The 53455-nt window shown below is 42.2% G+C and carries 52 protein-coding genes and 1 pseudogene; 20 read left to right on the top strand and 33 right to left on the bottom strand.

The window, feature by feature from the left end:
- Nucleotides 1–424 precede the first annotated feature (424 nt).
- Nucleotides 425–709, top strand: a complete 285-nt coding sequence (locus tag V7L12_RS18345; RefSeq protein ID WP_335086342.1) for a hypothetical protein — start codon at nt 425–427, stop codon at nt 707–709.
- Nucleotides 709–1557 carry an alpha/beta fold hydrolase gene (locus V7L12_RS18350; protein WP_335086344.1) on the top strand — a complete coding sequence of 283 codons (849 nt, stop codon included), beginning with the start codon at nt 709–711 and terminating at the stop codon, nt 1555–1557. The genes V7L12_RS18345 and V7L12_RS18350 overlap by 1 nt, the downstream gene beginning before the upstream one ends.
- A 172-nt stretch (nt 1558–1729) precedes the next feature.
- On the opposite strand, the gene V7L12_RS18355 is transcribed toward V7L12_RS18350, so the two are convergent.
- From V7L12_RS18355 to carA, 5 genes are all read right to left on the bottom strand, one after another.
- Nucleotides 1730–2032 carry a DUF1816 domain-containing protein gene (locus tag V7L12_RS18355; RefSeq protein WP_104907785.1) on the bottom strand — a complete coding sequence of 101 codons (303 nt, stop codon included), beginning with the start codon at nt 2030–2032 and terminating at the stop codon, nt 1730–1732.
- Nucleotides 2033–2112: 80 nt separating this feature from the next.
- Nucleotides 2113–3303 (bottom strand): 23S rRNA (guanosine(2251)-2'-O)-methyltransferase RlmB, encoded by a 1191-nt coding sequence (rlmB, locus tag V7L12_RS18360; protein WP_335086347.1) that lies wholly within the window; start codon nt 3301–3303, stop codon nt 2113–2115.
- Nucleotides 3304–3394: 91 nt separating this feature from the next.
- A complete protein-coding gene (locus V7L12_RS18365) occupies nt 3395–3874 on the bottom strand; it encodes a Mini-ribonuclease 3 (protein ID WP_322714078.1) in 480 nt (159 codons plus the stop codon).
- Between the two features lie 580 nt (nt 3875–4454).
- Nucleotides 4455–4820, bottom strand: coding sequence for an STAS domain-containing protein (locus tag V7L12_RS18370; protein ID WP_084227153.1), 366 nt, complete (start codon nt 4818–4820; stop codon nt 4455–4457).
- Between the two features lie 241 nt (nt 4821–5061).
- The gene (carA, locus tag V7L12_RS18375) at nt 5062–6249 is read right to left on the bottom strand and encodes a glutamine-hydrolyzing carbamoyl-phosphate synthase small subunit (protein WP_335086419.1); all 1188 of its coding nucleotides are present in this window, start codon (nt 6247–6249) and stop codon (nt 5062–5064) included.
- Between the two features lie 293 nt (nt 6250–6542).
- Between carA and V7L12_RS18380 the strand changes: the two genes are divergently transcribed.
- Nucleotides 6543–7583 (top strand): retropepsin-like aspartic protease family protein, encoded by a 1041-nt coding sequence (locus tag V7L12_RS18380; RefSeq protein ID WP_335086349.1) that lies wholly within the window; start codon nt 6543–6545, stop codon nt 7581–7583.
- On the opposite strand, the gene trpD is transcribed toward V7L12_RS18380, so the two are convergent.
- Nucleotides 7513–8604, bottom strand: a complete 1092-nt coding sequence (gene trpD, locus V7L12_RS18385; RefSeq protein ID WP_335086351.1) for an anthranilate phosphoribosyltransferase — start codon at nt 8602–8604, stop codon at nt 7513–7515. The genes V7L12_RS18380 and trpD overlap by 71 nt on opposite strands.
- A 169-nt stretch (nt 8605–8773) precedes the next feature.
- On the opposite strand from trpD, the gene V7L12_RS18390 reads away from it, so the two are divergent.
- From V7L12_RS18390 to V7L12_RS18410, 5 genes are all read left to right on the top strand, one after another.
- Nucleotides 8774–9094: an ArsR/SmtB family transcription factor gene (locus V7L12_RS18390; protein ID WP_229492935.1), complete on the top strand. Its 321-nt coding sequence runs from the start codon at nt 8774–8776 to the stop codon at nt 9092–9094.
- Complete coding sequence (locus V7L12_RS18395) at nt 9094–9663, top strand: SRPBCC family protein (protein WP_335086353.1); 570 nt, start codon at nt 9094–9096, stop codon at nt 9661–9663. Before V7L12_RS18390 ends, V7L12_RS18395 begins: the two co-directional genes overlap by 1 nt.
- A gap of 123 nt (nt 9664–9786) precedes the next feature.
- Complete coding sequence (locus V7L12_RS18400) at nt 9787–9942, top strand: hypothetical protein (protein WP_335086355.1); 156 nt, start codon at nt 9787–9789, stop codon at nt 9940–9942.
- A 272-nt stretch (nt 9943–10214) separates the two neighbouring features.
- Nucleotides 10215–10823 (top strand): ATP-dependent Clp endopeptidase proteolytic subunit ClpP, encoded by a 609-nt coding sequence (gene clpP, locus V7L12_RS18405; protein ID WP_335086356.1) that lies wholly within the window; start codon nt 10215–10217, stop codon nt 10821–10823.
- A 48-nt stretch (nt 10824–10871) separates the two neighbouring features.
- A complete protein-coding gene (locus V7L12_RS18410) occupies nt 10872–11033 on the top strand; it encodes a hypothetical protein (RefSeq protein ID WP_335086358.1) in 162 nt (53 codons plus the stop codon).
- 39 nt (nt 11034–11072) lie between these two features.
- Here the strand turns inward: V7L12_RS18410 and V7L12_RS18415 are convergent.
- The 4 genes and pseudogenes from V7L12_RS18415 to V7L12_RS18430 all read right to left on the bottom strand — a co-directional run.
- Nucleotides 11073–11405 (bottom strand): annotated as a pseudogene (locus tag V7L12_RS18415) (ISAs1 family transposase); the annotation flags it as partial.
- Between the two features lie 367 nt (nt 11406–11772).
- Nucleotides 11773–12186 (bottom strand): chorismate mutase, encoded by a 414-nt coding sequence (gene aroH / locus V7L12_RS18420; RefSeq protein WP_334815006.1) that lies wholly within the window; start codon nt 12184–12186, stop codon nt 11773–11775.
- Nucleotides 12187–12313: 127 nt separating this feature from the next.
- Nucleotides 12314–13135 (bottom strand): signal peptide peptidase SppA, encoded by an 822-nt coding sequence (gene sppA / locus V7L12_RS18425; RefSeq protein WP_334926909.1) that lies wholly within the window; start codon nt 13133–13135, stop codon nt 12314–12316.
- A 542-nt stretch (nt 13136–13677) separates the two neighbouring features.
- Nucleotides 13678–13974, bottom strand: a complete 297-nt coding sequence (locus V7L12_RS18430) for a hypothetical protein (protein ID WP_335086360.1) — start codon at nt 13972–13974, stop codon at nt 13678–13680.
- A 519-nt stretch (nt 13975–14493) separates the two neighbouring features.
- Between V7L12_RS18430 and V7L12_RS18435 the strand changes: the two genes are divergently transcribed.
- The 4 genes from V7L12_RS18435 (at nt 14494) to plsY (ending at nt 17972) form a co-directional block, all read left to right on the top strand.
- Complete coding sequence (locus tag V7L12_RS18435) at nt 14494–15288, top strand: MlaE family lipid ABC transporter permease subunit (RefSeq protein WP_335086363.1); 795 nt, start codon at nt 14494–14496, stop codon at nt 15286–15288.
- A gap of 135 nt (nt 15289–15423) precedes the next feature.
- Nucleotides 15424–15810, top strand: a complete 387-nt coding sequence (locus tag V7L12_RS18440) for a DUF3119 family protein (protein WP_335086365.1) — start codon at nt 15424–15426, stop codon at nt 15808–15810.
- Nucleotides 15811–15946: 136 nt separating this feature from the next.
- Nucleotides 15947–17221, top strand: a complete 1275-nt coding sequence (locus V7L12_RS18445; protein ID WP_335086367.1) for a DUF3086 domain-containing protein — start codon at nt 15947–15949, stop codon at nt 17219–17221.
- Between the two features lie 70 nt (nt 17222–17291).
- Nucleotides 17292–17972 carry a glycerol-3-phosphate 1-O-acyltransferase PlsY gene (gene plsY, locus V7L12_RS18450; RefSeq protein ID WP_335086369.1) on the top strand — a complete coding sequence of 227 codons (681 nt, stop codon included), beginning with the start codon at nt 17292–17294 and terminating at the stop codon, nt 17970–17972.
- 82 nt (nt 17973–18054) lie between these two features.
- Here plsY and V7L12_RS18455 read toward each other — a convergent pair whose 3' ends face one another.
- From V7L12_RS18455 to V7L12_RS18510, 12 genes are all read right to left on the bottom strand, one after another.
- Nucleotides 18055–18312, bottom strand: a complete 258-nt coding sequence (locus V7L12_RS18455; RefSeq protein WP_335086371.1) for a hypothetical protein — start codon at nt 18310–18312, stop codon at nt 18055–18057.
- Nucleotides 18313–18395: 83 nt separating this feature from the next.
- Nucleotides 18396–18614, bottom strand: a complete 219-nt coding sequence (locus V7L12_RS18460) for a hypothetical protein (protein ID WP_334814990.1) — start codon at nt 18612–18614, stop codon at nt 18396–18398.
- Nucleotides 18615–19088: 474 nt separating this feature from the next.
- Nucleotides 19089–19661 (bottom strand): hypothetical protein, encoded by a 573-nt coding sequence (locus V7L12_RS18465; RefSeq protein ID WP_335086373.1) that lies wholly within the window; start codon nt 19659–19661, stop codon nt 19089–19091.
- 37 nt (nt 19662–19698) lie between these two features.
- Complete coding sequence (locus V7L12_RS18470; RefSeq protein ID WP_335086375.1) at nt 19699–21360, bottom strand: hypothetical protein; 1662 nt, start codon at nt 21358–21360, stop codon at nt 19699–19701.
- Nucleotides 21357–22061, bottom strand: coding sequence for a hypothetical protein (locus V7L12_RS18475; protein WP_335086377.1), 705 nt, complete (start codon nt 22059–22061; stop codon nt 21357–21359). Before V7L12_RS18475 ends, V7L12_RS18470 begins: the two co-directional genes overlap by 4 nt.
- A gap of 50 nt (nt 22062–22111) precedes the next feature.
- Nucleotides 22112–22933: a hypothetical protein gene (locus V7L12_RS18480; RefSeq protein WP_335086378.1), complete on the bottom strand. Its 822-nt coding sequence runs from the start codon at nt 22931–22933 to the stop codon at nt 22112–22114.
- A 92-nt stretch (nt 22934–23025) separates the two neighbouring features.
- Nucleotides 23026–24075 (bottom strand): hypothetical protein, encoded by a 1050-nt coding sequence (locus V7L12_RS18485; protein WP_335086380.1) that lies wholly within the window; start codon nt 24073–24075, stop codon nt 23026–23028.
- Between the two features lie 128 nt (nt 24076–24203).
- Entirely contained in the window at nt 24204–25058 is an 855-nt protein-coding gene (locus V7L12_RS18490) for a hypothetical protein (protein ID WP_335086382.1), read from the bottom strand.
- A 264-nt stretch (nt 25059–25322) separates the two neighbouring features.
- The gene (locus V7L12_RS18495; RefSeq protein WP_335086384.1) at nt 25323–28070 is read right to left on the bottom strand and encodes a hypothetical protein; all 2748 of its coding nucleotides are present in this window, start codon (nt 28068–28070) and stop codon (nt 25323–25325) included.
- On the bottom strand, nt 28024–28395 hold the full coding sequence (locus tag V7L12_RS18500) for a hypothetical protein (protein WP_292764466.1): 372 nt from the start codon (nt 28393–28395) through the stop codon (nt 28024–28026). The genes V7L12_RS18495 and V7L12_RS18500 overlap by 47 nt, the downstream gene beginning before the upstream one ends.
- Before the next feature lie 14 nt (nt 28396–28409).
- Complete coding sequence (locus V7L12_RS18505) at nt 28410–29030, bottom strand: hypothetical protein (RefSeq protein WP_335086386.1); 621 nt, start codon at nt 29028–29030, stop codon at nt 28410–28412.
- A gap of 562 nt (nt 29031–29592) precedes the next feature.
- A complete protein-coding gene (locus V7L12_RS18510) occupies nt 29593–30783 on the bottom strand; it encodes a choice-of-anchor tandem repeat GloVer-containing protein (RefSeq protein WP_335086388.1) in 1191 nt (396 codons plus the stop codon).
- Between the two features lie 1612 nt (nt 30784–32395).
- Between V7L12_RS18510 and V7L12_RS18515 the strand changes: the two genes are divergently transcribed.
- Entirely contained in the window at nt 32396–32824 is a 429-nt protein-coding gene (locus V7L12_RS18515; protein ID WP_334814969.1) for a hypothetical protein, read from the top strand.
- 203 nt (nt 32825–33027) lie between these two features.
- On the top strand, nt 33028–33261 hold the full coding sequence (locus V7L12_RS18520) for a DUF3134 domain-containing protein (protein ID WP_094350689.1): 234 nt from the start codon (nt 33028–33030) through the stop codon (nt 33259–33261).
- 335 nt (nt 33262–33596) lie between these two features.
- Here V7L12_RS18520 and mltA read toward each other — a convergent pair whose 3' ends face one another.
- Together mltA and V7L12_RS18530 are read right to left on the bottom strand one after the other, a co-directional pair.
- Complete coding sequence (gene mltA, locus V7L12_RS18525; protein ID WP_335086390.1) at nt 33597–34889, bottom strand: murein transglycosylase A; 1293 nt, start codon at nt 34887–34889, stop codon at nt 33597–33599.
- A gap of 104 nt (nt 34890–34993) precedes the next feature.
- Entirely contained in the window at nt 34994–36349 is a 1356-nt protein-coding gene (locus V7L12_RS18530; RefSeq protein ID WP_335086392.1) for a proton extrusion protein PcxA, read from the bottom strand.
- Between the two features lie 78 nt (nt 36350–36427).
- Between V7L12_RS18530 and V7L12_RS18535 the strand changes: the two genes are divergently transcribed.
- From V7L12_RS18535 to V7L12_RS18545, 3 genes are all read left to right on the top strand, one after another.
- On the top strand, nt 36428–38608 hold the full coding sequence (locus V7L12_RS18535; RefSeq protein WP_335086394.1) for a recombinase family protein: 2181 nt from the start codon (nt 36428–36430) through the stop codon (nt 38606–38608).
- Nucleotides 38609–38784: 176 nt separating this feature from the next.
- Nucleotides 38785–40167, top strand: a complete 1383-nt coding sequence (locus tag V7L12_RS18540; protein ID WP_335086396.1) for a variant leucine-rich repeat-containing protein — start codon at nt 38785–38787, stop codon at nt 40165–40167.
- A 101-nt stretch (nt 40168–40268) separates the two neighbouring features.
- Nucleotides 40269–41165: a hypothetical protein gene (locus V7L12_RS18545; protein ID WP_335086397.1), complete on the top strand. Its 897-nt coding sequence runs from the start codon at nt 40269–40271 to the stop codon at nt 41163–41165.
- 150 nt (nt 41166–41315) lie between these two features.
- Here V7L12_RS18545 and V7L12_RS18550 read toward each other — a convergent pair whose 3' ends face one another.
- The 8 genes from V7L12_RS18550 to V7L12_RS18585 all read right to left on the bottom strand — a co-directional run bounded on the left by V7L12_RS18550 (nt 41316) and on the right by V7L12_RS18585 (nt 49929).
- The gene (locus V7L12_RS18550; RefSeq protein ID WP_335086399.1) at nt 41316–41552 is read right to left on the bottom strand and encodes a hypothetical protein; all 237 of its coding nucleotides are present in this window, start codon (nt 41550–41552) and stop codon (nt 41316–41318) included.
- A gap of 412 nt (nt 41553–41964) precedes the next feature.
- Nucleotides 41965–43938 (bottom strand): hybrid sensor histidine kinase/response regulator, encoded by a 1974-nt coding sequence (locus V7L12_RS18555; RefSeq protein ID WP_335086401.1) that lies wholly within the window; start codon nt 43936–43938, stop codon nt 41965–41967.
- Between the two features lie 10 nt (nt 43939–43948).
- A complete protein-coding gene (locus V7L12_RS18560) occupies nt 43949–46111 on the bottom strand; it encodes an ATP-binding protein (RefSeq protein ID WP_335086403.1) in 2163 nt (720 codons plus the stop codon).
- A gap of 381 nt (nt 46112–46492) precedes the next feature.
- Nucleotides 46493–47506 (bottom strand): ATP-binding SpoIIE family protein phosphatase, encoded by a 1014-nt coding sequence (locus V7L12_RS18565; protein WP_335086405.1) that lies wholly within the window; start codon nt 47504–47506, stop codon nt 46493–46495.
- A 1-nt stretch (nt 47507) separates the two neighbouring features.
- Complete coding sequence (locus V7L12_RS18570; RefSeq protein WP_335086407.1) at nt 47508–47906, bottom strand: anti-sigma regulatory factor; 399 nt, start codon at nt 47904–47906, stop codon at nt 47508–47510.
- The gene (locus V7L12_RS18575; protein ID WP_335086409.1) at nt 47893–48306 is read right to left on the bottom strand and encodes an STAS domain-containing protein; all 414 of its coding nucleotides are present in this window, start codon (nt 48304–48306) and stop codon (nt 47893–47895) included. Before V7L12_RS18575 ends, V7L12_RS18570 begins: the two co-directional genes overlap by 14 nt.
- A gap of 11 nt (nt 48307–48317) precedes the next feature.
- Nucleotides 48318–49196, bottom strand: coding sequence for an STAS domain-containing protein (locus V7L12_RS18580; RefSeq protein ID WP_335086411.1), 879 nt, complete (start codon nt 49194–49196; stop codon nt 48318–48320).
- Nucleotides 49197–49491: 295 nt separating this feature from the next.
- On the bottom strand, nt 49492–49929 hold the full coding sequence (locus V7L12_RS18585; protein WP_335086413.1) for a YidH family protein: 438 nt from the start codon (nt 49927–49929) through the stop codon (nt 49492–49494).
- 166 nt (nt 49930–50095) lie between these two features.
- Here V7L12_RS18585 and msrA point away from each other — a divergent pair, with 166 nt between their 5' ends.
- Entirely contained in the window at nt 50096–50764 is a 669-nt protein-coding gene (gene msrA / locus V7L12_RS18590) for a peptide-methionine (S)-S-oxide reductase MsrA (protein WP_335086415.1), read from the top strand.
- Nucleotides 50765–50839: 75 nt separating this feature from the next.
- Here msrA and V7L12_RS18595 read toward each other — a convergent pair whose 3' ends face one another.
- Entirely contained in the window at nt 50840–52033 is a 1194-nt protein-coding gene (locus V7L12_RS18595) for a serine/threonine protein kinase (protein WP_335086417.1), read from the bottom strand.
- A gap of 217 nt (nt 52034–52250) precedes the next feature.
- On the opposite strand from V7L12_RS18595, the gene V7L12_RS18600 reads away from it, so the two are divergent.
- Both V7L12_RS18600 and V7L12_RS18605 read left to right on the top strand, forming a co-directional pair.
- A complete protein-coding gene (locus V7L12_RS18600) occupies nt 52251–52562 on the top strand; it encodes a type II toxin-antitoxin system RelE/ParE family toxin (protein ID WP_335086421.1) in 312 nt (103 codons plus the stop codon).
- The coding region (locus V7L12_RS18605) for an addiction module antidote protein (RefSeq protein WP_335086418.1) at nt 52549–53455 on the top strand (907 nt) is incomplete at its 3' end. The genes V7L12_RS18600 and V7L12_RS18605, both read left to right, overlap by 14 nt.

A 53455-nucleotide genomic window follows, 5' to 3' on the forward strand; every position in this document is an offset into this window, starting at 1 on the left:
AAGAGTTCAGCCTTTTAGTGACAGTAATCTGCTGTCGGGCTGGATTAGTTATTTCCGGGCTGGATACCGTGATTCACTAATCAACGAATCGCACCATATAAGTAAATGCGTTCCGTAGAAACGGAACGCACTTAAGACAAAATTTACAGTTGATAAAGAAATCATGAAGCGAGCGCGTTACAGGTGATGTGACTACTGGGATTGATTTTGGCTTGGTAGTTGCTGCTTATCTGTGTGGTGAGGAATAATATTATTACTATCTAGATTGCGTAGGTATAAACTCTAAATATTTGTAAATATTATAGTAGCAAATTGCCAAGTGCTAACTTCAGTGGATTATCTACAGAAGCTTCAACTCTACTGAACACTGGAATGCTTCGCCGTTAGCCGTATGACACAATTAGAAGACTAATATGGAACTACTATGACACAAAGGCTAAACCAGATTGAGGCAATCTTAGAACGGACAGCACAAAGGGCTGAAGCGAATACAGGCGCAATGTCTGATGACAACCCGCTTCTCTACGAGACGCTCTGCGAATGCGTTTACGCGCAACTACGCTCAACCGTAAATTCCTTGTTGCAGGTACGTAACTTTGAAGCGATTGTCACTGAACTCAGAGAAATCAGATCGGAAATTAGAGGCTTGAAAACTGAAAGTCAACACATTTTAGAACATTTGTTCGGTAGACAGGAGAACGGCAAGTAATGAGCGATCGCCACACCACAACTGCTGCACGTCTCAATGTTTACATCCAAGGTCAAGGATTTCCAATTTTGGGTTTACATGGTCATCCTGGTACTGGTCGTAGTCTTTCTGTCTTTACCAATCATTTATCAAAACGCTACAAAACTTTTGCCCCCGATTTACGCGGATACGGCAAAAGTCGCTACAACGGCAATTTTGATATGAATGACCATTTGACTGATTTAGAAGCGCTGCTAGACCGTTTTCAGATTGAAAAGTGCTTAGTATTGGGATGGTCACTTGGAGGCATTCTAGCAATGGAGATGGCATTACGTTTGCCAGAGCGCATTACTGGGCTGATTTTGGTGGCGACAGCCGCAAAACCCCGTGGCAGTCATCCTCCTATCACTTGGCAAGATAATTTATATACTGGCGTTGCTGCCCTATTGAACTATATAAAACCGAGTTGGCAATGGAATATTGAAACTTTTGGTAAGCGATCGCTTTTCCGCTACCTAATCCAACAACATACATCTACCAGTTACAACTACATCGCCAAGGAAGCAGTACCAGCTTATTTGCAAACCTCTCCTGCTGCTACTCGCGCTCTCTATAGTGCAATTCAATCAGGATACAATCGGCTTCTAGATTTGCAACAAATACAATGTCCTAGTTTAGTACTTGCTGGTGAACAAGACCGCCACATCACATCTGATTCCAGCTTAGAAACTGCTCGACATCTCCCAAATTCTCAGTGGCAGTGCTATCCCAACACTGCCCATCTTTTTCCGTGGGAAGTTCCCCAGCTGGTGCTGAATGATATTAACCATTGGCTCGAAGAACATCCGCACGTAATTGGTAGTCAATAGTCTAAATATTTAATATTTAAAAAAATTTTGACTATTGACAAAGAAATGGAGACGGAAGATGTGGTGACGCAATAAGTTAAAAAGACGCAATAACCCCCAATAAAAGGATTTTCTGTGTCTTTATGTCTTTACGTCTTTGCATCAGAGCATCCTTTTCATTCTCTGGCCTAACTTAAATTTGACCGCCAAAGGCAGGCTGTACTTTGCGGTCAAATCTTTCCCCCAAGTCGTCAGCAATTGTTAAAGTATTAGGTTTGCAGCGTTTGACATTCACAATAATTCCCTGCGCTCCTTCGAGTTCCAAATCTTCTATGTATCCTTTGCTTGCTAATGTTGCATCAGAAGAACTTAGAAATGGCCCGAAGTAATACGTGCAACGAGGATTCTGCGTCACAATCTCTACCCACCAAGCCAAGCCGAGGTAGTCGAATGTGTTAATTAACACTTCCTTGAGGTTATGCCAAATGGTTTTCATGGTTTTCGCCGATTTATAAACGTCTATAGGGTGTTAAACGATATGCTGCCTGATTATCTGTTACATTTCTTTATACTCTGTTACTGATATTTTTTCAAAGAGATTTTTTGTAATTTATCTAAGTGCAGCGTATTTAGCGATCGCTGGCGATAAATCTCATAAAGGGCCATACCCGCTGCTACAGAAGCATTCAGGCTGGGAGTCTTACCCTGTAAAGGAATCGATACTAAAAAATCACAGGAGCGTTGAGTTAACATACCCAGACCTTCACCTTCTGAGCCGATTACCAAAACAATTGAACCAGTGAAATTGACTGTATGCAAAGGTTCGCTGCCACTTGCAGCTGTACCGTAAATCCAAAAGCCAGCTTCTTTTAATTCTTCTAAGGAGCGGCTGAGATTGACAACTCTAGCTACAGCAAAATTTTCTAAAGCGCCTGCTGCCACTTTCATGACAGTGGAAGTGATCCCAGATGCCCTTCTTTGGGGAATCACCAATCCTTGAGCGCCTATTGCTTCAGCAGTGCGAATAATTGCTCCCAAGTTGTGGGGATCGGTAATTCCGTCAGCCACGACAATTACAGCATCGGTTACAGATTTGCACTGCTCAATTAGATCGGGCAATTCGATGTAAGCGTAGGGAGCAATTTGTGCTGCCACACCTTGGTGATTAGCGCCGTTGGTGAGATAGTCTAAACGCTTGGGTTCAACCTCATCAATAACTGTGCCATTTTCCTTTGCTTGCAAGAGGAAATGGTGAAAGCTGGGATCGTACCGCAGACGGGTGGTAATCCAGAGACGGTTGAGATTGCGCTGATTTTGCAATGCACTCAATACTGGATGACGACCGTAGATGAGATCGCTATCTTCTTCTGTCGGTTGTGTAGATACAGACGGCTGGGAGAGGTTGCTATTTCGTTGTTGTCGGGAGTTGCTATAACTGGGGTTGCTATCTATTTTCCGGGGATTGCGATTCGGATTAACAACAGAGATGGTGTTGCCATCTACTTTTTTGGGATTGTGAGTCGGATTAGCAACAGAGATGGGGTTGCTATCTACTTTTCTGGGATTGCGAGTCGGATTAGCAACAGAGATGGGGTTGCTATCTACTTTTCTAGGATTGCGAGTCGGATTAGCAACAGAGACGGGGTTGCTATCTACTTTTCTGGGATTGCGAGTCGGATTAGTAACAACACGCTTACCTTTAATTTTTACGGGTTGTCCCCGATTGGGTTCGCTAGAAGTCTTGACTTTTCTGGGTTTATTCTGCATTTGAGTTATGGATATAGCGTATGGTTGATCTTCCGATTCCCTCAATTTTTTGAACCTAATCTAGTGTTGTCGCTACTGCGAAATTGAGTTTTCACTCTTTTTCTAGATGAAGTATTTGCAACAGTTCGGTTAGACGTTGGTAATCGGTGATATATAAGTAGCCTATTAAAGTTTCTAGACTAGTTGCCTGTTGATAAATTTCGGGATTAAGTCGCTTAGGGCGTCCTGTTGCGGCGTTTCTACCCCGTCGGACAATTTCTAATTCGGTATCCCTGAGATGAGGAATCAGCGATCGCAAATGTAGCGCTTGTGTTTCTGCTCTTACCTGCTCCACTACCAGACGATGGTAAATTCCTGACCGCTGCAATGGCAGCAGATAGAACATTCTAACATACAATTCATAAATTGCATCCCCCAAATATGCTAAAGCACTAGGAGAAATTTGTTGCACTTGTGAGAGGGAAATCTGTTGGAATGGCCCTGTGGTTGCCAAGAGTGCTTCAGTCCAAGACAAACTTTGTTTGGGAGTTTCATCTTGTCCATTTAATAGCTCTTCCTCCTGTGACTTCACAAATAAATCATTCCTTGACGGGCTACATTTGGCAGGCATTCTTCGCAAAGACTGATTTTTCTGAAGTATGCCGTGATAGTATACTTAGCATAATCAATACTATCAAAATTACTTCCTAATTTCATCTTTTTGATTGAGAGTTGGCATTTTAAATCACCCTGATGTCAACATCTATAAACCAAATTTCGCCCACTTCTTGTGGTCTGCGCCTAAGATAGGGTAAAATTTTAACATCAATTTCACCCTTTTACTTGGTAGCATTCCCATGCTTACGGAGTAAACGACAACTTTTAACTATACAGCATCAAGTCAAGTCTATCTATAAACAAATCTGCTGGCTTTGTATTTCTTACAAATATCTCAGACTTGATTATTTATCCAATATTTTAGCCAACGATTACATACCCAAGAGTTGGGTGTCTATATCTTTAGTTATGTACTCAACTTTAAACATAATAGCTCAACTGGCTTGATGCCTCTCCCACAAGGAGAGAGGTTTTCTGCCAGAAGTTTTAAAAATTAAGCTATCCGATATTGAATCTGGATAGCTAAATTTAACTCTCAGGTCGAGCAATCAACACTACTTGACGTTTTCTAGAGCGTCTTCAACTGATTTTTGCAGGGAGAGAAACTTCTCTAGGCGAACAAGCTTGACCGTTTGAGTTACGCGGGCATTAGTGACAATTTGCAAAGTACCATCAGCAGTTTGAGCCTGCTTGGCTAGCTGCACCAGAGCACCCAAGCCAGAGCTATCAACAAAGTCAATTTGTGAGAGATCCAAAATAATGTGCTTAGGACCCTCGTCTATCTTGCTGCCAAGTGTCTTGCGAAATGTCGGCTCAGAAAAAGCATCTAACAAACCTGTGAGGCGGAATAGCTGACAGTTATCCCGGACTTCACGAGTGCCCCTCAGGCTAACGGTTAGATTCAGTGGCTCAGCAATAATTCCCTCCTCATGAGTTAAAGTGAACGCTCAAGTATAGATGGTTTTTGAGCAAGTTGTCTACAATCTGCTGGAATAGGGGATTGAGTACTGGGGATTGGAAAACTTTTCCTCAGTCATTAGTCCCCAATCTTCCATTTGCATTTTGCTATTTTTATTTAATCCTAGATGCGACAACTTGACTCTCGCTTTTTGCGCCAATTCCAAATTAAAAATGCATAGTTCAAAAAGAAATCTTTCATTTTTAATTTTTAATTCCCGGTTCACGTAGCGTCTCGTAGGGAAGGGGTTGACGTGCTGTTCGCATGGCTTGAACAAATTGCTCAAACAAGTAATCAGCATCGTGTGGGCCAGGACTAGCTTCTGGATGATACTGTACGGAGAACACAGGTAGAGATTTGTGCCGTACCCCGGCAATGGTGCGATCGTTTAAGTTCAGGTGGCTGATTTCTACAACTGCCGTAGGTAAAGAATCTGGATCAATAGCAAAACTATGATTTTGGCTAGTAATTTCTACCCGTTGTTGTAAACCGGCAGGCTGATTCAAACCACGATGACCAAATTTGAGTTTATAGGTTTCTGCTCCTAGTGCATGACCTAAAATCTGGTGTCCCATACAAATACCAAAGATGGGTTTTTCACTTAACAGGAGTGCTTTGGCAGTTGCAATCCCTTCAGTGACCGCAGCAGGGTCGCCAGGCCCATTAGAAAGAAACACACCATCTGGATTGTATTTGAGAATTTCCTCTGGTGGTGTATCAGCGGGTACAACAATTACCCGGCAACCATAACTTACTAAGCGACGTAAGATATTACGTTTAACGCCAAAGTCAAGGGCAACAACGGTAAAGGCTTCCTCAAGATTTTCTCCAGCCTCAGAGTTAAATTCCCAAGCTGGAATTGTGGGATCAGACCATTCATAAGCCGTTGAGGTGGTGACTTCACGAACCAGATTCAATCCTGCCATGTTAGGGGCTGCTAGTACCTGTTCTAGCAATTCCGCTTCATCAAGAATGGTTGTAGAAATACCACCGTTCATCGCTCCGAATATCCGAATTTTGCGGGTGAGGGCGCGGGTATCGATGCCGTAAATTCCTGGTATTTGGTTTTGTTTGAAGTAGTCAGGTAAAGATTGTGTTGATCGCCAGTTACTTGGACGGTGACAAATATTCCGGGCGATCGCACCCCGCACTTGGGGGCCATCTGATTCTTCATCTTCAGGATTGACGCCAGTATTCCCCAATTCAGGATAGGTAAAAATGACTATCTGACCGCGGTAACTAGGGTCAGTCAAGACTTCTTGATAGCCTGTCATGCCAGTGTTGAACACCACTTCTCCGATCGCGGTTCCCGTCGCACCAAAAGACCAACCGCGATAAGTGGTTCCATCTGCTAGGACAAGTAAAGCTGGTATTGAGTCAGTCAGGGGCATAGGTGATAGGATTGGGGATTGGGCATGGGGTTGGGGCATTGGGGAGCCAGTGCGTTGGGCGGGCAATGCCCGACTTGTTCGCGTTGCGTCTCCCCTTGGGAGAAGCAACTGGCGTCATTGGGAAAACTCTTATCGCCTATTCCCTATTCCCCATTCCTCATTGCTTAATACTGCGATTGTTAATTATCCCATGAGTTGAGCAATTGGGAGTTTTTAAGATAGTTAATTAAAATTAAAAGGGAATTAAAGCAGCGGGAGTGGATTTGACAAAGCTTGGGCAGTTAAAATTAATTATGCTTCAGTCTTTTTTATCCCGTGCAACCCTAATTTTTGTATCAAGCACTCTAGCGGTTTTGTGCGTTGCCTGTAGTGAAGACAAACTGAACACCGCTACTGGTGGCGATGAGCAACCTACGCCAATTAGGGATCTAGCACCAGTCCAGCCTAGCGTTGAACCAGTAAGACCAGCAGCTACCCCAGAAGCGCAGCCGCTAGATCCGTTTGAAAGTGAACCAAGTCTTTTTGAGATGGGCCGAGACAAAGCTGTTGGTGCTTGGAGTATTAGCCAATCAGCTCAATCTCCAGATGATTGGAAATTGGTGGCGAGTCAGTACCAGGATGCGATCGCGCTGATGCAAAGAGTACGGCGACAAAGCCCAGAATTTGCGATCGCTCAAACCAAAATCACGGAATATCGCCGCCAAGTTAAATATGCCCAACAGCAAGCTAATCCTCGCCCTGTTGCTGTTAGAGTACCTCATAAAATAGTAGTTGTTGTCCCCCAAAGAGAAACTATACCAAAGTTCACCTTACCTCCACGAGAAACAAAACCGTTATCACCAGAGCCAGGTTTGCCCTCATCAGCAGTGGTGATTCCCGATGAAGCAGTATTTACAGCCCCGATAAAAAGGCGAATTGGTGGCACGCCGATTGTGGAAGTTACCTTCAATGGTCAGCAACAATTTGAGATGATTGTGGATACGGGAGCAAGTGGTACTGTCATCACCCAAGAGATGGCTAATGCTTTGGGAATCGTCACAGTGGGAAAAGCTAAGGCAAACACTGCAAGTTCCAGAGCTGTAGAATTTCCTGTGGGCTATGTTAATTCGATGGCAGTTGGCGGGGTAATAGTGAATAAAATACCAGTAGCGATCGCAGGTGCGGAACTAGAAACTGGACTTCTAGGACATGACTTTTTTGGCAACTACGATGTCACCATTAAGCGTAATGTCATAGAATTTCGCCCGCAATTGCGATCGCAAATCAATTCCCCAGAAACTCAACTAACTGCTCCAACTTCGTCCAACCTGCCCCACTTTGTAGGATATCCTTAGCGATTTTAATACCCTCGGCGTGATCGAGGAAAGCGATCGTACCCGCTACTTGCAGTGCCAACGACGCATTCAAAGCTACTACATCTTGTTGTGCCTGAGTTCCCTTACCTTGGAGTACAGCCTTGAGAATCACCGCATTCTCTTGGACATCTCCACCCCGAAGCATACCTATGGAAGCAGGCGTTAAATCCAAATCTAGGGGATTAATGGTAGTTAACTGCACTTCTCCATCTGATAACACCGCTAAGTCAGTTTCATCTCCTAACCCAGCCTCATCAAGTTTTTCTCGCCCGTGCAGCACAATCGCCTTTTCCTTACCCAAATTCTGTAAAGCTTCAGCAACAGTTGCCAAAAGTTTGGGAGTAAATAAGCCCACCACTTGCCCAGTTGGACGCAAGGGATTTACTAAAGGCCCGAGCAAATTAAAAATTGTTCGCACTTTCAAAGTCCGCCGTAATGACGCAACCGCCTTGAGTGCTGGATGCCAACCAGGGGCAAACAAGAAGGTGATCCCGACTTCTTGTAGTGCTGCTTCTACTTTTTCACTAGAGGCACTTAAGTTTACACCCAAGGCTTCCAATACGTCTGCACTTCCTGTAAGACTTGACGCGGAACGATTGCCGTGTTTGGCGACGGGTACACCATAGGCAGCGGCAACAAATGCAACTGCTGTAGAAATATTAAAGGTTGATGACCCATCTCCACCAGTGCCACAGGTATCTATTACAGTGCTGTTAGCGATAGCGGGGCCTTGAGCCAGTGGTGAGGGCTGAGTGCTGAGTGGCGAACATTGAGATTGTAATACTTCAGCCATACCGGTCAACTCGTCAGCAGAAATGCCTCTAAAGTTCAGCGCTGTTAATATAGCCCCTGATAACTCTGGGGGAACCGCTTCACTGAGCCAACCTTGCATCAATTCAGCAGATTGAGTACGAGACAATGATTGTCCATCTATTAATTGTTGCAACAGAATATACCAGCTAACAGAGGATTCTTGAGCAGGGATTGGGGAAGTTGCCATAGCTAAGGTTTTTGTAGGTATGGGAGCCATCCTACCGAAAAATGAGAAGCAGCCAAGCTTGGGAAACTAAAATCCCAACCTTTTGCTTTTCTTAGGAGTTGACATTTAAGCAATTACTTATGTATTCTATAAATAGTTAAGCGTTTGCTTAAATATGTGGTTAATAGGAATGAGTAGACCTGCTGCCAGTGCGGATGTTTTTGTGGCGATCGCAGATCCCACACGCAGGGCGCTACTGGATCTGTTACGTAGTGGTGAGCAACCAGTCAAAGAACTAGCCCAGCCATTTGCCATGAGTTTGCCAGCGATTTCTCAGCACTTACAGATTCTTTGTGAAGCAGGCTTAGTACAAATGCGGAAAGCAGGGCGACAGCGTTTCTATCGGCTAAACCCGGAGCCATTGAAACAGATATCTGAATGGATTGCTCATTACGAGCAGTTTTGGCAAGAAAAACTCGATGCCCTTGGTAATTATTTGGAGGAAAATTGATGCTCCGATTGAATATGGAAGTGTTCTATCCCTATCCTCCCCAACGGGTTTGGCAGGTACTCACTAACCGTCAGGCATTGGCAGTATGGCTAATGGAAAACGACTTTGAGCCGCGTTTGGGACACAAATTCCGATTTGTGCATTCGACACTGCCAGGGCTGGAGGGAAACATAGACTGTGAGGTAATTGAACTCGATGAGCCAAGACGGCTTGCGTTCACTTGGCAAGACAGTATGATGTGCCAGCCTTCAGTTGTTACCTGGACAATCCAACCCGTAGTTGGGGGTACGAAACTTCTACTCGAACATAAAGGTTTGATTCAAAAAGCCATCAAGCTAAATAAACCAATGGAACTTTCTCAACCGTGGCAAGGCAAATTTATGCATGAGTCTAAGGCAGGGATGCAGACAGTAATACCAAATAATCGCAGCACCGTATTCTCATCAATACCAGTTGGTAGATATGAGGCATTAAATAGTATCGTTCTTAGTTATTTTCTCAATGGTGGATGGAACTACAGTTTGCATGAAAAACTACCGCAAATCTTACTCACAGATTGCACCAGTTAAAGCGTAAATTCACATATTGCACGCTAATAATTACATTTAAATTCAAAGCTTGGCAACATTATCATTTGTGGTTATACGAGTATTAACCAAGCCAAATTAAATTGAGCTTTTGGAAAACTAAATATGAATAAACAGACTTTTGTTGACACAGAAGCTGAAACATGGTTTGAGTTTCAGGCTGTTCCAGGTACAAAATTATTGCCATTAGCTGAACCAGTGCCAAAAGGTTCAATTCGTAGACTAAAAATGATTGCTGGCAAAGTGATTCCAGTTCATTAACATCCTTGTGATGAATATGTTTATGTCCTGAAGGGAACGATTGAAACTGCTGGACGTGAATGCAAAGCAGGAACATTTTGGTTTACACCCGCTCATACCCGGAATGGCCTTCACAAAGCAATTACGTCCGTTGAGCTTATTACAATTTGTCTTGGTGAGATAGGAATATTTGAGAAGTTATAAAAATCCTAATTTCTTTAAAAAATAGCCTAAGTATTTTATTAACAACATAGTTTTTAATGAATATTTTATCTTACTTGGAGATATCAAATATGAATTATCAAATCCAACTCAGCATCCCAATGATTATTCAACGATCAGAAAGAGGGGAACGAGCATTAGATATTTATTCACGCTTACTTGCAGAACGAATTATCTTTTTGCGAAACGAAGTTACAGATGAGACAGCTAACCTCATCGTTGCACAAATGCTATTTCTTGATGCTGAAGATCCAGAGCAAGATATCACATTGTATATTAACAGTCCTGGAGGATCGGTGACAGCAGGAATGGCTATTTACGATGCCATGAATCAAATTCGTTCAGAAGTATGTACTGTATGTATCGGTATTGCTGCTTCAATGGGATCATTCTTGCTTGCTGCTGGAACTAAAGGGAAAAGATATGCTCTACCAAATGCTCGAATTATGATTCATCAACCATTAGGAGGCGCTCAGGGAAAAGCATCTGATATTGAAATTGCAGCCAAAGAAATTTTGTATTTCCGCCAATTAATTAACAAAATACTCGCTGCCAATACTGGTAAATCACTAGAGCAGATTCAACTAGATTCTGAACGAGACTTTTTCATGAGTGCCGAAGAAGCAAAAGCTTACGGTTTAATTGACAGTATCATCTTGAAAACATCTGCATCTATTTAATCTGCAAACAACTCTAATATCGACAAACAGTAATGGATGGAAACCAAAATGAAAATACTTATCATTGGTGGTACAAATTTTATTGGCCCTCCTCTAATCCGTCAACTGATTGCAATGGGTCATGAAGTGAGCGTATTTCATCGGGGAAAAACTACAACTAACTTACCACCTGATGTGCATGAAATTTTGGGCGTAGTTTACCCAGGGTAAGCGCATCTCAAACCCTATTGACAAGCGGATTGAGAAAAATCATCTAGAAACAAAGCTGGCGGCAAGAACAGTCAGCATATAATTGTTATCCATCGCGGCTCGATTGGATTTTTGACGATTACTAGGCTTGAATGATTGTTCGAGGTTTAAAGCATTAAGGGCTATTCGTCGTAGCAATGCTAAGTTTTGTGGAGCATGACCAGTACGAACACGACAAGCATCTTCGTTGAATGTTACTTCTTTTGTCCAATGTAAACCGTTTTCAATACTCCAATGTTCTCGAATCGCTCGACCTAATTTGATAGCATCACAGTCTAAACTAGTTAAATAAAACTGAACTTCGCGGGTTGTTTTATTCCAAATATTGTTAAGGAATCGCAAGTGTTTATCGGGGAAGTTGTAGTATAAATGGGACGTTTATCCAATATCTCCACTAAGGAAGGTGTCAAGATTTTTGAAAAGTTTGGTTATGTATTAGATCGCTAAACGGGAAGCCACATAATACTTTAGTGTAAATCAAAACCAATTTTATCAATTCCCAATCATCGAGAATTAGCACCTGGGTTACTTAGAAGTTTGATTCGACAGACAGGAATTACAGTTGATGAATTTCTCGAACACAAATGAACTTAGAGAAAAGCACTGATGACATTACCTACATCGGCAATAATAAATGCTGACTGCTGAGAAAGTTCAAACCTAAGTTTCTCTACTTCTTCGGTGATACGATCTAAGTCTTTTACACTTTTGACTTAACTGCTTGCTGTGATGCTTGTAAAGTCTGAGGCAAACTCCAGTCGGGACGCAAGCTAGCAGCGTTGCGTAAATAAATATGATGAATTGAGGCGGAGGTTGGCAGATAAGCGTGAATTAAGAAGCGAATACAGCGCTGTAAGCTGCCTTCGACGTGCATTTGCTGCACATCCAACATAGCCACATTATCCCAACCAGGACGCGCTCTTGCGATCGCAGCTGGAAAAACTGCATCCAAATCGCGTGTCACTGAGAAAGTCACACTAATGATGTCCCTTAGCTGGAATTGATTCCGGTTTTCTAGTTCATCAAGTAGTTCTGTAACCACTTCTCGGATTGTCTCAACAGTATTTTCTGAAGCGGTTGTTGCTCCGCGAATAGCCCGCATTTGCCAGTCCACGCCAAATCCTCCTTAAAACACAAAAGTGAGGAGTTAGGAGTTAAGAATGAGAAGTAAAGATTTTTAATTCAGAACTCCTCACTCATAACCAAAGGCGGAGCGTCTCCGGCTCCGCTCCTAACTCATATTAGGGTCGATATAACCACAGAGGTAAACCACTAGTAGACATTTCAAATTCGAGCCAATCAATACCAGCTCCAATTCCTGATGAAAACTGACGACTCCCTGGTATAAAGCGACTCAATAAGGGTTTACGTTCTTCTAGGGTATAGCAGAGAGTTTTTTCTGGATCGAGACCAACCAGTTCTGCTGTCCAGCGACGGGCATCTTCTTCTGTGCCCAGGCGGTCTACAACACCTAAAGCTAAGGCTTGCTGTCCAGTAAAAATCCGACCATCGGCGAAACTTTTTACAGCTTCTACCGTTAAAGAACGTCCATCAGCTACCGTTTGGACAAACTGCTGATAACTTGTGTCAATCAACTCTTGCAGTATGTGTTCTTCTGGTTCGGTCAGTTGCCGATCAAAAGCCAAAATGTCTTTGTAAGGGCCAGACTTAATTACTTGGAAGGAAACACCGATTTTTTCTAGCAAGCGTTCCAAGTTATTCCCACGCAGAATCACACCAATACTACCTGTAATCGTACCTGGGTTGGCAACAATGTGTTCGGCTCCCACGCCGATGTAGACTCCTCCAGAAGCCGAAATATTGCCAAAGCTAGCGACGATTTTGATTTTCTCGCGCAAACGCTTCAGGGCACTGTAGATTTCTTGAGAATCTCCGACTGTACCGCCAGGGCTATCGATACGTAGCAATAATGCCGGAAACTTTTTCTCTTCTACAGTTTTCAGGGCTTCTAGGACGCGTTTGCGAGTAGCACCGGCGATCGCACCAGTAATTTCAATCCGCGCAATTTGTTTTCTAAACTTGGGCTTAAACGGCCAAACCATGAGCTGTCAACATACCTCGTAATAAATTCAATATAAGATCCCCAACGGTCAAACGACCTGCTTTCCTCTGTTAAGAAACATGAGTAGGCATTGTGCTCGTCAGAATTTTAAGGAAATTTTTATATTTTTCAGTGAGTTTTATTTGATATTCTCAATTAATGCTAATCAAATCCTCAAAGATTGCAGATAACACAAAATGCCAAACTCTAGTTTAGCGTTAACGTGATGATTTAGAAAGGCTATTTTAGCTATTTTGCCAAATTCAAAGTTCTTAATGCCTTGTTATTCTGGCTTTTTGAATGTTTGACGACTGGTTTCCTACGGTCGCACACGTTTACTAGTTGTCAGTAATTAATAACTAATAACTAATCAATATATAAATATTTAATCAATCACTTCGACAGTTAATTTAATTAATAAAAATCCATTCAGCAACACTAATCTCTATTTAAGTTAAGACCAGTAGTACTTTCACTCTTGGAAATATCACTTTTTCCTGTCTTCTACAGCCCATAATCCCCTGACGAAGCTATTTTCACTATTTAAGAATCTATTCGTAAAATTTGATACCGATAATAAACATATATATCAAACAGTGCCCCAACGAAACTACAGGTCAAGCTAATTACAAATAATCCGCGTAGGGGAGTTCCACTGCCGAAGGTGGCGAGAAAATGCATAATCTGAGTTGTGATTGCCTCAGTTAACTCTTGTAAGCCAGGGAAGTGACCAATGAGGGATAGAAAGAGGAATCCGCCGCCAACGAAAAAGATGGGAACGACAAAACTAAAAATGATTGTGAGTACTAGGGAGCGGAGAAAGTTAGTAAAAATAGTCATTTAAGACAAACTCCGTGAGTAGAGATGACAAAAGCTGAGTAGCGGTTTGTCATTTTCTACAATACGAGCGATCGCTCCAGAGCAGCCAATCTGTCAAAAATCTTAAGTTTTCATTAAAATAAACGGCTAGCAGTTACAGCCCATGCTGGGGATATAAAAAGCGACTTAAATCTACAAAAACCTTGCAGAATGGAGGTTATAGCTAAGGGTACTACTTATTTATTGCTTTGCAGCACGTTTAATAACAGCTTCATTTTCTGAGAACATCTTTAATTTAAGTTAATATTCAGTCTTCTTGGGGGAGTGGGGAGATGAGGGCAGAGGAGCAGGGGAGCAGAGGATAATAATCAATGCCCAATGCTCAATGCCCAATGCCCTTTAGGAGTGCTGAGTGCTGAGTGGGGAATCTCACTTCTTTACTCAGCACTCGCAACTCGCAACTTGGAACTACTATGCCCCATTCCCCATTCCCATGACTTCCGCTATTCTTAAGGCAGTTACCGAGTTAGCTACAGAACATTGAACCAGACTACATCCAAATCCAGTTTAGGGGAATGGAGTCAGCGGCTGCTGGCAGCGATTTTTCTGGGTGGGCAAGTACTAGTTCACCTATTGAGAGGCAAAATCCATCGGCGCAACACTTTAGAACAAATGGCAGCAGTTGGGCCAGATTCCTTATTTATTGCCCTATTGACGGCTATTTTCGTTGGCGCAGTGTTTACCATTCAGGTGGCGCGGGAATTTATCAACTTTGGCGCAGGAAACATTATCGGCGGAGTCCTTTCTGTAGCGTTGACACGAGAACTCACTCCTGTGTTGACAGCAGTGATTTTGGCCGGACGAGTCGGTTCTGCCTTTGCAGCAGAAATCGGTACCATGCGAGTCTCAGAACAAATCGATGCCATGTTGATGTTAAGAACAGATCCAATCGATTATCTAGTTATACCCCGCGTCCTTGCTTGCTGTTTAATGCTACCAATTTTAACCCTTCTGTCTTTGGTGACAGGGATGTTCGGAGGATTCATCATTGCGACCAATATCTACAACCTGTCTGATACGGTATTTCTAGACTCAGCCCGTAACTTTCTTGGTCTCTGGGATATTTTTAGCGCGATGATTAAAGCCTGTTGTTTTGGCATTTTAATCGCTGTAATTGGTTGCAGTTGGGGGTTGACAACAACAGGAGGTGCTAAAGGTGTAGGACAGTCAACTACAACTGCTGTTGTGACTGCCTTGCTGATTATATTTGTTAGCAACTTCTTTCTTTCTTGGTTAATGTTTCAGGGGACTGGCAGTGCATTCATAGGGCTGTAGAAGTTGAGAAGTGATAAGTGAGGAGTTAAGAGTTAGGAGTGAGGAGTTTTAACTCATAACTCTTAATTCTTAACTTCTAACTCCTGACTCCTAAAATAGGAGAGATGCCTACTAAACAAAGCAGGATTTAAGACTGTGACCAGTTCATTTGCTTCTAACTCCACATCAACTGTGGAACTCAAGCCTAGTTACAATATACCCATAGTGTTGGTGATTGCCGCGATTCCAATCCTGTTGGTACAGCCGTGGGTAGGCTCCGTTTTCATGCTGTTTGGTTTGTTTCTCATGTTTCAAGCGTTAACGCTGCGTTTGCAATTTACCGCTACCGACTTAGATATTTACAGAGGCGAAAAATTGATTCGACGCTTTCCCTACCAAGAATGGCAAAACTGGCGGATATTTTGGAATAGAGTCCCCATTTTGTTTTACTTTAAAGAAATTAAAAGTATTCACTTTTTGCCGATTTTATTTGACCCCAACACCTTGAAAACTTGCTTAGAACAACGTTGTCCGCGTATTTAGTGCTGAGTGCCATCTGTGCTGAGTCGTTTTGATATAGACTCAGAACTCAGCACTCATGGTCAGGACTTTTATAACAGGTCAATTGTAATATTTCTGAAAGCTATTTATTCGCGTCATAGGAATTACACTATTGTTTATGAACCCAGAGGCATCTCAAACCCCAGAACCAATTGATGAGCGGTTGACAGAAAAACCAGAAGAGAACAATGCAGTTGAACATCCAGTAAATCCATCAGTTGAGTCAGTGGTAGACACAAAAGCCATTAGCTCATCAGAGGACTACACAAATTTTGAGCCACTCATTTCTAATGCAGAAGTGGTAGATTCTACAGTAGAGCTAACAGAAAATTCAAATGGCGAGTTTGTAGCGCAGTTAGAAGCAGAAAATGTCGCCCTGGGGTCTGAAATAGGATCGGGAAATCATTCATTATATGTAGAAGCAGAGCAGCGGATAGCAGAGTTGCAGAGTGCTGAAGTAGCTCTCAAGTCAGAAATAGCCAAGCTGCAAGCTTCTTACGAAAAGCTTCAGGCACAGGTGAGTGAAACTCAAACCTCACTGGGGCGACTCGTACAGGAGTCGCTAGTGCAGTTAGAACAACGCAAACAAACTCTGCAAATTTCTGTAGAACAACTAGAACGCCGTCAAGAACGTATCCGCAACGAGATGCGAACCACTTTTGCTGGTGCATCCCAAGACTTGGCAATTCGGGTGCAGGGTTTTAAAGACTATCTCACGGGTAGCTTACAGGATTTGGCCTCTGCTGCCGAGCAGTTGCAACTAACGCCAAGTGTGGTAGAACGAGAAAAACCATCTGTAAAAGAGGCTAAACCAGCTGAACCCCAACCTGGAATACCCCAATTTGCCCAACAGCAGTTTCAAGATACTACAAAGCAAATTCGCCGCCTAATTGACCAATACCGCAATAAACCAGATTACTACGGTCCACCGTGGCAACTACGCCGTACCTTTGAACCAATCCACGCTGAACGAATCTCCAACTGGTTTTTTACCCAAGGAGGAAGGGGTGGTTTGCGGACAATGGGTAGCCGCTTACAGAATATTCTGATTGCCTCAGCTGCAATTTCGATATTACACAAGCTCTATGGCGATCGCGTCCGTACTTTAGTCTTAGCTAATACGCCGGAGCGATTAGGTGAATGGCGGCGCGGCTTGCAAGATTGTCTGGGAATCGGTCGCCCAGATTTCGGCCCAGACCGGGGTGTGGTATTATTTGAGGCATCTGACGCTCTGGCTCAAAAAGCAGACCGATTGACGAAAGCCAATCAACTGCCCTTAATTATTATTGACGATTCAGAAGAACAAATCAGTTTGTCACTGCTGCAATTTCCCCTGTGGTTAGCCTTTGCTCCTGACCCCAAAATAGTGAGAAACTATGATGATGACTTTTAAATGAGTCATTGGTCATTGGTCAAGAGGTATTACTCTTGACTTTTTTAAATTTTGAATTTTGAATTGTATTATGGCTATTTGGTTAACTCTGTGCGGGACAATTGTGGTCGTAGCTTACCTGCTGGGTTCTTTTCCCACTGGCTACATTGCTGTGAAGCAGTTAAAAGGTATTGATATTCGGGCAGTTGGTTCAGGTTCTACTGGCGCAACTAATGTACTAAGAACCTTGGGCAAAGGGCCAGGAGCATTGGTTTTAGTACTTGATTCTTTAAAGGGTGTATTAGCGATCGCTCTAGTTTATTGGTTGTTCAATTTTAACCCAATTCAAAATTATACCCCTCCAATAGTAGATGCACAAGTGTGGCAACCGTGGCTAGGAACAATATCTGGGTTAGCTGCCATCCTGGGACATAGTAAATCAATTTTTTTGGGCTTTACTGGCGGTAAATCTGTTGCTATCAGCTTGGGGATTTTGTTGGCAATGAGTTGGCAGGTGGGTTTAGCAACAGCAGGTGTGTTTGCCGTGCTTGTGGCGATATCGCGGATTGTCTCTTTAAGTTCAATTGCAGGTGCGATCGCAGTTTCCATTTTCATGGTACTTTTGCATCAACCTTTACCCTATATTCTGTTTGGGATTGCCGGTGGATTGTATGTGATTTTGCGCCATCGCACTAATATTGAACGACTGTTTGCGGGAACGGAGCCAAAAATTGGACAACCTGTAGCGACAGAACCCGAACAAACTGCATGATGGGTAAGCGAGAGGCAAACTCAAAACTCTTCTCTCAGAATGGGGGAGATTATTCCAGAATTACTGTATTGATATTTTAGGGTTACGAATTAACTTTGCCTTTAATTAAACGGTGGAAAAGTCGGCAAGGCCACAAAAAAGCTCCACAAACACTCACTGAGGCGATGGCGGCCACAACTCGCCAACTTGAACTAGAGCCAGTGTCAGACTCGGAAGGATGAGCTTGTGTGTTTTTAGCTAATTCTGGCATTGAATGAGATAGCTGACTGGCTGTACTCACCCCTTCAATCGCTGCTCCAATTAGATAAGCTACTAGGGCAATTACTAGCCAGTTATTCATAATATTCCACTGTTTGAACTCTGAGCGTATGCTTGGCATTGAGCAATCATTTGATTTTTCGGACTAATGATTGCCGCCTTGCCCTAAGATAATCGACCTTCAGCCGTATCACGTATTAGGGGCAGTTTAGATTTTATGTAAGTATTGAGAGTGCTATCTGTCTGGGAATCAAGCCCTTGGTTTGCTTTTAACTGCTGGAGAAGCAATTGTACTAAAGCAGCATCGTCAAACTGGAGCAGGGTGCTGACTTGGGTAGACTCGATTACAGCCCAAAGCTGTTGCATCATTTTCGCTGTTACCATGAGTCTGTAACCTCTTAAGCTTTTCTTTATATTTACACGATTTTGGAATTTGTGGTTAGTTTTTATCTGAAGATTTATAAAGATTTAGGTTAAAAATGCCTGAGTCAGTTAAATCTGTTAAATTATAGCGTTTTTTGATTGAACCACACGACTGCCCACATGTTATCTTAACCGTGCTATGTAAAGAAATAAAACTGCCCAAAGACTTAAATTTTCCCTAATACCGTTTTTTTATGAAGCTGCGCCAAATCCTAGATTTTTTTTTCAACGCAAAGGTACGCAAAGGTTTTCTTAAGATAATTCGCTGTCTCCCAAAATAATTAGGCGCATCTTCATAGAGAATTGGTATAACCGTTTTTTATAAAGAGGGAATTGTAGCAAGACTTTTGATCGTCCACAATGCAGACATACGTAGGCATCAACGCTTTTTGTGAAGGGGAAACTTCAGTGGCTATGGGTAATTTTGTTAGAACTTTATTGTAAAACTTTCGCACAAGCTCCTTCCTGACCAGAAGGATCGGGAAAAATTGCTAAGGTGTGATATTCAGGGTTATCTGTTTTATATATGACTCGAAAAGTATACAACTTGTTTTTACCTTGCGCTTCGGTAACAACTGTTAAAAGTGTATTGCTAGTGGGAGGAAGTCCAGGAATGTCTAGTTTTTGAATTCGTCTGAGTTGAATTACATTTGCTGCGGAGTTTTTACAATCTCCTGAACTACTATTAGCTTCTTGACCAAACTGCATACATACTGGCCCATCAAAATCCATAGTTACCTGTGATGGATCATTTAACCAAACTTTTTTAATTATTTCTCCAGCCGGAATAAAACTTAAGTTTGTTCCTTGTTGATACCAAACATCGACCGTAGGTATTAGTCCCCCTAAACCTTGTGCTTGGCAGGAAAATATGGAACGCAGAACGGCGTTATTAGCTACAGCGCGACCTACCAACAAGAACATAGCAACCGAGAAAATTAAGGAAGCTATAGGTAGGAAATAAGAACGTTTTGGGTTATTTCCTGACAAGTTAATATTCTTTTTCATGGTTGCAAATATCTAAAATTGGTATAAATTCTACCCCTTAAAACTGAGTTGGTTGATTAACGTATATTTCAATATTTGTGCCTGCTGGCAAAAACCAAACATTCGTTTGTTGAGACATTTGGGCGATCGCCTGTTGATTACGTTGGGCAATTTGGGGTACTACAGAGTTCATACCACCTTCTAGAACCCCCGCTGCAAGGTTGCGTCTATTCTCAGTGACAGTAGTATAACCAGTGACGACATTATTACCATTGTTGGGGTTATTGCTGCTGCCGCCATTTTCGCTATTGTCGCCGTTAAGGACGGCGTTGTTGCCATATCCTCCATATAAAGGCAGGAGTTTGGTATCAGGACGATTTACTAGCTCTGCTGCTTTAGCAATACCTCCCAAAACGAATAGTCCTGCATCCATCGAAGCTATAGACGAACTTTGACCAGGAAATTTATTTGCGATTAAAGGTTTACCTTGGGTACCGCGAAGAATAATTGCATTGTTGGGTAAGCTTCGTTCTATAGGGTTGCCATTATTTTGCGAGATAACTTTGACTACGTTCATCTGCAAAAGACCTTGTTCAGAAAGCGAACCAATTTCAGCTAGGAACTCGGTGTTTGCAGGTAGAGCGATCGCACCATCGGTAGATTTTAGCGGTTCTTTCAATCGGATCACAAATACGTTTTTCGCTTCATCTGTATCACCCCCACCGCCTGACTTAGTAGTGGTTTGTCCAAATATTGCTGTTGCCAACACAGCTTTGGCACTACTTCCAACTGCTACAGATTTCTCTCCCTGCGGTTGGGCTTGACTGACCGCAGAATTTTCCGGTTGTGAGGTTTGTGGGGTTTGCTCAGGATCGGGGTTTGGTGTCTCTTGCTGCGGCCGCGCATTGTTTGCAGGTTCCAAAGTAGCTATATTACTAGTAGGTTGATTGCTAGCATTGACTTGACCGTAGCTACCTAACTTTGCTAACCTTGCCCACTCTGCAAATGGATTTGGTGGGGGTGCTGGAGTTACTGGAGTTACATTAACGACCGGTTGAGTAGTTGGCTTGGCAACTGGTGGCCGAGGTGATATCGAAGGTTGAGAAGCAGGTACTCTAATGATGCGCTCAACTGTCACTGTCCGAGGTACGTAAGCTGTTGGTGGGGGTGTTGGGATCACTTTCTGTCTAACTGACGGTTGTTGTAAGGCTACTATTGGCGTTGATTTGGCAATTCTAAGCTGTTGTTGGGCAGCTTTCACCATCTGTGCTTGTTCAGTCAGGGCTAATTTCGTTTTGAGAGTATCTATTTGGCCTTCCATCTGTTGAGATATGGATTCATCAGTAGGCTGCTGTTGCACTGGTGGAGAAACAATAGTTTTTGGCTTTTGATTGCTACCACTCATCAACTGAGACAAAAACACACCACCCACCAAAACGATCGCTAAGGTAGCAGCCCCTACCAAGCCTAACTTGGCAAAGGGATTAGATGAGAGTGCTTGCTTAGTCTGAACTTCTTGTGGAAGAGATAGCGACTCTGGCGGCGTTGCAGAGTCTTCCGATCCTTCGGTGTCACTAGAAGAAGATTCTTCTTCAAAGCCGACCAACCTTGACATCCGCGATTCCCAATCTACAGATTCTACTTCTGGTTGGCGATCGTCGGTAGTTAGAGTAAATCCATTTTGGGGAGGCGTTTGGGCAGGAATTGAGTATCGGGTCATGGTAGAGCCTTGTTTGGATTTCCAGAACAATTATTATCTTTAATTTCACATATATTATAAATTTCTAATCTGGCTTCCCCAAGGCGGTAAGCTGCAAACTGCGACGGTAGTGCTGCATTTGGTAGTGAAGTTGCAGGTTCATCTATTGCTCTAACTAAAATTTGTTTATTAAAGGAAACTGATTTCCCTAATTTATCATAACTGTTAAAAATTAATTGATTGGCAAGTATCTCTACTTTCCACTTTCCATTACTTATTTCTTTCGGTTGAGAAACTTTTTGAATTACTAAGACATTCTCCGCTCCTCTATTAACATTTTCAAATTGGCTATCTGGATTTAAATTAGTAATTTCTGACTTAAGTTTTTCTTTAAAATCATCAGCTACCAGTTGGGAGGTAATTTCCCACACTTGTGTTGGTGGCTGTTGTTGTGACCAGGTAAGCATTAAACTTATAGTTTCACCCACAAAGCGCCGAATAGTTTCTGGTTGTCGCTCTAAATTGGGTTGGGGGTCTACCGTTATAGCATGACCATCAACAAGTTGCACTAAACTTTGAGGCGTGAGTTGTCGACCTAACTGTTGTAACATAGACCAGTGAAATATTAGTAACAGCAAGGTAAATAGATGTAAACCAAACGTTCCTACTGCCAACAACGGTAAGGGACTATTTTTCTTATTTTCTGGTTTGAGTAATTGCATTAATAATCGATCGTATAAAAAAATTGAACTATCTTCACGTAAAAAATCGATTATCTGATAAAACTATCAGATGTTTGTCCAGTTCCGCATTGTTTTAATTGATTTTTGTTCGGGTTGTAGTCATCTAGCAAACATAAGTTACGAATTTCATAAATTTCTAGTCTATCAGCGCGGACACTATAAATTGCTTTTTGCAAATCGGTACTATTGTCGGCTTGTGGATTAGCAAAATAATCTGCTGCACGTACAAGGAAATCTTTATTAAAAGGAGTTATAAGTTTTGCACCACCAACTCGGTTTTTTTGAACTAAGTCGGCTACCATACCCACTTGCCATTTCCCTGGTGCAATTTGTTTTGGCGGATAAACTCTCTTAATTATTAGTTGTGAAGTCATCGCTTGGTTGGGATTTTCAGAGAAAACTTCTGGCGGTGTGATTTCTGCAACTGTGCTTAAAAAACCTTTGCGAAAGTCTTCTGATAAGGCAAAACTAGCTACCCAACTGCTGGTAGTAATTTTTTGGCTACCACCTTGAGGTGTATTAATCAGTATTCCTAAATCGGATTTGGGGTTTGCGACTTCTTCAATAGTTTGTGGTGGTAAGGTTCCAGACCAACTAAACATTGATATCATCGTTTTGCTGATAAATTGGCGAATTGCTTCTGGTTCTCTTGCTAAATCATCAATATTATTTACTGGTTTACCGTCGATTAATTGCACAAAGTTGGGAGGTTTTCTCAGACTGAGTTGGCGAATATTTAGCCCTTGTAATAAGAATAAAAATAAAACTAATATATGTAAACTAAAGGTTGCGATCGCAAAAAACGTCAAAACACTTCCCGTTCTTTGTCTTTTTTCTAGTAAACGCACCATTTCTTCACCTCCTCCTGCAAAAACTTCAGCTATTATATATGATGTTTTGCATATACTTACTAGTTACAACACTTGCAAAAATTTTATATTTTCTATATCCTCTCCTTTACTAAAGAAGCCGTACTGCTGATTGCGCTGAAGACTGCAAAACCACCAGCAGCAGCCACAAGTAAAGATAAAATTGGTGCTAAAATCCCCAGAAAAATTATGAACCACATTAAATCTGGATCGACATTAGCATTTTGACCTGGGCCATTGACAATAACTGCGGCAGTCAGCACAGCAATAATATTGAAGGAAATTTTGGCGATTCCAATAGATAGAAATCCAGTCAGCCATGCAAAAATTGGTTTACCAGCTACAGGTAGTAAAGATCCACCTACAGCTATTGGCCCTAAAACTGCTATTAACAACATAGTAGCTTCTATCAAATTTTGGAAGGCATATTGTAAGGAAACTAAAAAGTTTTTGATGCTCGTTTGGACTGTAGAACCTAACAGAGAATTAAAAGAGGTTTCTGATACAATGCCAGTGCCATATCTAATATTATCTACCTTAGTTTGTAGTCTATTTATCCAGTTTTTATTTCCATAAATATTTCTATATTTCTGCCAGAGAACGTTGACTTTTTCAGCAGCTTTCACAAAACATTGACTTTGTTGTTCGCCAGTTAAAGATTGGCAAGGACGTAGTAAAGAACCAGCTACTTCTTCAGCAACACTCATATTCAGTGCTTGCTGGTATATTTTATCTGCATCTGCTGAAACCACTACTTGCTGATTCACAGTGTTTAAAACATTCCGCACTCCCAGCGTCAGATTAGACAGTATACTTCCATTGCCTGAATTACTTAAGAGTACTACCACAATAAAAGGCCAAATTAAAGCTGATATGGGACGGGTGTATTCGTAGGATATTAAGTCTTTGAGGAATTGTATCATAAAAAATAACAGGGTTCCTACAGCAAAAAAAATACCCAGATTTGTCAGTGCTCCATACAAGTTATTACTGGTGTTATTTTGTAATAAATCCAGCCATTGCTTGTCCCAACCATCAGCAATACTTTGGGAAGTTGCAGCACCATTATCGATAACCTGATCGATGCCTACTTGGGCAAAAATTAGTTTAATAGCAAGTTGCATTTTGAGTTTATGGGCTATTTTCTTAGATTTTGCCAGGTGCTTTAGGAAAATAACGCACCCTTCTAAACTTTTTTAGATTTTTTATTGGTTTATCACAATTTAAAGTATTTTAAAAATGGTCTAAAAGATTAGAGTTTTTTTCTCTTAAAATCCTGCTGATTAACTTTTCTGCCAAACAAATCTAGTTGAGAAGTCGCTCGTAAAAGTCGCGCTGCTTCTGTAGATGTTTCTACTCTCCGAGCGCGATTTGCCTCTTCAGACTGCTGAGAAATGTTTGCTAAATTTAAATTAGAGTATTGCAAAGCCTGATTATTTTGTAATGTCTGACCAAATGTTTCAGCTACAATTTTTATTTGTTCCTGTTGAATTTTAAGGGTTTGTTCTTGATTAGCGCCTAGCAATCTTGCTAAAACTGCAGCACCTGGGTCTACACTAGCGATTTTACTATAATCAATGTTAGTAGGAAGTAAATCGAGCAATCCTTGACTCTTGTCGTTGGCTGTCTGGGCAAATTCCTCAATGTCTTCTAGAGATTTCTCAGTATTTTCTAACTTTGTTTTTATCCGAGTTTGTCCATTTTTACCAAGAACACCTACCGCTACTCCACGGGTAATTATACGATTAATTTCATTACTAACTAAATTTCCTCGCACTGCTGCATTATTCTCAAAGCGACTTGATTTAGCATCTGAATTATAAGAGTAATTAATTGAATCATCACGAATTTTTTGTCCCGCAGCAACGGGGTTAGGTATCTTCAAATCTCCCTTGGCACTCTCAATCGCAATTTGACTCTGGCCTTGTTCTAAAGGGTTTAAGGTATACTTTAAATTATTATGTTGAAAGTAATCTTGCATATCTTGGGAATATGATTGAAAGTCAGTCCAAACCTGACCTAATCCGCCCGTCTGAACTTGTGCTACTGCTGGTAGTATTGCCAGGGATGATAGCAAGGTAAAAGTGAAAATGGTAGTTTTTCGCATACATCTGTGCCTGAGAAAGATAAACTACATTATATAGTGAGGTAAAAATTTAGCTTTTGAACCGTGCTAATTTTAGATTTTGGATAATAGAATTAGTTTTTCGGTTCAATCGCCGACGCTATTCTAAAATCTAAAATTCCTGAGCTACAACCCGAGAATGGGTGCAGTAAATCTAAAAGACGTTGCTAACTCGCTAATGCTACACTATCAAAAATCTAAAATCCAAAATGGTTTGACTCACTATTAACTACTTACATAATTCAATTAACTACTACGTAGAGTAGCCACTAATTGACGCGCAAACGCAGAAATTGCTTCATATTTATCGCTATGAAGTTGCATCATTTTGCTACGTGCAGTTTGTTCAGCAGGGTTATTAGCAACTGCTGCCAATTGCTCGTAACCTGGATAATAACGACAGAATGTATAAATACCGTTATCATCTAATAACCATTGGCTATAAACGCCTTCTTTGCGGGGAAAAAAGCTTTCTGAGGCATTACGAGAAATAACTTGGCGGGGATATTTCAAGATGTCTGCAAAACTATCTACTGCAACTGGCTGAATGCGTCCAATCAATCGTGTTGTCAGGTTTTGCAATATTTTCGATGCAGCTTTAGATTTGGCAATGGTGTCAGGATCTTGTCCTGATAAGATGACTCTGATACCGGCTTTAGCGCCGTTAGCACAAATTCTACCAACTAAGTCGGAAATTTGCTCGAACTCAAATAAAATTGGTGCTTCGTCGATAAAGAATATGGAAGCTGGACTACTTAATGCGCGTCGGAGTGCGGCTGAATAAGCACTCAAGGATAGTACGGCTGCATCTTCACTATCTGATAGGTTTCTGAGAGCAAAAACTAAAAGTTGTGCATCGGTAGGAAAGCTGGATGGTGCAGAAATGGCTTGTCCCACGCGGCTAGAAAGCCAAAAGCGTAAGCGCAACTGAATTTGGCTGAGAGCGTCTTCTACTCTGCCAGTTAAAGAACTTAGCTGCAAGTGTTCTGGTGAGCAGAAAAAGAGAAAATCTTTTAAAGTGGGGGTTTTCTGCCAAGCAAGAGTGCCAAATCCTCCCTCCATCGCCTGTCGATATCGCTCTTTGATGCCCTCATCTCTAAAGAAGGCTTCTAATGCTAAGTTGAGCAGCGATCGCACGGTTTGCGATAAAATTTGACTTTCAGTGGACGATCCTAAAACCATTGTCATTAAGGCTGATTCCAGGAAGGCGGTATAATCGTTGAAGCGATCGCGCTGTTGTTCTGCTTCTAGCGATCGTAAGTCTGGCTGCTCAAATAAGTTATTCGATTGTTTGGAAATATCAAAATAGGCTCCATTCCCCTCCATAAACTCTGTGTAGTCAGTGAAAGTAGATGTCCCATCAGGTTTAGGGAAATCTAACGCTACAACCGGAATCCCATGCGCTAAAGCCTGAGTTAAAATCCCTGATACCAACACCGATTTACCAGCACGAGTTGTAGCAAACAAAGCTAAATTTTTGTGCTGATTAAATAAATCTAAATGTATGGGTGTTCCGCCTTCTTCAGCAATCAACTCAAAGCCTTGTTTGTCACCTTTTTTACTTAAAACTAGAGGCATTAATCCCGGAACTTCACTTGTTAAATATAGCTGACGACGGTTAAAGGGTGTTGCTAATAAACCCTCCCAAACTATCGGTAGAGTTTGCAGCCAAATTTTCCAAGCATATTCAGTTTCCCTAATTACCTTGGCTGGGCGTTGAAAACAATTTTCAATATATCTTGTCGCCTCATCTAATTTTTCTACAGTTGGACGATGTACTAAAATAGCGACACTCGTATAAATCGGGACTGCACCTTCAAATAACTGTTCTTGTGCTGCTACCGATTTCTTCAACTTTAATTGAGCGTTGACATCAATAGTTTTACTTTTTTCTTGAGCCATGATTGTCGTCATGTTTGACTGCTTCAGCACTCGTTGCAAAGTAGTTTTTACCACTGCTGGATTTGCGGCAGTCAACTCACAAAAAATTTCTGTATCTACTACTGTTTCTCTGGCCAACAGCTCCCATAAATAGCGTAGTTGAGCCGATTTATTGGGCCAACCGCCGGGTTTTTCCAGAAATGACAGCGTGCCAATATAACGATTATTAACATTAACCCAGCGGCGATCGGCACAAGGTACACTAGATTCCATCAGCAAAGTTGTGCCGTGGATATTGTCTAGAAGCAATTTAGTACTAGCTAAATCGGAATTAACTTGTTCGTGTAGTCCTTGTTCATCTAAAGTCATTAACTGGGGAATATCTATTGGCTGCGTATCATTAAACCTTTTCCAGATGTCACTCCAAAGTTCATCAGCAGTCAAAGGTTTGACATCCAATCCCATTTTGTTAGATAAGATTTGTTCCCAACGAAGAAAACCTTGGTTGTAAGCATTTGTAATCAGGGTTTCAATGCGTTGATTTTCTACTTCTGAAAGATCGCCTTTGAATTTCAACCACCACGATTCAGCTTTGACTAAAAGCTTTTCTATCCAATCATCTGCGTGTTGCGAGTTAGATTCAATGGTGTATGTGACATAAATCCGCAAAAATTTTGGTTTACGAATTCCAGAAAGAGTCAGTTCTTTAATTCTAGCTCTCTCCGCCATCAATAAATATTTTATGTCTCGCGATCGCGCATTTCTGATTAATGTTGCTAATTCTTTTTGGCGTTCTTTGTCTGAGCTAAAAGAACCCAAGTGCAGCGTCATCCTTTCACCGCTAGGAATGTCTTTTAATCCGGCTTCAATGTTATTAAAAAGTGTATCAATTTGTTCAGGTCTTAAGGTGGTATGAATTCCCTTACAATCAAAACCAAAAACAAAGCAGAACCGATCTTTTTGAGTACCTTTTGTCAAAAGATAAGCGCCAATATCACGTCCATTCATGGCGACACGCAGCATTGTCGCCAAGTGCAAGGCATCTTCAAATGGCGTTAATCTACCTTCATTTCCGGCGATGCCGACGCTTTGTTTTCCGATTTTTTGCTTCATGGTTAACTTCCAGTAAGCTTTGATAACGAGCAAAGCCTCTTGTCCAAGCGGGAACCCCGATAAATTTACTTAAAAAACTCCAACTCCTACCACCAGTTAAGATCCACCAAGTTCCTATTCCCCAACCAGTAATTAGTACTGTCCACAACCATTTTTGAAACTCTTCTTGGAAAATCCCCCCAAAAATCCCATTGATAATAAAGTAGGAGGCTAAGGCAATTACCGTCCAAGGAAGAATTTGATCGGCAGGAATTGGCCCTAACGAAGGTTGGCTTCCTAGAACTTGATTGACTGGACGAAATTCTTGTTCCCGCTCTTGAGACATTTGAAATATCTGAATTATTTATTAGGGCTAGCGCCAATTACAAAGCCTGTAAGTACATCAGCAACGGTAACAGCAACAACCACTAATAGGGGAGTTCTGGCGATACTTTGCCAATCTTCATCTTTACGCACTGCGTTAATCACACCAACTAAGGAAATTGCAATATAGAGTAAGTAAATTGCCCGCAACACATTAAATATCAAACTTATTGCTGTGTTGCTATCACCACCATTGGTTGCTGAACCACGGAAGCTGGTTTTGAAAAAGTCTTCAGCTTTCCCAAAAAACTGTGCTTGTGCAGGGGCTGCAAACCAGTCTAACCAATATAAACTCAGAACGATCGCTGCTGCTAAAATTTGTAATAATATTAGCGATCGCCTTGGTAAATTCACTTGCTGCCCAATTTGCTGGATGATGACTGCAATTAAACTACCCACAAGTAAACAGCAGAGCAAGATAGGACTTTTGAGGCTGATAACGCTAACCAATACAGCACAAGCAATCAAAAAAGGTACAGATTCAACCAGAATACTTAGACAGGATTTAAATGCCCGTCTTAACTTGTGAGATTCTTTCGCCGCACTACCAGTTAAAGCTTTGAAAAAGTTTCTCTCGTGAGAACTTTGTCTAAACATTTGCTAATTTTCCTATGGTGTACTATAATTAATCCTTGTATCGAATTTTACAATTGCTACAATTTAACATACTTTAACATCATTCATTATTAATCAAACTATAAACCTGTAGTAAAGTTTTATATTCTACATTAGTATTCTGAAGTTAAGTTAACATGATATTAAGATAAAACTAAAACTAAATTTCTCTGATTTGAAAAGCTGGATTGCAAATATCGAGATTGAACTGGTAGAGTCCTCTCGAGTTTGAGAATTTTCTCAATCTTCTCATACAGATAGCCTGGGTAAACCAACTTCAAAACCTTGACTTTCTCTACCTCACAGGTATCTGAGCGAACTGCTATAAACATTTCAGACTTGTATGTACACCGTAGGCTTGCTCTTAGGGCAGACCAAGGGTCGTTTTGGCTCTTTAGGGTTCTTCGGAGCGAACATGATATGAAACAGTATTGAGTCACCGAAATTCAAATACCTGTCTTGAAAAGTTTAGATAGATTGTAGAAAAATGGTAAACGTTCAAATGTACGTTTTACCATTTTCTACACGCCGATTAGATTTGGAACTAGATTACAAACTTAAACACAGTTCCTAGATTAGAAGTACCGCCAAAAGAGGCAGTACCATAAATTGCACCATTCGAGAGCTGAATTAGCGTGGACTCTGGCGTTGCCCCATTAGTACCATTAAAACTAATTAAGCCGGTGATGGTTGCCCCAGTCAGCTGATAGATAACTCCTTTGTTATTTGCCCCACCAGCAGAAGCTGTGCCATAGAAGTTACCATTGCTTGCTTTGATGAGTGCAGCTGTTGGATTGGCCCCATTAGTGCCATTAAAACTGGCAACTAAAACGGGTGTACCGCCACCGACCGGAACCTTGAATACAGCTCCTTTATTGTTGGCTCCACCCAGTTTAGAAGTGCCATAGAGGAATCCGCTAGATTCAATTAATCCAGACTGTGGATTTGCTCCATTGGCGCCACTAAAGCTATATGAAGTCAGTATTCCTGCGGGAGTTAACTTGAAGACAACTCCTTTCGCACTTGCTCCACCAGCAGAGGCGCTGCCGTAGTAGTTTCCATCGGTAGCCAGTTGCAATCTTGCTAATGGAGTTGCTCCATCAGTACCGCTGAAGCTTCTAATGGTGGTCAGTGCCCCGGTGGTGGGCGAAACCTTGAATATAGTTCCTTTATTATTGGCCCCACCTGTAGAGCTTGTCCCCCACAAATTGCCATCAGTACCTGTAATCAGTCGACCTGCTGGGTTAGCCCCATTAGTGCCTGTGAAATTTGCAAGAGTTGTCAGGGTTGTAAAAGCTGTTTTCGCCAATTTAAACACACTGCCGAGGTCACTTGTACCACCTGTAAAGGTTGCCCCATATAAATTGCCATCGGCTGCTTGGAATAATCTAGCAACTGGATTAGTCCCTTTGTTGGTTCCAGAGGTTCCGGTGAAGTTTATCAGTGTGGTCAGAGTAGTGAAAGCAGTAGGAGTTAACTTGAATGCAGTTCCTTTGCCAGAAGTGCCACCAGCAGAAGTAGTTCCATAAAGATTGCCATCAGTACCGTTGCCTTTAAGTACACCCGCTCTTGGTGTAGCTCCGTTGGTGCCGTTGAAATTTACAACAGTAGTCAATGTTGCAGCAAAGGCTTGTTGGAAGGGTAGTACTAATGAAGAAGCCAAAACAGTCAAAGAAGTAAAAATCAATACCCTATTTTTGGTCTGGTGTTGTTTGTACAGATTAATCTTGTTCATTGAATACCTCAAAAAAGTTTAATGGAGACGGAATCGTAGCTAGTTCTAACGGATTTTGTGATGGCTGCTACTCATAACTAATACCAATTTGAAAAGTGATTGCTACATCTGTGGTTTGAAAACCACAGATGTAGAAGGATTTTCCGGCTTTTCTACGTTTAAGCAAGCTACGCCCAGCCTCTCCTTTGGCTCCAAGGGAGAAGCAAGTGGCGTTTGAAGGACGAAATCCAAGATCCCAACATCTTGTATGTGTTGGTTTTTACTCTTTACCTAGAAGATATTGCTACGCATTAACATATGTCGAGCGCATTTTTATCTAAGACTGGTATAATTTGTTAGCTTAAACACTAGTACAAAAATGCCTGGTTGGTATAGCCCTATTTGAAAAGGACTCAGACAGCCTCTTTTTACCTACATCACAAAAACCGTACTAGCAGTGAGTCAATAACGTGAATGGCACGATTAATGATTTCGTTAGGTAGCATAAACCACTATTTATTTGTTTTGATGTCGTGAAAAACACAAAAAACGGTAAAAAATCCACAATTTTGACAGAAATAGTCACCAAATCTAGATTCAAAATAGGTATTAATAGTGTGCACTTTGTCAAGTAATTAGTAAGGTCTATTAAATACAGATTAAAACCTCTAAAAAATCTTAAGAAGAAAAACTACATATTAGGTGAAAGCTTCTGATTTTTCTCTGAATAAAGGAATAAAAGTGCCATAAAAACGATTCTTCCAACACCTCTAAATTCCCAAAATATATTTAAGCTTTACCATAATTACGTTAATATTGTCTTTGGTCTTAACCACCCTTGCCTCTTTGAGATTTATAAAGCAGATTTCAACTTCTCTACGAACGCGAACAGCGTGTCAAAGACAGAGGCTACGTCAACGTAAGGTACAGAAATTCGCCACCCTCCCCAAACTCGATCTTTGCTCCCTTGTTCGCTTTTAGCGTTCCTGCTATAAAAGCAAGTGGTGTGAGGATTGGGAAGGGATGTAACTTATGTAGTTGCAAAATCCTGTAAATATCTTGGTATGAATATGAAAATTATGCCCCAAGATTATAAATATAATCCTGGGGTTTTATTTAGGCGATCATTTATGTAAATAATTCATTAATATGCCCTTAATAATTAGGAAATATAGGGAATTTGCAACAGTACATAGCTAAGTGTTTTAGCTGTTGCTCTAATTCAACTAGAGATAGTAAATTGAGTACCATTGAAGTTTAAAAGTAGATGAGTATAAAGAAATATTCAGATAGTTTGTGATTGCGATCGCTTTTAGGCATTCACCGATGCTGTCAGGTGAAGCGATCGCAGGCTTTAGCATCAACTATGTTATGATTTTATTTGTTGAGAAATATTTTCGGTCATGTGACTGACTATATAGACCCCTCTGCGAATCTAAATCTCTACACCCTTTGATTCTGAAGGTGTTTGATGTCATAAGTATTTTAAAAATTGAAATTTTAGTTAGCCGAAATGTATTGTAATACCTCGCGTGACACTGATACACCTAACTGTTAAAGAAAATGTGCTAAGAAGAACGGACAAGTCTAGTGTGTCACACACGCAGACAACATACGGATACTACTGGAACTTATGCCCACGGATATAATTACTCGTCCTGAGTCCCTCACAGAAGATTGCTTTTTTACTTACGCCCTTGGGACTGATTTGCATGATCCTAATTCAACAGCCAAATATTTACGCCGAATCAGAAAAGAAGATAAACCATATATTGACTTAGCTGTTTCTCCCAGACCTGGGTATCGGTTTGAGGTTTGTCTTATCCCTGTTGAAGGGTTCGCTCAAGAAAGAATATTGACAAAAGACGGGTTCGCCAAAGCTTTAGCGGTTATTTGTGCTGTATCTAATAAAGCTAGGAAACGATTCCCTTCAGGAAATGGACAAGAAATAGTCCGGTGTCAATTTAGTAACTTAGCTGATGCAGTCGCTGTAGCGAATAGACTGTCTGCATTACCCTCTGATATGTATGAAACTATCGTCAAGCTACCAAATGCTTTGTAATATATATTGCATCTGCTGAAATATTTATTATTAAAACTGACGCCGGGACATTTTAATGGTAGGTAGCTAAATGGACTTGAGACAAAACTTCAATGGGTCATATTTTGTCTGTTGAGAAAAGACTTGTCATACAAGACTTTTAACCTTAATGTACAATTTTGACGTTTTTGTACGCTAACCTGTAGTTTAAAGTGAGTTTTTTTATGCCTATAAGTCCTTTGCGCGAAGAACCTCGTAACCAGCGAGCGCCTGTAATTCGTACAAGTAATGAGTTTATTCTCTTGGAATGGTTGAAGTCAACTGGTCGTCTAATCGAACGCGAACATCAAGAATCTGAGTATCTAACTGAAGTAGAAGAAATTTCCGAAATGATAGACCTTGACGATATCCCTTACGATCATGACGATGATGATGCTGAGATGGATTTGGAAGCCTAGTAGCGTAATTCGTAATTCGTAATGACGCTCTCTACGAGACGCTAAAAGCGAACGATAACTCGCTAACGTAATTCGTAATTACTAGACCTCTTGCACAAATGCAAAATTTGCCCTCAATCCCTTCTCCCAAAATTGGGAGAAGGGGAGCCAATTTTAAAGTCCCTCTCCCAAGCTTGGGAGAGGGATTTAGGGTGAGGGCTTTTGATTCATGCAAGAAGTATACTATATGGCAAGCGTTCCATTGATTTGGAATGGGTGTTTCATTTACGCCGAAAGGCTAAAATTCCTGACTTATCTAAAAAGTTGGGAATTTTAGTATTAAAATGCGAGTGTGTTTAATTCTTGGACTTGAGTAAGAGATAAAATAATTGTCCATTGCTGACTGTAACACCAGCGCGATCGCCTGCGATTTTGCCAGTACCTAAAAAATAATCCACTCTACCTGCACCTTTAATTGCACCTCCGGTATCTTGGTCAAGAACATAGCGGCTAATAATGCGCTCCTGCATTTTTCCGGTAGGATTAACAAAGGGAATAGAAGCGCGAATCAATGCTAAAGCACCAGGAGGCATGAGAGATTTATCTGTAGCAATAGAACGCTCTGCTGTTAGTGGTACATTGATAGAACCTTGGGCTGGCTCACCGTGATTTTCTTGAAAAAAAACAAAGCTGCGATCGCGCGGAATATAAATATTTAATTCTTGGGGATGTTTTTGGAAATAGTCAAGAATAATTGGCATAGTTATACCTTGTAGCGGTAATTTGCCATCATTCACTAATTCTCGCCCAATACTTTTGTAGTTATAAGCGGTGTTACCCGCATAGCCGATTGTTGTTTGAGTACCATCGGGAAGCTGAAGTCTCGCCGAACCTTCAATTTGAGCTAGATATGGTTCGAGGCGAAGGCGAAACCAAAACAACTCTAATCCTCGCAATTTCCCTTTTGCACTTTGCAAACCATCTACTCCTTCTAACTCCTCACGTGTCGGATGAGGCTTACTCCAGGAGTTGAAATCAGGAGGTAAGCGATAAACAGGATAGCGATATTCTGTTGTGGGGACGCGACTAGCTGCGTAAAGTGGCTCATAATAGGCGGTGAATAAAACGGAACCTTTGTTATCTTTACCGACTGACTGGTAAAGAACAAATTCCCGCTCAATGGCTTGATGTAATTCTGTTGCAGAATTAGTTTTTAAGAGGAGTTCCCGGAATCTTTTCAAGCTTTTGAAAACGCGATCGCGCGTAATCCCAGCCACCGGATAGTTTTGATAAGCAGTCGCAGCATTAGCTGTTTGCAGATATTGGAGACTGCGAGCGATCGCACTTATCAGTGCCTTTTTCTCTGGTATTTTTCCATAAATTACTTCATCCAAACAAGAGGGATCACTTTGACAACAAGTAATTGGTAGTCTTGGGATTAATGGTAATTTTTGCTTTTGTGGAAATGCATCTTGATTTTCAGCAGTCAAGGACACTGGTAGATCCCACTTTTTCACCTGACATTCTGGCGAAATGAGTTCTTGATGCGTGAAAGATTGCATCCGCACCAGTAAAATCGACAAAATCACAGGTAAGCTGATGGCGATAATTTTGTTAAACTTTCCTAACCCAGCAAATCTCTTTTTCATTAAAATTAAAAATTTTTAAGATTATCCCACCTCGCTCAAATTTTAAAATCAAAAACCAAAAATCATTTAATTGTTTCATAACACCAAAAATTTTACCCTATTCCCTATTCATTCATATTACGGTAAGTCGCAACAGCAGAAGGCGATATCCGGTTCAAATATCGGAAGATCCAATACTTAAATATGGTATCCAAAATCACCGGAAAGGTAGCGATAAATAAGAAGATAAAATTTCTATCTGCCGGTAATCCCCAATGACGTGATACTCCTTCTAGAAGTACTTCCCAGCCATGAGGAGAGTGGAATCCTACAAAGATATCAGTAAACAAAATAATGATAAATGCCTTCGCACTATCACTAAGTCCGTAGACAATATTATCAAAGAAATCTTTAAGCACAGCAATAGAAGACTTACTGACTAACAAAAGCCAGATAAAAGCAACCACCGAGAACATATCTGCAAAAACATTTTTGATAGCACCAGAGCTTTCGTGACGAAATTCTTCAGCCAGCTCTTTCGCCTTCTTTTTCATTTCGGTCTCCATCTGCTCAGGTAACAGTGGAGGAGCTTTGATAATGAAATTTTCAAACTTGAGCTTTTCTTCAAATCTTTGTAATTCTACAAGAGCTTCCTCTTCCATTTCGGAATTGAGAAATATCTGCATTTCCTGGGTGCTTCTAAACCGCTCAATAATTGGGCCGACTACGAAAGCTTTTGCTATCTGATGCGTTAAAAGTGGTACAATAATTAATAGTAAAATAAACCTGAGAGATATTATTGTTCTTTTTTGAGTTTGACGAAAACTCTGAATTACTTCTTGTTCCGAATTAGGGTCTAATTCAACTTGCAGACGACTGATAGTACTTAAAATAGAGCGAGGTAAAATACCCGTTGTATCGGTTTTACTCTTGGCTTTTGGTTTATTATTTAAGTCTTGATTTGGTATTTTGGGTGGTAATGTTGGAGTTTTGACGAGCAGCGATTTGTCGTCAGATATCACAGAGTTAACTGGTAGACTTGGAGGTTTTACTACTAAAGCTTTGGAAGTTGTTTGATCGGAACTTGTTGTGTATTTAGATATAACTTGATCGATATAGTTTAGCTTTTCCAAAACTAAAGAAGGACTTAGATACTCTATACCTGCTTTTTGGGCAGCTTTTTGATTCTCTTCATTTACAAACCAACGGCTTCCTCTAAACTCCGTCAACCGCATCCTGGCAATTTTTAATAGCTTGTTGAGGTCTGACTCAAAATAATCCATCACACTGTTACTGTACATGGCCGAGTCAATGTCTATTTTATTACCATTGAAATGCTTATCTTCTATTGCCTGAATTTTTAATGCTGCATCGTAAGCTTCATGTAAAGAACGTTCAGGAGTCTGTAAGTACCATCGATAAGCAGCAAGTAAGAAAGAATAGATTTTTTGACTAAAAACAGAGTTTTTCATTGCGGACAATCATTCAGCATTATTTGGTGACTATTAACCTTAAGTTAACGCACGAGGTATACTAACAAATCTACAAGGAGAAAGTTTGTGGTTTCTCATTCGGTTTGGATTGTTGGCACTAGCCGCAGTGGTAAGACGGCTCGCTTGGTAGAGCAATTTGGTAATTGGGTAACATCAGAAAAACAATATACTGAATCATTTTATACGAAAAAAACAGGACGTAAAAAAACTGGTCATCTACCCGAATTTTTATATCTTAAACAAACAGAGCCGGGAGTTTTAGTCTTAGCTGCCAATGATGATAATCGTCGAGAGTTAGGAGATATAATTGTTACCTCTACGTTAGGTAAATATCCGGTTCGTGCCAAGACGCCACTAGGTTTTTTTCAAGATGAAATTATTTTATTTTGGCCGTTGCTAATTAACTCGTTGAAGCTGAAGGCACAGTTTCCGGTAAGATTGCGACCAGAAACAGAGCAGGAGTTAGCAACCAAACTTTGGCGTCCCCGATTAGACGAAGAAATTTTACGTATTGCGGGAGTGAATGAATCTCGCTTGGTGCGTCGCATCTTGGACTTATTACAATTAGCAGCTTACAGTGGTGTACCTTGCGAAGATATTGCTCAGATTTTGGCCAAGGGTATGGGGGAAAATACCACAACTTTAGAGCCGGAATTTTTGGCATCTTTGCTGCTAGATTGGCGTAATTGGTGTTTAGAGAGGGGGTTACTAACTTATGGGATTATTACCGAACTTTATAGTCAGCACTTATTAAGCGATCGCAATTACCAGCAGCACCTAACTAAACGCTATCAGGCAGTACTGGCGGATGATGTCGATGACTATCCTAGCGTAGCGCGTCTTTTGTTTGAGTTGCTATTAGATCGAGGTGCAGTTGGTGCGTTTAGTTACAATCCTGACGGTGCGGTACGATTGGGATTGGGGGCAGATCCTAACTACCTAGAAGGGTTAGCAGAGCGTTGTCGGGTAGAAATTTTGAATGGGCCGCCTCCAGAGTCTCTGAGCGAGCAACTCACTAAACAGATGGTGGAATTAATCACAGAACCGATGGTACTGTTGAGTTTACCAAAAACAGTGCATTCAATTCAAACCACTTCCCGCGCCCAATTATTGCGGCAAACAGCAGAGGTAATTGCTAATGCCATCCAATTACAGCAAGTGCAACCAGAAGAAGTGGTGATTATTGCACCAGGTTTAGATGCGATCGCTCGTTATACTTTAGTAGAAATCCTCGTTAAACAAAACATTCCAGTAGAATCGCTGAATGACCAACGTCCCCTAATTAGTTCACCGATCATTCGCGCCTTACTCACCATGCTGGCATTAGTTTATCCTGGCTTGGGACGCCTCGTAGATCGGGATGCCGTCGCAGAAATGCTGGTTGTCTTGAGTAGGAAACAACAACTACCAGAAAACTCTACAGACGCGATTCATCGCGTCTCTACTGATATTGACCCGGTACGTGCTGGTTTGATTGCAGATTACTGCTTTGTACCCCATCCCGATCGCCCCAACTTGCTACCAGTGTTAGTCTTCGAGCGCTGGGATCGAATCGGCTATGCAGCGACTACAGCCTATAGTGAAATATTACAGTGGTTAGAACAGCAGCGATCGCAACAAGAATTGCGGTTAATTCCCAGTCCCATTTCTCTGTTAGACAGAGCAATTCAACGTTTTTTGTGGAATGGTAGCAATCTCCCTTACGAACAACTAGCAGCATTGCGGGAATTATTAGAAACCGCCCAACACTACTGGGAAATTGACACCAGATTACGACAAATTGCCCCAGTTGAGACAACGCCTCACACAACTATTGTTGAATTCATTCAACTACTGCGACGTGGTACGATTACCGCCAACCCTTACCCAGTGCGTCCCATCGGTGGAGCGAGAAAGGCTGTCACACTAGCAACTATATTTCAATATCGATCTAGTAGGCGATCGCACCGTTGGCATTTTTGGCTGGATGCTGGTTCACCCCTATGGGCCAAAGGTGGTGCAGCGACTTTGTTCGGTGCGCCGTTTTTCCTGCGAGATAGATTAGGCGAACCTTGGACAGCAGAAGATGAAAAATTGGCAGAAGAACAACGACTGCAAAGGATTTTGACAGATTTGCTATCTCGTGTATCTGAGAGAGTTTATTTGTGTCACAGCGATTTAGCAGTGAATGGACAAGAGCAAATAGGGCCGTTGTTACCCTTAGTGAATGCTTGTGTAACTGTTATTTCTGAATCTACTGTTAATTGAGTGTTTTTATAGCGGTTCTCGACAAGCGTGAAGTACAATTTTGACCTCTCTCCAAACCTCTCTCCTAAAAGGAGAGAGGCTTTGAATCTTTTACTAAATCAACCTAGTACTTACTAAAATATCCGAGTAAATTAAAAATGATATTGCTGAAATAGTAAAAGAAGGTTGTTAAGTTAATGTCACTCGATTCGCTTAAGCAAGAAGCAAAAAATCATAACACTTCACCACAAAGATTACGAGAGCTAGCTGCAATTAATGATGAACTAACGAGATTAGTTGCTGCAAATCCTCACGCCGATAGTAGTTTATTAGGAGAACTTGCCATACAAGCCAGAACTAACAAAGATGTGGAAATGCAAAGAGCGATCGCAAGTAATCCCAATACACCAACACAATGGTTAATCGGACTAGCGCATCTATTTCCTGAAGAATTCTTTAGCAATCCGGCTTATGATTCATCAATTCTGCAAAATATCAACACCGATCCGGCTTATGATTTATCAACTCTGCAAAATGTCAACTTTAACTTACTATTAAAGTCTCACTTACTATTAAAGCTTGTTTGTGCATCTAATGTACCAACATCTTTTCTAGAATTTGCTGCTGGCATTTGTGAGACTAATATTAAGCGTATTCGCAATAATAAATATTTTGAACACTTTTCACTAGAGCAGCAATATGGCATTAAGTATCTTCGGATGAATACAGGATGGTCGTATTTTGAAGATTTTTGGGAATGGAGAGAGATTTTAATTATTATAGCTAGTCATTATAATATTTCTATAAAAAAACTATTGGAATTATCAACATCTGGGGAGGATATTGTTGCAGAATTCGCTCAGTTACGTCTTGATTGTCCCAATGATGACATTATTTTCTGGGATCAGGTTGCTTTAAATAAGAAACCAAATCTCATTCTTTTTATTCCCCGTAGGCTGATGTTTAAACTGGCTCAATTGCCAGAAATATCGACAAATTTTCTAAAAGCAGCATCCCAGCTTGAGACATTTTCAGGAATTCTCAATATTATTGTAAATCATCCAAAAACACCCAAAGAAGTACTCGATAAGCTAGTGAAAAACAGCTTTCCTTTTATTGCTGAAGCAGCAAAGCTACATATTAATTATGCTGGAGAATTGGAAACTGGATGGCGCGATCTAGCTGTAGAAAAAATTGATAGATCGCAACTGTCTATTGCAACTGATAATGAAGAAGGAATTGAACTGCGATTGTGGCAGGTAGGAGCAATTGATGAAAGCACTTTACCTTATTTAAATCAAAAGTCAATACACGAATATACAAGCACTTTATTAAAGATTGTTTCTTCTACTGACACACCTCGACATATTTTAGATAATCTGGAAAACCACCCCATAGTTTCTCAATTAATTGCTGAATGTGTTACTTATTTAAAACACCGAGAAGCAATAGGTTTCAATTTATTTCTGCAAACGCTGCCAATAGATGACAATCATTCTACTAATCAACTTAACCCTATCGTTACCGATTTAAACACTTTATTTACGAAGTCAAAAGATAAATATTGGTGTAAAAAATAAGATACATTCCCACCATATATAATCCAACAATTCACCTACGTTTACTTTCCTTGGTGCAGGATTTTATGGGTTGGAGAACAAGAAGATCCTACCTACGAAATATGCTTATCGATTTTGAACAAGGTAGATATAAAGAGAATGAGCCAATATTGATGAGATTTTCTAATTTAGAATACTATGGCGTAATTCTAGCAAGCGCTCCTAACACTTCACCGCAAATCCTATCAAAATTAGTGGAGCATCCAATCCAGGGAGTGAGAGTTTTGGTAGCTAGTCATCACAATATTACTCAAAACTCTTTAGATAAGTTAATTGACGATCGCAGTCCAGAAGTTAGAGCAGCTGCTTTGGCTAATCCCAAACTTGATTCGATGCTTAGAGAACAATTAGCAAGCTTGGAAAATCCAAATTTATCTCTATTAGATTTACGAGAACTAGTAAATAGTGAGTATACTGCTGTCAAAACTAAAGTTGTTCGACATCCTAACGTTGATGGTTCAATTCTGGCAAAACTAGCTGACGATAAGTTAATTGTCAAATTAGCTGTAGCTAAACATCCGAAAACTCCAGCCGAGATTCTAACTAGATTTATAGAGCATCCAGATCGAAGATTACCTTTAGCAGTCGCTCAAAATCCTGGTGCGCCGAAAGATTTACTAATTCAGTTAGCTACTCAACCCGGAGGACGTGGGGGATTTCACTTTAATCCACTCAATTTAGCTGCTGTTAAAAGTTTACTGACTCAAGAACCAGAAGCAGCGATTCCTTTCTTGGATCGGTGTCTAAAATTTCCCAATCGCCCATCATTTTCTCGCTTTTTGGTTCTGATGAATCCTCATATACCGAGTTCATTTCTGGCAAGATACTATAAATCTTGGTTTTGGCCAGAAAGATATGCGATCGCTCAAAACCCGAATACTCACCGCGACATTTGCCAACAACTAACCCAAGACCCCAATCGTATTGTTCGTGCTGCCGCACGGGATAATTTAAAGTAGTAAGCTAATCAGCATTAAAGTTGCATAATCAGGGCGGGCAAGATGCCATTAGTGTCAAGTTAAGATGAAATCACTGGGGTAAACTAGTATAGCTAGGGACTGGGGACTGGATGAAAAGTCTTTTTGTGTTTAGGTTTTATCCTCCTCAAATTAAAATTGAACAAAAATAATAAACGGCTGCCCGAATTCGATGAACGACTGCCCGAATTCGATGAACGACTGCCCGAATTCGATGAACGACTGCCCGAATTCGATGAACGGCTGCCCGAATTCGACGAACGACTGCCCGAATTCGATGAACGACACCCCGAATTCAATAAACGGCTGCCCGAATTCGATGAACGACACCCCGAATTCGATGAACGACACCCCGAATTCGATGAACATACCTTTGACATTTGGGCTTCTGCCTTAACTTGACGTGAGTTCGACAAGTCTTATTTGACCTCTCCCCCAACCCCTCTCCGACACGGAGAGGGGAGCAAAAAGCTGAATTTTTCGTTGCTCCTCCCTTTCCGTTTCGGAGAGGGAGGCTGGGAGGGAGAGGTTCATCGAACTCACGTTAACTTGACACCAATGGCAAGATGCCCACCCCACAAGACATTGAGAAAATTTTAATATGCAAATTAAATGTGTTTTAGCTTATTCTCTTTTAGATGTTGGATTATAGCAGAAGTAAGTTAACCTATTACGAATGAGCGTTTACTTAAAATAGGTTTATTAAACGCCGCGATCGCAGAAACAATGCTAAAGATGATTTCAGAGATTAGCTTCAATAGATAAGGCAAAATTCAGGTTGCTAAACCGTTACTATCGTCAAAATAGCCTGTATTAATACTTCTAGCTCAATTGGTTTAGAAATATGCTGTTGAAATCCGGCGGCTAGTGCTTGTTGTCGATCGATTTCTCCCGCATAGGCAGTTAGAGCGATCGCTGGAATTTCTCCGCCTTGATCGGGTGACTGCTTTCTAATTTGACGAATTAGTGCGTAGCCATCGATATCGGGCATCCCAATATCACTAATTAACAAATCAAATTTTGCTTGCTCCAAACGGCTCAGAGCATCATGTGCTGAATCCGCTTCAGTCACTTTTGCCCCATACTGTTCTAGCACGAAGGCGATGAACTCCCGCGAATCTTTGTCATCGTCTACAAGCAGCACTTGCAATCCATTCAGATTGAAGTCTGAGCGATCGCGATCGGCAGTATTATCTTGATTCAATTTTGAAGCAGCGATCAGTGGAAGTTTGACTGTAAACACTGCTCCTTGCCCTTCTCCAGGACTGGCTGCCTGAACGGTTCCGCCGTGCAATTCAACCAAATGACGCACGATCGCTAACCCTAACCCCAACCCGCCAAATTTTCGCGTCGTTGTCCCATCGGCTTGGCGGAAGTAGTCAAAGACGTAGGGCAGAAAGTCACCAGAGATCCCCCGACCAGTGTCGCTGACAGTGATTTGAGTGTATTCCGCAGGATGAGTATCTACTTCATCCTTGATACTTTCTAACCGCACCTCTACTCGACCACCCTGTGAGGTAAATTTAATCGCGTTGGCAAGTAGATTCCAAACAACTTGTTGCAGGCGACCAGAATCACCCAAGACTTGCCCAACGTTCGGTTCAAATATTGTTTGAATTTGAATAGATTTAGCTTCAGCAGCAAGCCGCACGGTTTCAAGGGCAGCTTTGATGGTAAAAGTTAGACCAACTGGAACTGTGTTCAAACTCAACTTGCCTTGGAGAATGCGCGACACATCGAGCAGGTCTTCGATTAGTTGTGCTTGCAGTTTCGCGTTGCGCTCGATCGTTTTGAGGGCGTACTGAGTTTTGGCTGCGTCCTGGTGACTCGTTTGCAGAATTCTTGCCCAACCCAGAATCGGATTCAGGGGCGATCGCAATTCATGAGACAGCACTGCCAAAAACTCATCTTTGATTCGGTTGGCTTGCTGCGCTTGTTCAGTTTGTTGTTGCAAAGAGACCATCAGTTGATTGAGGCGATCGTTTTGCTCTTGCAGCAATGCTTCTGCTCGCTTCCGTTCGGTGATATCGGACAGGGTGAAAACGGCGCCTGTGAGAGTCCCATGCCCATCAAATACCGGGTCGATGGTTTTGGCAAACCACCGTCCTTTCGATTGAAATTCCAGAACTTGCCGTTGGTGAGTTTCTTTCGCCCGGCGAAAGCAAGTGCCATGGCCGATTCCCAATTCTGCGCCCATCAATTCATGGTGGGCATAACCTAAAATTTCGTGGTAGGGCTTGCCAAAAAGCTGCATCATGGCTCGATTACAACGCAGAATTATACCTTCTGGGTCTACCAGACATACGCCGTCGTTCATAGAGTCAAAGGTGGTTTGCCACTCCCGCGCTGAGGACAAAGCAGCTTCCTCCGCCCGGCGAATTCGCAGCAGCGATCGCATGGTGGCAAGCAGTTCAATAGGTTCAACAGGTTGTGCTAAATAGGCATCAGCACCACTGTCCAAGCCTTCTGCTTTATCCTGGCTTTGGACAAAACTTGCAGAAAGGTGTAGCACAGGGATAAAAGCCGTTTCGGGGTTTGCCTTAATTTGGCGACAGACTTCAAAGCCACTGATATCTGGTAGTTGGACATCTAAAATTACTAAGTCAGGCTGAAAGTTAGTAACGGCTTGTAATCCTGCCGCTCCGGTTGCCGCTTCCACGACACTAAAACCTGCATTTTGCAAAATACGGGTAACAACGTAACGATTGGCTTCGTTATCGTCAATATGCAGGATCGTAACCCGTGGCTCAGACATGACTTTCCCCTTAAACCTCTAGAACAAGTCCGGCTTTGACAAGGGCATCTTGAAGTTGGGCGTAGACGCGAAGCGGCTTGTCGTCAGACATCGCCGTCCTTTGAGAGCCTGTTTCTTTGGAAACAATGGCGATGCTTTGTGCCGCTAACTGGCTCTGCACTTCTGCATCCAGTTGGGCAGATGAGTAGATGATCACAGGAATTGACTGAGTGACGGAATTGTTCTTAAGCTGCTTGAGGACATCAAATCCGCTGATCTCTGGCATCTCCAAGTCAAGCACGATTGCCGTTGGCTGCTCCCGTTTTGCCAAATTTAATCCTTCCTGTCCGTTCGCGGCTTCTAAAATACTCAATGGTGTATGTATCAACAACTGTTTCACCAGATACCGATAGGCGGGGTCATCGTCAATTAACAAGACTTTTTGAGACTTGTTCTGAGTAATTAGCGTATTGAGTTTGTTCAACAGGGGCAATCTGTCTACCGGCTTAATTAGAAAACCGTCTGCTCCTAGCGCCAGTGCTTGCTTCTCGTTATCAACGATGGTAATAACAAGTACAGGGATAGTGCGAGTCGTTTCATCCCCTTTGATTTCTCGTAAGAACGTCCAGCCGTTTTGCCCCTCCAGCAGAATATCTAGCATAATCGCCGCCGGTCGAAGTTGTTGTAAGGCAAGCCTTGCCTGAGCTAAGGTGCGGGTAGCAATCAATTGATAGGTTGATTCCTGAAGGTGCTTTTCGTAAATAAATAGGGTTTCTGGATGATCTTCAACCACTAGAATGGGCAGGCGAGTTGGCTCAACTGATGTGATTGGTTGCAGTTCGGTAGGAAATTCGCTGGCATTTGGATAGACGATGGGAATCAATGCTGTAAAAGTGGAGCCTTCACCCAGCTGACTTTTCACCGAAATGCTGCCGCCGATTAGCTCCGCTAGCTTGCGCGATAACGGCAATCCTAACCCGGTTCCCTTCACCTGCTTTTGCAGAGGGGACTCAATTTGCATAAAATCCTCAAAAATGCGCTCTTGATCGGTTGGAGCAATGCCGATGCCTGTATCAGATACGGAGAAGGTCACGGTCTGACCCGTTTGCACAGCGCTGACGCGTACCTCCCCCTGCTCGGTAAATTTGAGCGCATTCGAGACAAAGTTTCTGAGAATTTGAGCGACTTTGCCCTCATCGCTATAGAGCGGCGAAATACCGTCAGGTTCCTCGACAATCAGTGCCACAGAGGAACCTTGAACCAATAATGGGCGTAGCATCCCCCGCAGCGTGGCAAACAAGTTACTAACTTCAAAGGAACTGGGACGCACTTCAATTTTTCCAGCTTCTACCTTTGCCAAATCCAGTAAGTCGTTGACCAGTTCTGATAATCCGCTCGCCGCCTTTTGGATGAATGTCACCTGCTTTTCTTGCTCGGCAGTCAAATCGCCATCCATCCGTGCTAGTAGCATCCGAGAGAGGGAGAGAATCGAGTTGAGCGGCGTGCGAAACTCGTGGCTCATGTTCGAGAGAAAGCGGGTTTTTAGCTCGTTTACCTGTTGCAGGGAGCTTGCCTTCTCATCCAATTCTGCATAGAGGGCAACTACGCCGCGATTGGTATCTTCTAGTTCCTGATTCAGCTGGCTCAGTTCTTCCTCGCGCTTCCGTAGCTCTGCCATTGCGCGGAGTAATTCCTGGTTTTGCTGCTGAATTTCTTCATAGGGATTTTGAGGCGATCGCCCAATCACAGTTTCTCGAATCTGCTGCAATTGCGAATCGGTGAAACTAGGTGTGCGCTTCGACAATCTTTTGCTAATCGTTACCGTTGTTCCCTGTCCCGGCTGCGATTCAATCTCAAAGAAATCCATCAACCTGCGGGTGCCCACGATGCCTAGCCCCATTCCTGTGTCAGAGGTGTAGCGTCCTGCCAAAACGTCTGTCAAATGAGGAATGCCCGCACCCTGATCCTGAATCCGAATCAGAAACGCCTGAGGCTCTCCTGCCACACAAAATTCAACTGTTCCGCCTTTAGCATATTGAAACGCATTGCGGGCAATTTCTGAAACTGCCGTTGCCAATCGGGTCTGATCTTGAGCATCAAAGCCCAATTGCTCGGCGATCTCACGAGTTCGTTGTCGAGCTTGGACAACATCCTGTTGGTACTGGATTTCCATCGTGAAAACGATTGTCAACATAATTCGTAATTCGTAATTCGTAATTCGTAGTTACAATCACAGGACTTAGACAAAAATTACCAAAAAGCTTAATTATATCGAACCGCCTTCTCTGCGAGACACTACGAACCTATCTCATTATTCTAAAAAGCCCTACTTCTTTTCGTAGAATGTGCTTGAAAACCTTGATTTTTCGTTTTTATTTTTCAATAATCTTAAGCTTTGTAGCACAAATATTATTAGTGGGATAGGTTGACGTGAACGCGCAGTGTCTCGTAGAGAAAAATTCGTAGAGCGTGTGTAAGTCCTAAATCAGTGGGAGCTTGTACCCATTTAATTACGAATTACGTTAGCGGTAGCGAGTCCGCGAGCGTCCGCAGGAGCGTCATTACGAATTACGAATTAGTAATTATTTCCCATTCCTTTAGCCACTAACACCGTCACATCGTCCCGCTCTCGGTTAAAGTCTCGGTATAACACACCTGCAATCAAACTGGGATGTTTTTGACTCAAGCCTGGATAGCGATCAAGCTGCCACTTAGCGCCTAATCCGTCAGAATGCATAATTAAAAGTCCGTTGGCATACCAAGGATAGCTAAACTCTTGAATTTTGCGGATTTCATGCCCAACCGTGCCGTTGTGAGACACCAGATTATGGTGCTCAGTAAACGAGAAAATGCTGGCAGCGATATTGCCAATTCCGGCAAAGCGGACAGACTTTTGTTCAAAGTCGATTTCAGCAATGGCGAGTACTGCTCCTCGTGTACTTCGCAAGGCGGCGTGGGCAGCTTCGACGATCGCCCCAGGAGAACGATGATGATGGTCTTGAAACATTCTCACGGCTTCTTCAGCAGCACTTGCAGCCGCAGGCCCATGCCCTAAGCCATCGGCTACTAGCAACAAGCTACGGTGACAATCGACTTCAGATGCCCAGTCATCTCCTGAAACCTCTTCTCCTCGTTTGGGCAAACAGATCGCTCCAATTTCTAAGGTATTCTCAGGGAGATGGGGTGCTGGGTCTGACCAGAGGTGGGCGAGGAGCGCTGTCCCTTGGTTGGGAATGGAGTAAATTTCAAATAAACCAGAGAGGCGACGAATTGCGCCCATTCCATTACCTAAGGTTCCGGCTGTGGAAAAGCCATCTTGCAAACACTCATCCACATCGACCATTCCCCGTCCTTTATCTAGCGATAAGACCTCAATGCCAATTCTGGAATGTTGCTTGAGCGCTCGTAGCAGCACTACTCCGCCGTGGGCGTGCTGCACCAGATTGTTAGCAACTTCTGTCACCACAATCCCAACCTTGCCCCGTTCCGTTTCTGGAAAGCCGAGCCGAGTTGCCAAAGCGATCGCTGCCCGTCGGGCTTCCCCAGTCTGGCTAGATTCAGTAATTGTGACAGCGACAGATTCTCTCATTTTATTTCCATCGTACAATTTTTATCTGTGTCCCTTCTCCCACCGCAGACTGAATCTCAAACTCGTTGGCAAGTCGTTTGGCACCGCCCAACCCCATACCTAAACCGCCCCCGGTGGTGAACCCATCCTTCAGCGCCAGCTCGATATCGGGAATTCCCGGCCCCCGATCTTCAAAGGTCAGCTGGAGTCCTCGTCGTCGCCCTTCCTCAAGCGTTTCTAGCTTGACTGTGCCGCCTCCCCCATAGTCTAGGGTATTGCGGGCTAACTCACTGGCGGCGGTGACAATTTTAGTTTGGTCTACTAAGCCAAAGCCAATCTCCACAGCCAACTGGCGCACGGCTTGCCGAACTGAAACTACATCACCAGAAGATTGAATGTTGATCGTTTCAGTCTTCGGCATCGTCATCTGCACGCCATTTAGTGGCAGTGATTTGATTTGTGGGTTCATTGAGTGACGATCGCAACAACGCCATACCCTTTTCTACGTTTAGGGCAGTGCGAATCCCCGACAGTGACAGCCCCAATTCCACTAGGGTAATTGCCACGGCAGGCTGCATCCCAACGACAACCGTCTCAGCATCCAGCACCCGTGACATTCTGGCAATATTGCTTAAAATCCTCCCAATGAAAGAATCAACAATCTCTAATGCAGAAATATCAATCAAGACACCGTGAGCATAGGTTTGAGTGATGCGGTTGGTCAGGTCGTCCTGTAGCGTCATGGCGAGACGATCGTGCATATCCACTTGGATCGTCACAAGCAGGAAATCGCCCATTTTGAGTATAGGAATGCGTTCCATTTCCTGTCCACCTATTTGGATTGAGAGCGGGTAATGGTCGTTCCTAACCGTTTTAGTGCCGTGAGAAAGGCATCGGCTAACGTTGCCTTCGTAACTACATTTGCCAAATCAATGCCGAGATAAACGATCGTTTGGGCAATTTGAGGACGAATGCCACTGATCATACAATCGGCTCCCATGAGACGGGCGGCGGTAACGGTCTTGAGTAGATGTTGAGCAGTCAGGGTATCGACGGTGGGAACCCCGGTAATGTCAATAATGGCAACTTCTGAACCGGTTTCGACAATCTTCTGCAATAACGACTCCATCATCATTTGAGTCCGGGCACTATCCAGGGTGCCGATAATCGGCAATGCCAAAATTCCTTCCCAGAGTTTAACCACTGGGGTAGACAGCTCCATCAACTCTTCCTGCTGCCGCAAAATCACCTCTTCCCGCGTCTTTTGATACACTTCAATTGTCAGCAATCCTAGCTGATCCAGTAAGTTTGTGGCTAGCCAGATATTTTCACCCAACTCAATCGGGTCTTTCAATTGCTGACGCATTCGGTTGAAGAGGGGTTGTTTGAACGAAAAGACGAATGTAGCTGTTTCTGACGGTGTGAAGCCATTTTGCGATCGCGATCGAGAAATACTATTGAGCATCTCCCGCATCTCCTGCCACTCTGCTGCCTGAATATTGGTAAAATTGCCCTGCCCAACGGCAATCCGAAACAAACTCAGGAATTCCCGGCACTCCTCCTTTAGCTCGGCTTGTTTAATCAAGCCTCTCCGAATATTGACATTGGCTAGTTCCTGAGTCCACTCCGACAGCAGTTCTGCCTCGAAGGTTTCTAATATCTCTGATATCTTACTTTCACTCATCGTTTCTTTGAGAGCAACCGCTTTCATTAGTTCAAAATCAGTGTATGACGATTCAGCCCAAGCTGAAAGCTAAAGTTGGAGAGCGATTTTTTTGATTAGAAAAATGTTAAAAGCTTGCTAGATATGAAGTGCGATAAATTGGGCAGACCCAAGCGATGCCTGCGGCGGGCTATGCCTACGCTAAGATTAATTGAGAATCGGCAAAAAAGTCACAAAAAATGCGCCCGTCTAAAAAGCGTGTTTAACTTTTTGATGAATCTGATGGCTGGTTTGCCTGCACTACCTCCTGCCGTTTTTTGGTTCTGTTGAACTCACATTATATTTAATGCAATTTTCGGGACTGTGGTTGAATGGGAACACGAGAACGAGAAGGAACTTGATCGCGCCATAGGAACAAAGGAAGACAGAGAAGCCCTAAAATAATTACTACTCCAGTCATGATCCAAACCATTAACCTATTTGGTCTATAGTCTCCTTGTTCAATTTGCCAGAAAACTTGGTTGTATCGCCACGCAGCTAACGCAATAGTCGAAATTCCAAAAATTACCAAAATAACACCCAAATTTTCCGAGTTGGATAATTGATGTAACGGAGGTTCTTGTTGAGTAATAGCAACATTCAACTGGCGCAAAAATATACCAAATCGGGCAATCGCAAAACCAAAGCCAATCAATGCAATAGAAGTACGTAGCCAAGCCAGAAAGGTACGTTCGTTCGCTTGATGCTCCCTTTGACGGTCAATTTTCGGTATTTTATCCATGAGTATCTTCTGACGCCAAGTCCCCTTTGATCAATAGCATTAACTAGTGAAAGAGCAAATGCTGAGATTCAACACAGTCCAATCAGGACTTTGAGAAGACCCCAAGCGATCGCGAGAATCTTTAGAATAGTAAATAAGGTAAAGATATATATCAGAGTCAAAATCAATGGCACTATTCGGATTCGGTAAAAAGGCAGTTATGCCCACACCTCAAGAAGCTTTGTCAGGAAGGGCACAATCTATGTCAGTACCCGCAGATCATTATGTCAATAAGAATCCCTTACAACCTCCTTTTCCCGATGGATTAGAGAAGGCAATTTTTGGCTTGGGCTGTTTTTGGGGTGCAGAACGCAAATTCTGGCAACTTAAAGGAGTTTACACCACCGCAGTCGGTTACGCTGCTGGGTTAACACCCAACCCCACTTATGAAGAGGTATGTAGTGGACGCACCGGTCACAATGAAGTGGTGTTAGTTGTGTTTGATCCCAAAGTGATTAGTTATGCCGAACTGCTAAAAGTCTTCTGGGAAAGCCATAATCCCACCCAAGGAATGCGCCAAGGTAATGATACTGGCACTCAGTACCGATCGGGAATTTATGTATATTCCGAAAGTCAGAAGCAGCTAGCAGAAGTATCGCGGGAAGCTTATCAGCAAGCCCTCAACGGTGCAGGTTATGGCAAGATTACCACCGAAATCTTGGATGCACCTGAGTTCTACTACGCTGAAGCTTATCATCAGCAATACCTAGCTAAAAATCCCAATGGGTATTGTGGTTTAGGAGGGACAAATGTTTCTTGTCCCGTGGGTGTAGTTGAATCCCAAGTTAGTAGTTAGAAGGAAGCAGGGGAGCAGAGGGGCAGAGGAGCAGGGGAGAATAAACAATACCAATGTCTCATGCCCCATGCCCAACTAAAATGCAGATTTGAGTAAAGCGATCGCTCTAACCCACAACATAATACTAATGGGCGCTCCAAGTAGAATACCAGCGATCGCCCAGCCTCTTTGATGAGCTTTGAATTGTTCAATACTGCGCCACCGTCTACTTTTCCAAGCCCATTCATTGCCTTTTGCACCAAGTGCGATCGCCATTAACCACCAAGCATTAGGTACAAAACAGAATAAACCATACCACACTTGATTCGGCCACATCCACAACCAAGGCATCAGAAAAGCGCCCCAATTCCAACCGAGAATTTCCTCTGGGACTGTTTCATTCTGATTATTGATCCCGCATCCAGAATTGTTGATTATTTCTTTTAGCGGCAAAAGCTGATTCTTGTTTACAGATTTGACAGTTAATCCTGATTTGAGGGCATTCAGCGCAACGCTTGCACTAGTAAATCTTTGTTCGGGAGCGGGTTCTATTAACTTTTGTAGCCAACTGACAAAACTGGGACTGAGGTTAACTCGGTCTGTAAATTGTAGTCGCAAATCCTGCTGGGGTAAATTAGAGGGGGAAGTTCCAGTGAGCAAATGAATCAAAGTCGCTCCCAGTGCATATAAGTCTGAAGCTGCAACTGCTCGACCACCAAATTGTTCCATTGGGGCATAACCATAAGTACCGACAACGGTAAAAGTAACGCCTTCTCTTGCCGCTTTATCTTGAACTGCGCCAAAATCAACTAAATAAATCCGATTATCGTCGCCCCAGATTAAATTGCTTGGTTTAATATCTCTATGCAACACCCCAGGATTCAACTCATGTAGATAGGTGAGAATATTTAAAACCTCAACAGCAATTTTTCTCGCTCGTTTTTCACTAAACCTTTTGCCAACAGCAAGTTTTTCCTTAAGCGACTCACCAGGAATATATTCTTGTATTAAGCCAAACCAGAGTGTGCGATCGTCGATACAAAAATAATCTATATATCGAGGGATGCGGGGATGATTTAGCTGTTTAAGAATTTGTGCTTCCCTCTCAAAAAGTTTCAGGTCATCCCACTGTACAGTACCGCCAAAGGCCAAAAGTTTGACCACAACAATAGAATTCTCGCCATTAGAGGCTTGTAAATCTTTTGCTAGCCAAGTTTGGCGAATTCCATTGTTGCCGAGTTGGCGCTGGATTTGATAACGATCTTGTAATATTTGTTCTGGTTGCAGCATCTTACACCTGCTGGCAATTTACGTTGATCTGATTCCCTTATATTCAAGGATAGTCATTATCTACAAAAACTGTGGCAGCCTGATAATTTATTAAAAACAGTTGAAGATTCCAATTTTGGGGTTCTCTAGAAAATTAGTGCGAATTATTGTTCGCATATACTATAAATAATAGTAGAGATTAAAAGTGGCCAAAGAAGCACAAGCAAAATAGATTATCATCTATGCCAATCAAGACGGTTACGAGCCGTTTGCAGAGTGGATAGATAATTTACGCGATCAACAAGGAAAACGACGCATACTACAACGCCTACGCCGCCTTGAACAAGGCAATTACGGCGATGTTGCGCCAATAGGAGATGCTTTAAGCGAATTGCGAATGTTCTTTGGTTCTGGTTATCGCGTCTATTTCGGTGAAGATGCTGAAAATATTGTTGTCGTACTGTGTGGAGGCGACAAAAGCACACAGAATCAGGACATCGAAGACGCAAAAGCTTACTGGAAGGAGTACCTAATCGGTGAGAAAATTTAGAACACTTGATGAATTTGAAGAACAGTACTTCCGTAAGCACCCGGAAGAAATCGACAATTATTTGACGGAGATATTTCAGGAATATGCAGAAGACAACGATTCCGGTGCGTTGTTGGCATCCTTGCGCGTCGTTGCTCGTGTACGAGGAATTAGTGAGATAGCCGAGCAAATAGGCATGACACGCCGGGGATTGCAAAAAGCCTTATCCAGTAATGGCAACCCGCGCCTTGAAAACGTCAATTCCATCATGAAGGCACTGGGATATTTTCTCACACCAATTACCACTAACCAAGGCAGTAGAAGAAACAGCAATATTAGCCAGAAGCTAGCACCAGCAAGAGTACCAATACCAGGAAAAATTTTAAGTCAAGAATTAGAAGCCCGTGGGTGGATACAGAAAGATTTAGCAGAAATTTTGGGGCGTCCAGTTCAAACCATCGATGAAATTATTCAGGGAAGCAAGGAAATTACACCTGAAACAGCTATCGAACTCTCCCAAGCCTTGGGTACTTCTCCAGAGTTCTGGACAAATCTGGAAGCAAAGTATCGCCTTCATCTAGTGGGAAAAGAAAAAAATGAGCAAGATATAGCTCGTAAAAGCCGATTGTATACAATTGCTCCCATCTCTGAACTAATCAAAAATAAGTGGATTCAAGCAGCAGATTCCATTGATGACTTAGAACAGCAAGTATGTGATTTTTTTGGCATATCTTCTTTAGATGAAACACTCCAGCTAAACGTTAATTTTCGTTGTTCTGAGCATCGAGAGCCAGAGGAAACTTCTCGCATAGCTTGGGTAAAACGTAAGGATTCAGGTGGCAGAGTATTGACAAGGGGGACACTTGAGGGGGAGTATCACAAATATGAACCAAAACCTGCCTCAAGATATAGAC

It is taken from the genome of Nostoc sp. (genome assembly GCF_036918245.1).
Lineage (GTDB): Bacteria > Cyanobacteriota > Cyanobacteriia > Cyanobacteriales > Nostocaceae > Nostoc.

Coding starts and splice junctions, on each gene's coding strand:
- V7L12_RS18345 (WP_335086342.1), top strand. CDS start 425: ATGACACAAAGGCTAAACCAGATTGAGGCAATCTTAGAACGGACAGCA.
- V7L12_RS18350 (WP_335086344.1), top strand. CDS start 709: ATGAGCGATCGCCACACCACAACTGCTGCACGTCTCAATGTTTACATC.
- V7L12_RS18355 (WP_104907785.1), bottom strand. CDS start 2,032: ATGAAAACCATTTGGCATAACCTCAAGGAAGTGTTAATTAACACATTC.
- rlmB (WP_335086347.1), bottom strand. CDS start 3,303: ATGCAGAATAAACCCAGAAAAGTCAAGACTTCTAGCGAACCCAATCGG.
- carA (WP_335086419.1), bottom strand. CDS start 6,249: ATGCCCCTGACTGACTCAATACCAGCTTTACTTGTCCTAGCAGATGGA.
- V7L12_RS18380 (WP_335086349.1), top strand. CDS start 6,543: ATGCTTCAGTCTTTTTTATCCCGTGCAACCCTAATTTTTGTATCAAGC.
- trpD (WP_335086351.1), bottom strand. CDS start 8,604: ATGGCAACTTCCCCAATCCCTGCTCAAGAATCCTCTGTTAGCTGGTAT.
- V7L12_RS18390 (WP_229492935.1), top strand. CDS start 8,774: ATGAGTAGACCTGCTGCCAGTGCGGATGTTTTTGTGGCGATCGCAGAT.
- V7L12_RS18395 (WP_335086353.1), top strand. CDS start 9,094: ATGCTCCGATTGAATATGGAAGTGTTCTATCCCTATCCTCCCCAACGG.
- V7L12_RS18400 (WP_335086355.1), top strand. CDS start 9,787: ATGAATAAACAGACTTTTGTTGACACAGAAGCTGAAACATGGTTTGAG.
- clpP (WP_335086356.1), top strand. CDS start 10,215: ATGAATTATCAAATCCAACTCAGCATCCCAATGATTATTCAACGATCA.
- V7L12_RS18410 (WP_335086358.1), top strand. CDS start 10,872: ATGAAAATACTTATCATTGGTGGTACAAATTTTATTGGCCCTCCTCTA.
- sppA (WP_334926909.1), bottom strand. CDS start 13,135: ATGGTTTGGCCGTTTAAGCCCAAGTTTAGAAAACAAATTGCGCGGATT.
- V7L12_RS18430 (WP_335086360.1), bottom strand. CDS start 13,974: ATGACTATTTTTACTAACTTTCTCCGCTCCCTAGTACTCACAATCATT.
- V7L12_RS18445 (WP_335086367.1), top strand. CDS start 15,947: ATGAACCCAGAGGCATCTCAAACCCCAGAACCAATTGATGAGCGGTTG.
- plsY (WP_335086369.1), top strand. CDS start 17,292: ATGGCTATTTGGTTAACTCTGTGCGGGACAATTGTGGTCGTAGCTTAC.
- V7L12_RS18455 (WP_335086371.1), bottom strand. CDS start 18,312: ATGAATAACTGGCTAGTAATTGCCCTAGTAGCTTATCTAATTGGAGCA.
- V7L12_RS18460 (WP_334814990.1), bottom strand. CDS start 18,614: ATGGTAACAGCGAAAATGATGCAACAGCTTTGGGCTGTAATCGAGTCT.
- V7L12_RS18465 (WP_335086373.1), bottom strand. CDS start 19,661: ATGAAAAAGAATATTAACTTGTCAGGAAATAACCCAAAACGTTCTTAT.
- V7L12_RS18470 (WP_335086375.1), bottom strand. CDS start 21,360: ATGACCCGATACTCAATTCCTGCCCAAACGCCTCCCCAAAATGGATTT.
- V7L12_RS18475 (WP_335086377.1), bottom strand. CDS start 22,061: ATGCAATTACTCAAACCAGAAAATAAGAAAAATAGTCCCTTACCGTTG.
- V7L12_RS18480 (WP_335086378.1), bottom strand. CDS start 22,933: ATGGTGCGTTTACTAGAAAAAAGACAAAGAACGGGAAGTGTTTTGACG.
- V7L12_RS18485 (WP_335086380.1), bottom strand. CDS start 24,075: ATGCAACTTGCTATTAAACTAATTTTTGCCCAAGTAGGCATCGATCAG.
- V7L12_RS18490 (WP_335086382.1), bottom strand. CDS start 25,058: ATGCGAAAAACTACCATTTTCACTTTTACCTTGCTATCATCCCTGGCA.
- V7L12_RS18495 (WP_335086384.1), bottom strand. CDS start 28,070: ATGAAGCAAAAAATCGGAAAACAAAGCGTCGGCATCGCCGGAAATGAA.
- V7L12_RS18500 (WP_292764466.1), bottom strand. CDS start 28,395: ATGTCTCAAGAGCGGGAACAAGAATTTCGTCCAGTCAATCAAGTTCTA.
- V7L12_RS18505 (WP_335086386.1), bottom strand. CDS start 29,030: ATGTTTAGACAAAGTTCTCACGAGAGAAACTTTTTCAAAGCTTTAACT.
- V7L12_RS18510 (WP_335086388.1), bottom strand. CDS start 30,783: ATGAACAAGATTAATCTGTACAAACAACACCAGACCAAAAATAGGGTA.
- V7L12_RS18515 (WP_334814969.1), top strand. CDS start 32,396: ATGCCCACGGATATAATTACTCGTCCTGAGTCCCTCACAGAAGATTGC.
- V7L12_RS18520 (WP_094350689.1), top strand. CDS start 33,028: ATGCCTATAAGTCCTTTGCGCGAAGAACCTCGTAACCAGCGAGCGCCT.
- mltA (WP_335086390.1), bottom strand. CDS start 34,889: ATGAAAAAGAGATTTGCTGGGTTAGGAAAGTTTAACAAAATTATCGCC.
- V7L12_RS18540 (WP_335086396.1), top strand. CDS start 38,785: ATGTCACTCGATTCGCTTAAGCAAGAAGCAAAAAATCATAACACTTCA.
- V7L12_RS18545 (WP_335086397.1), top strand. CDS start 40,269: ATGCTTATCGATTTTGAACAAGGTAGATATAAAGAGAATGAGCCAATA.
- V7L12_RS18550 (WP_335086399.1), bottom strand. CDS start 41,552: ATGTTCATCGAATTCGGGGTGTCGTTCATCGAATTCGGGGTGTCGTTC.
- V7L12_RS18555 (WP_335086401.1), bottom strand. CDS start 43,938: ATGTCTGAGCCACGGGTTACGATCCTGCATATTGACGATAACGAAGCC.
- V7L12_RS18560 (WP_335086403.1), bottom strand. CDS start 46,111: ATGTTGACAATCGTTTTCACGATGGAAATCCAGTACCAACAGGATGTT.
- V7L12_RS18565 (WP_335086405.1), bottom strand. CDS start 47,506: ATGAGAGAATCTGTCGCTGTCACAATTACTGAATCTAGCCAGACTGGG.
- V7L12_RS18570 (WP_335086407.1), bottom strand. CDS start 47,906: ATGCCGAAGACTGAAACGATCAACATTCAATCTTCTGGTGATGTAGTT.
- V7L12_RS18575 (WP_335086409.1), bottom strand. CDS start 48,306: ATGGAACGCATTCCTATACTCAAAATGGGCGATTTCCTGCTTGTGACG.
- V7L12_RS18580 (WP_335086411.1), bottom strand. CDS start 49,196: ATGAAAGCGGTTGCTCTCAAAGAAACGATGAGTGAAAGTAAGATATCA.
- V7L12_RS18585 (WP_335086413.1), bottom strand. CDS start 49,929: ATGGATAAAATACCGAAAATTGACCGTCAAAGGGAGCATCAAGCGAAC.
- msrA (WP_335086415.1), top strand. CDS start 50,096: ATGGCACTATTCGGATTCGGTAAAAAGGCAGTTATGCCCACACCTCAA.
- V7L12_RS18595 (WP_335086417.1), bottom strand. CDS start 52,033: ATGCTGCAACCAGAACAAATATTACAAGATCGTTATCAAATCCAGCGC.